Here is a 56556-nt window from a genome sequence, read left to right as displayed (position 1 = left end):
ATTGTCCGACAGAGACATCACGCAAAAATCATGACCCAGCGGCGCACCGGCTTGGGCGGCGGTGGCGAGGGAAGCCGAGACGCCCGGAAGGATTTGCAGGTCGACGCTATGCCAATGGGCATCCGTCGACTCGTGCAGCGCTTCGAGCACCGCGGCGGCCATGGCGAACACGCCTGGATCGCCGGACGACACCACCACCACGGAACGGCCCTGGGCCGCCAGTTCGAAGGCATGACGGGCACGCTGCATTTCTTCGCGGTTGTCGGTGCAGTGCTGCACCTGATCGGACCGGAAGGGACCGGCCATGCGCACGTAGGTTTCGTAACCCAGCACATCGGTGGCACGGTCGAGTTCGGCGCGCACGGCCGGCACCATCAACTCGGCAGCGCCGGGGCCAAGGCCGATCACGGCAAGACGCCCGCGCGGGCGGCCGATCTGTTCGGGGTCAAGGGGCTGCTCAGTCACGGCGATGGCATGGCTGCCCATGACCTGTAGCGATGCCGGTTGGCCGAGGGCATCGCTCAACCCTGTTTCGAGGTTGCCATTGATTGCGGCAAAACGCAGCGGCACACCCAAGGCCGATGCCGTTTCGTGCAGCTCAGGACGGGCCATGTCGCTGTCCGCCGCCAACAGGCACGCCAGCGACTGCGGCGCGAGGCCGGCCTGCTCCAGTATCGCGCCGATGTCCGCCGACGCCCCTGCACTCAACGCCACCAGCACATTGCGCGGATAAATACGCAGCTCATCCGCCGCCGGTGTACCCGCAGCACTGTCGATACGGATCGCCAACCGTGCCCGTTCATCCTCGGGTAACTGCGCCTGAGCCAGCCACGGCGCGGCGCCTTCGATGCGCACCGATTCACCTGCCAGCAGATCGGATACAAAGCGCTTGCCCTGCTCCAGATCGTCAAGACGGTAACCGCTCGGCGGATTGAGCAGGCAAGTGCCAAAACGCAATTCACCGCTGGTGGTGATCGCCGGGGTGACTTGCAGCGCTGTGGCGATATCACGGGCCATGACATTGACCCCGCCCAGCCCGCCAAGCAGCGGCACCACCGCGCTGCCGTCCTCGGCCACCGCCAGCACCGGCGGCTCGACGCCTTTTTCCAACAGCAGCGGCGCCAGCGTGCGGATGACGATGCCGGCCGCGCACAGGGCGATGATCGGCGTGTCCTGTTGGTAGAGCTCGCGCAGCGTTGTGCCGAACTCGGTGTATTGACGATCCACACCCTCGACCCGTCCGCTCAGGCCGTGAATCAGGGCGTCAGGGTAGCGCTGCTGGATCCGTCGGGCGGTGGCGAGACTGCCCGGGCCGAGGATGACAATGGCCGGCACTTTGGAAGTCATCAACCCTGCCACCGTTCGCCGGGCACGATGATCAGCGAGAAGTACGGCGAGGACATGGGCTCGACGTCGTCCAGCGGCACGATCTTCTGGTTGGCCATGGTTGCCCGCTCGACGTACAACGCCCGACCGTCCAGGCCCAGTTCCTGGAGCACCTGCCGGACCTTGGGGAAGTTACGCCCCAGTTTCATGATCACCGCCGCATCGGCGTCGGCCAGGCGGCGCTTGAGTTCCTCAAAGGGCAGTACGCCGGAGAGCACCGACAGGCTCTGATTGCGATAGACCAGCGGCGCACCCAGCACCGAGGCGCCACCGAGCATCGAGCACACGCCAGGAATCACGTCGGCGTCATAGCGCTCGGCCAGGCGATCGTGCAGGTACATGTAAGAGCCGTAGAAGAACGGATCGCCCTCGCAGATCACCGCCACATCACGACCGGCATCCAGATGCACGGCCAACTGCTCGGCAGCGGTGTCGTAGAAGTCGGCGATGACCTGTTCATAGGACAGCGGGGCCGGCAGCGCTTCGGTGGTCACCGGATAGACCAGCGGCAGCAACGTCTGCGCCTCCTGCAAATGCGCCTCGATGATGCCGAAAGCGTTGCCCTTCTTGCCCTTGGCGACGAAGTACGCCACCACCGGCGATTCGCGCAGCAGGCGCAGGGCCTTGACCGTAATCAGTTCCGGGTCACCGGGGCCTACGCCGAGGCCGATCAGACGTCCAGGCTGCTGCATCATTCAATCTCCGTAGCGAGGGCGTTGACGGCGGCGGCGGCCATGGCGCTGCCGCCGAGCCGGCCTTGCATGATCACGAACGGCACGCCACGGCTGTTGGCTGCCAGCATCGCCTTGGACTCGGCGGCCCCGACGAAGCCCACCGGGAAGCCCAGGATCAGTGCCGGTTTCGGCGCGCCGGCATCGAGCATTTCCAACAGGTAGAACAGGGCGGTCGGCGCGTTGCCGATCACCACGACACTGCCTTCCAGATGCGGACGCCAAAGCTCCAGGGCGGCCGCCGAACGGGTGTTGCCCAATTCAAGGGCCAACGCCGGCACGCTCTCGTCGCGCAAGGTACAGATCACCGGATTGTTCGCTGGCAGGCGAGCCCGGGTCACGCCTTCGCTGACCATCCGCGCATCGCACAGGATCGGCGCACCGGCGGCCAGCGCCTGGCGTCCCGCCGTGCCGGCGCCCTCGGAAAACTGCAGGCCATCGACGGCCTCGACCATGCCGCAGGCGTGAATCACCCGCACCGCGAGTTTTTCCAAGTCGGCCGGAATGCGCGCCAGGTTGGCTTCGGCGCGAATGATCGCGAAGGAGTTGCGATAGATCTCCTGACCGTCGCGGATGTAATCAAGCATCAAGGGGGCTCCGGGGGCGAGCGTCGAGCCAGTGGCCGAGCGCTTCAATAGTTAGATCGTGCGCCTGCAACGCGCCGAAACCCGGCAGCGTCGCATCGCGAAAATACAGGTCGTAACGACCGGGGGCGACCGCCAGCAAGGTGGCGGGCGCGACATGGGCCGCTGCGCAGGAACGCGGACAGCCCGAGAGATGGATCTTCAGGGCACGGCCCTGGCGTTGCAGCAGCTCGGCCAATTGACGAGCATCGGCCTTGGTGTCGGCCAGGGCTTTGCCACAGCCACTGGAGCCGGTACACGCGATGAGTTGCGCCAGGGGTTGCTCGAGCGAGCACAACAGCCCCAACTCCTCGAGCCGCGCCAGCACATCGGGCGCATCCTCGCGGCGCACGTTGGGCAGCAACAGGCTCTGCCAGGGGCTGAAACGCAGGCTGGCGTCGCCCTTGTCCCGCGCCAATTGCGCCGCTGCGCGCAGCATGACGGCGTCGAGCCGGCCCAGAGGCGCCGCCGCGCCAACGTAGACCCGGTCGTCGTGCTGGGAATGGATGCCGATGTGCAATCCGTCGATGGACTCGCCCCGCCGCCAATCCGGAGGGGGCTGCAACGCCACGCGGCGGGCCAACTGGACGAGGAACTCACCCCTCGGGATTTCGGCCAGCACGTGACGCATGCGCGTCTGGTCGGGACGGGCCAGGTCGAGAAACAACTCCAGCACCGCCACCACCAAATCATGTCCCTGGGCCAGGCGCACAGCGCCGTCCGGCTTATCCAGCGGGGTGCCGGCCAGCCCGAAGGCCAGCCACGGTTCGCCGTTGCGAACCAGCGCCGAGAGCCACAGGTCATGGTGATGTTCAAGCATCGCCAACCCTTCCCCGCCGTCCAATTGCACGGCGAACTTGGCCGACAGCTCATGGAAGCGTTCATGGGTTTGCAGGGTGAAAAGAATCCGCGCGGCCAACGGACGGGTATCGAGCAGCATCTGCCGGTCGATCCCGGCCGTGGGGCTGAGCATCAGGTTGCGCACGTCATCGCCGGCTAGTTTGCGGGGGCCAAGTCCGGCGTTCAGCAAGGGCTCGATCAACGCATCGTGCTGGGGCCCAATCCCACGGATTTGCAGGTTGGCGCGGTTGGTCGCCTCGATGACGCCACCGGCGAACCGCTCGGCCGCCAACGCCACGGCGTCGGCCTGATCCGCCTGGATGGAACCACCGTCGAGCTTGATCCGGCAGATCCCTCCGTCCAGCGCCTGGACGACACGCAGCAACCCCGGACAACCCGAGGGGCGTATGACGCTGGATGATGGACGTTCGTTCAAGGGCAAACCGGTCGATAAGGCACGCCGCAACGGCGAAGGCCCGCCATTATGCCTGCTTTGCCGGGGGGCATGAAAAGCTTGCTGGTCGGATTGCGGGCATCGCGCTGCGCCAGGGAGCCGATCACGGCCACAAAACGGGGGGAGCGAGCCTGTTCGCGATAGCGGTCCACCTGAAAGGGTGATGTTGAATGTGCCAACGCCTTCGCGAGCAAGCCCGCCAAAGGGGTTCGGTGTCAGGCACGCTGACGTAAGTTTCCGGCGCCTTCCATGTAGGGATTTTTACCTTAAAAACAGGCACATATCTTGGAACACATGCTCATTTGAACAAGCCGCAAAACCCCGCTTTATTCAAAGGGCAGCCACTCACTTCACTTCATGGGAATCTTTGATAAGGACATCAGGATATGCCACACGCATCGAATTACGCCTACACCCCGGAACAGGTCACGACCGCATTCACCGGAATCACCGACACGCTGTTCAATGGCATTACGGTCGAGTCCGTCCCCAAAATGCTGATCGTCGCCGGATCGCAGGGATCGGGTAAAACCTATCTGCTGGAAAAAAGCCTCCTGCCCTCCCAACGCTACGACAATCATGTGCGCCTGTACCTGCCCGAGTACCGGGAAAAACACCCTCACTACGCCGAAATGATCAAACACGGTGTGCTGCATACTTATGAGCATACAGAGGCCTTTGTTCGAGAGGTTTGCTCGAAAATCTTCGCAGAGGCGTTCAGGAAAAAATACAACATCATCATGGAATGCGCGTTCGACAGCATCGATTTCGCGGCCTTCCCGGCGATGGCCGCGGCAGCGGGCTATCAGCTGGAAACTCACATCATCGCCTGCAAAAAAGAGTTCGCTCATCTATCGAGTATCAAAAGAGCCCTCAGAAGCCTGGAAAAACAGGAGCTGGAAAGGTTCGTCACGCTATCGGCGCTCAATGCCAGCCTGGGCAACGCCCAGCCGACCCTGCTGGCTATCGAGACGACGGCCAAAGCAGTCAGCGGCTCGCAGATATACTTGTACGAGCGCGGGTTCGGCCCTTTGAAGGAACGGATCCTGCGCACCCAAAGCACCTATACCCTCGATCCGGACGGGACTTTGCTCATCGCGGGACCGAAGGTGGTGTATGCAAATGCCTTCGAGATCATCACCAACAACCGCCTCCACCTCATCGGCGACCGCGAAGAAATGGTAAAGGAGTGCCACCTGACACTGCTCAAGACCAAGCCCCATGCTGAACACGTACCCGACTCGGTCTACAACGATCTGTATGCCTATATCCTCAAATACGTCTACCGATGAATCGGCTGCCTGCTTGAGAAGGTGATGTTGAATGTGCCGGCGCCATCGCGAGCAAGCTCGCTCCCACAGGGGACCTGTGGCAAACACAGACCTTGTGCCTCCCCCAATCAAAACTGTGGGAGCGAGCCTGCTCGCGATGGCGGTCTGTCTGAATCGGTGCCGCACGCCGGCAGGCTCCCAACGGCCCACGCCATAACCGAAGGCGCACGGTATGATGGCGGCCCGGTTCGCGTGCGCAACAAGCCCGCCGATCAAACCTATCCATTCGAGGAACAGAGATGACCCCCTGGCTGACCGTAGTGGGCATCGGTGAAGACGGCTTCAAGGGCCTGGGCCGAGCGGCTCGCCACGCTTTGCTGCAGGCCTCGCGTATTCTGGGCAGTGAGCGCCAGTTGGCGCTATTGCCGCTGTGCATCCGCGGTGAACGGGAGCTGTGGCCCAGTCCATTTTCCCTCGAACCGCTGCTGGCACGGCGCGGAGACCCCGTGTGCGTGCTGGCCAGCGGCGATCCCATGTTCTATGGCGTAGGCGCCAGCCTCGCCAAACACCTGCCTGGCGAGCAGATGCGGGTCATTCCAGCGCCATCGTCCTGTTCGCTGGCGGCGGCCCGCATGGGTTGGCCCTTGCAGGAGGTGGTCACCCTGTCGCTGGTGGCACGGCCCCTGGCGGCACTCAGCGCTCACTTATCCACAGGCGTCCGGCTGTTGCTGCTGAGCAACGACCGCCACAGTCCTGCCGCCGTGGCGGCGCTACTTCGCGAGCGCGGCTTCGGCCCCAGCCCCATGACCGTGCTCGAACATCTGGGCGGCGCCGCCGAACGGCGGATCGAAAGCTCTGCGGCACAATGGTCCGATCCCACCGTCGCGGACCTGAACCTGATCGCCGTCGAATGCCGCGCCGAACCCTCGGCGTTACGCCTGTCGCGCCTGGCCGGTTTGCCGGACACTGCGTTTGAACATGACGGCCAGCTCACCAAACGTGACGTGCGCGCCATTACCCTCGCCCGTCTGGCCCCGATGCCCGGTGAATTGCTCTGGGATGTGGGGGCGGGCAGCGGCTCCATCGGTATCGAATGGATGCGCGCCCACCCCAGTTGCCGAGCCCTGGCCATCGAGGCCGACGAAGGCCGCCAAGGGTTGATCGAACGAAACCGCGACACCCTAGGCGTGCCCGGTCTGCAACTGATCCGCGGGCGGGCACCGCAGGCTCTGGAAGGACTGGAGCCGCCGGACGCGGTATTCATCGGCGGCGGCGTAACCCGCGAGGGCGTGCTCGACGCTTGCTGGGCTCGACTCAAGCCCGGCGGACGGCTGGTGGCCAACGCCGTGACGCTGCAGAGCGAGATGACGCTGATGAACTGGCGCGAACTTCATGGCGGCGAACTGACCCGTATCCACATCGCCCAGGCCCAGCCATTGGGCGAGTTCGACACCTGGCGCCAGGCATTGCCAATCACCTTGCTCGACCTGGTCAAACCCTTCGATGCGTGACGAAACCGCCGAACAACCCGCGCCCCTGCGCAGCGGCCTGACCACCGGCAGTTGCGCCACCGCCACCAGTCTGGCGGCCGCCCGGCTGCTGCTTTGCGGCATCCAGGCCGATGCCGTGGAGATCGTGCTGCCCAAAGGCAAGCACGTGCAGATGCGCCTGGAATTCTGCCGCCTGACCGAGCAAGGCGCCGAAGCCGGGACGATCAAGGACGCCGGCGATGACCCGGACGTGACCCACGGCGCGCTGCTATTTTCCCAAGTGCGGCTGACAGCCGAGCCTGGGGTGCGCTTCATTGCCGGGCGTGGCGTGGGCACCGTGACGCGGCCAGGATTGGTATTGGACGTCGGTGAGCCGGCGATCAATCCGGTACCACGTAAAATGATCGGCGACCACCTGGGACGGCTGGCCGAGCAAGCCGGGTATGCCGGCGGCTTCGAGGTCACGGTCAACGTTGAGGGCGGCGAAGCGCTGGCGCTGAAAACCATGAATCCCCGGCTGGGGATCCTCGGCGGCCTGTCGATCCTCGGCACCAGCGGCATCGTCCGACCATTCTCCTGCGCGGCCTACATTGCCTCGATCCACCAGGGCATCGACGTGGCGAAAACCAACGGTTACCTGCACATCGCCGCCTGCACCGGCAACGCCAGCGAAGACACCATGCGCCGGGTCTACAACCTGCCGGAAATCGCCCTGATCGAAATGGGCGATTTTGTCGGGGCGGTGCTCAAGCATGTGCGAAAGGTGCCCGTGGAGAAGCTCAGCCTCTGTGGCGGCTTTGGCAAAATCAGCAAATTGGCCGCCGGTCACATGGACCTGCACAGCCGTCATTCAAGTATCGACCTGCCACAACTGGCGCAATGGGCAGCCGCCATCGGTGCCGATGAGGCATTGCAGCAAGGCATTCGCCAGGCCAACACCAGCCAGCAAGCCCTGGCGATGGCCAGCGCCGCTGGCATCGCCCTCGGCGACGCAGTCTGCGAACACGCCTTGGCCTTCGCTCGCGGCATCGTACCAGCCCAGGTCCAGGTCGAAGTCTTCGCCATCGACCGCCAGGGCGGCGTCGTCGGTCACGCCGGAGCTTTCAAATGAAACGCATCCTGCTGCTGGGGGGTGTCACCGAAGCCCTGGCCATCGCCCGCACCCTGGGCCCAACACACCTCTACAGCCTGGCGGGGATCGGCCGCGTTCCCACCGACCTGACCTGTCAGGTGCGCGTCGGCGGCTACGGCGGCGCCGAAGGGCTGACGCAATTCATTCGTGACCAAAGCATCGACCTGTTGCTGGATGCGACCCACCCCTACGCCGCACAGATCAGCCACAACGCCGCCCACGCAGCCCGCGCTTGCGGCATTCCCTGCTGGGCCCTGCGCCGTCCGGCATGGCAACCCCAGGCCGGGGATGACTGGCGCGAAGTGGCCGACTGGGCCGAACTGATCCAGGCCCTGCTGCCGTTCCACCGCCCCCTCTTCACCCTTGGCCGCGAGCCGCTGCAACACCTGCACGAAATCCCGCCCGAGCAATTCTGGACCCTGCGGGCCCTGGAGGTTTACCCCGGTAATGAGCGCTGCGAAGTCATAGGTGCCCGTGGACCGTTTCATATTGACGGTGAGCGCGAACTGTTCGAACGGCGGCGGATCGATGTGCTGATCAGCAAGAACAGCGGCAGCACGGCCACCGAGCCGAAGCTGGAAGTAGCGCGGGAGCGGGGGCTGCCGGTGTTGGTGTTGAAGCGGCCGGTGTTGCCGGGGGTGGATCGGGAGTTTGGGACGGTGGGTGAGGTGCTGCAGGGGCTTCGGCATTTGGTCTGACAGTCCCCTGCACCCAGGGCCGCTTCGCGCCCCAACGGGGATAAATCCCCTCGCCACAAAGAGTGCGCACACCCCTAGATTTTCAAAGGAATGCTATGGCCCTGACACGAAGCTATAAACACATGATGAAGCCCCTACTCTGCTTTTGAACGCAGAGCCGGAGATGATCAAAATCCCTTGCCATAAAAGCACTCCCTTGAAGATCTGTTGCTACTGTTAACCCAAGCCCTGCGACCCTACACCGCACGTGCTCTTTTTACTTATCAACCCCGATCAGGCTAAATACCGCCACCTGATCGACCATCGAGCGGATTGCCCCATGTCCCGACAACGGCTTGCATTTGCCTGGATCGCCTGCTTCGCAGTGCTGTTCAACATGCTTGCCATGCCGCTTTCCGGCAGCGGTGGTGCGATGGCACAGGCCCAGTCGCCAGCCGAGCAATTGCTGTGGGGCAGTTTCTGCTCTTCCAGCGGAACGAAACTGGTGGCGATTTCCCTGGGCAAGTTCGAGCAGAGCACGCCGCAGAACGACGATCACTCGACGATGCAGCATTGCTGGTGCTGTGCGGGGTCGCCGCCCTTGGTGGCGCTCACCGGGCACGAGCCGCAGTTGTACCTGAATGCTCAGCCGGCCCATCGCGGCGCTGCCCACCCACTGCTCGACAGCCCCACACCGCGCCAGCAATGGCCGAGCCTCAATCCCCGCGCCTCACCTCTGGCCTGATTCTTCCCGCATGCCCCTGCGCCCTGAATCGTTCCGGAGAATGACCCATGCTGAACAGACTTATCCTGCTGGCCGCCCTGCTGCTTCCCGTCGGCTTCGCCCAAGCTCACCAGTACAAAGCGGGCGAGCTTGAAATCGCTCATCCATGGTCCCAGGAGTTGCCGCCCAATGCGCCGACCGTGGCCGCGTATTTCGTGATTCACAACAAGGGCACAACCGCCGACAAACTGCTCAGCGTCGATTCGCCGATTGCCGACAAAGCCGAGCTCCACGAACACGTGATGCAAAACGACCTGATGAAAATGCAAGCGGTGCCCGTCGTTGATATCGCCCCCGGTGCGACTGTCACCTTCGCTCCGATGGCTTATCACGTGATGCTGCTGGGGCTGGAGGATCGCAGCCTGCTCAGCGACGGCAAACGCTTCCCTCTGACCCTGCATTTCGAAAAAGCAGGGGATGTCACGGTCGATGTCGCGGTGCAGAAAAAAGCCCCCGACAGCAGCAAAACCCAAACGCACGCCCACTGATCACCTTTGCCCATGCGAACGCCCCGCGCCAGGTCGGTCATGCCCCGCCGTCAGCTGATGAGCCTGACACGCGGCAGCTGGATCAGCCTGTTCGCCATGCTGATGATCTTTATCGGTCCGCTGATTTCTCAGTCGATGCCGATGGATCAGCGCATGTCTTCGTCCATGACCATGAACATGGAAATGGACATGTCGGCGGGCGTTCACGCCGAGCATGAAGCAGCGAAAGCCGAACATTGCCCGCCCCAGAGCGAGCATCACGTACTGTGGGAAAAGTGTGGTTATTGCAGCCTGCTGTTCAATTGCCCTGCGCTGACGGGGGGGCATAGCTTCGCCGTCTTCGATACCCCGCCACCCCACACCTACACCAGCCCCTCACCACGCCTGGGCCATGCCCGAACGTCATTCTTCCCCGGTGCCCGCACCCGCGCACCGCCCCTCGTCGCGTAGACCCCGACACTTACCTCACCCGGTCGCAAAAGACAGCCCCAGGTTGCCCGACCGTGTCGTTTACGTCTGTTCGATGGAATCATCATGTCCAGGTTTTCTGCCGGCATCGCATTGGGCGCAGCCCAGGTTCGCTGCTCCCCGAACGAGCCACGGGTTCGTTTTCGCTACACCGCCACCGCACTGTGCGGCCTGCTGCTCACGCCCTGTGCGCTGGCCGACGAGCATGCTCACCACGAAGCTCAGATCGAAGAGCTGAGCCCGACGGTCATTACCGCCGTCGCTCCCAGCTCGCCCCTGACCGTGGTCACCAACCCCAAGGATCCGCGCCAACCGGTGCCGGCCAGCGACGGCGGCGATTATCTCAAGACCATTCCCGGCTTCGCCCTGGTGCGCAACGGCGGCACCAATGGCGACCCGGTACTGCGGGGCATGTTCGGCTCGCGGCTGAACATTCTCACCAATGGCAGCATGCTGCTGGGCGCTTGCCCGGGCCGGATGGACGCGCCGACGTCCTATATTTCGCCGGAAACCTACGACAAACTCACCGTTATCAAGGGCCCGCAAACCGTGCTCTGGGGCCCTGGTGCATCGGCCGGGACCGTGCTGTTCGAACGCGAGCCGGAGCAGTTCGGCGAACTGGGCACCCGGGTCAACGCCAGCGTACTGGCCGGTTCCAACGGGCGCTTCGACAAGGTCGTGGATGCGGCCGCCGGCGGGTCTTTGGGTTACGTGCGGGTGATCGGCAACACCGCTCATTCAGACGATTATCGTGACGGCAACAACGACACGGTGCCGTCGCGCTACGACAAGTGGAACGGCGACGTGACGCTGGGCTGGACGCCGGATGCCGATACCCTGCTGGAACTGACCGCTGGCAAGGGCGACGGTGAAGCACGCTACGCCGGACGTGGCATGGATGGCTCGCAGTTCAAGCGTGAAAGCCTGGGCTTGCGTTTCGAGCGTTCGAACATGGGCGATGTGTTGGATACGCTCGAAGCGCAGGTCTACTACAACTACGCCGACCATGTGATGGACAACTACACGCTGCGCACGCCGTCCGGCACCGGGATGATGGCCGGCCCCATGGCGTCCAACGTCGACCGCCGCACCCTCGGCGCACGCATCAAGGCCACCTGGCGCTGGGCCGATGTGCAATTGATCAGTGGCCTGGACGCCCAGACCAACGAGCATCGCCAACGCAGCAGCATGGGCATCGACACCTACAAGGAACGGCCGCGCACCAAGGACGCCGACTTTCATAACTACGGCGTGTTCAGTGAGTTGACCTGGTACGCCGCCGACCGCGACCGGCTGGTCAGCGGCGCCCGCCTCGACCGCGCCTCGGCCAAGGATTACCGCCAAAGCATCGGCTCCGGCATGTCCGTCCGGCCCAATCCCACTGCCGACCAAACCCGCGCCGACACGCTGCCCAGTGGTTTCGTACGCTACGAACACGATCTGGCCGACAGCCCTACTACCCTCTATGCGGGCCTGGGCCACGCGCAACGTTTCCCGGATTACTGGGAGCTGTTTTCGGCCAACGCCGGCCCCGCCGGTTCGCTGAATGCTTTCGACTCGATCAAACCGGAGAAAACCACCCAACTCGACTTCGGCCTGCAGTACAAAACCGAAACCCTCGAAGCCTGGGCGTCGGGTTATGTCGGGCAGGTGCGCGACTACATCCTGTTCGACTACACGCCCGGCATGATGGGCACCACCTCCCGGGCCGAGAACATTGATGCACGGATCATGGGCGGTGAGCTGGGCGCGGCCTACAAGCTGACCGAGCGCTGGAAAGCCGATGCGACATTGGCCTACGCCTGGGGCAAAAACAGCAGCGATGGCAGCGCTCTGGCACAGATGCCGCCGCTCGACGCCCGTCTGGGCCTGACCTACAGCGAAGATCGCTGGAGCGCCGGTGCCCTGTGGCGCGTGGTGGCCGCGCAAAACCGTGTCGACGAGAACAAGGGCAACGTGGTGGGCAAGGACTACGGCAAGAGTTCCGGGTTCGGGGTGTTCTCCCTCAACGGTGCCTACCGCATCAATAAACACTGGAAGGTCAGCAGCGGCGTCGACAACCTGTTCGGCAAAGCCTACGCCGAACATCTGAACCTGGCCGGCAACGCCGGGTTCGGCTACCCGGCGAGTGACCCGCAAGCCATCAACGAACCGGGGCGCACGCTCTGGACCAAGGTGGATATGAGTTTCTGAAAGCATCGCGGGCAAGCCTTGCTCCCACAGGTAGTTCATTGCTGAGGGGCACAACTTGTCCCACTGCACTGACAAGTACTGTGGGAGCAAGGCTTGCCCGCGATCGGTTGCGCAGCAACCGCAAAAAACATAACGATCACATTTGCCCTGCGGAGCGCTTCTAAAATGAGCCAACCGAAACCCAACTTCTACAACCTGGCCTGGCGCTGGCATTTTTATGCCGGGCTGTTCGTGGCGCCGTTCATGGTGATGCTGGCCCTGACCGGCATCATTTACCTGTTCAAGCCGCAACTCGACCCTCTGATGTACGGCAGCCTGCTGAACGTGCCGGCCGGCCATCACACGATGGCGGCGGACGACCTGCTCAAACAGGTCCGCCAGGCCTACCCCGAAGGCCAGGTCAAACAGTACCTGCCGCCGATCAATGCCGAGCGCAGTGCGCAATTCGTGGTGATCGACAAGGGCCGCGAGCTTAACGTGTTCATTGACCCGTACCATGGCGATGTCCTCGGTGAACAGGACGCCAAGGACAACCTGCAAGCCATCGCCCGGGCCATCCACGGTGAGTTGATGATCGGCACCGTGGGTGACCGACTGGTGGAAATGGCCGCCGGCTGGGGCGTGGTCCTGGTGGTGTCGGGCCTGTACCTGTGGTGGCCTCGCGGGCAGTCGTCGGCCGGAGTGTTGTGGCCACGCTGGAGCGCTCGCGGTCGTTTGTTCTGGCGCGACCTGCATGGGGTCGTCGGCTTCTGGGGCGCGGCGTTTCTGCTGGTGATGCTGCTCAGCGGCATGACCTGGACCGGCTTCTGGGGCAAGCAATATGCTGACCTCTGGAACCGCTTCCCGGCTGCCATGTGGAACGACATGCCCAAGTCCGACGTCGCCGCCGGCAGCCTCAACAATGCGCACCGCCAGACCGTACCCTGGGCCGTGGAAAATACCCCGATGCCGATGTCCGGCGACCATGCCGAACACATGGCCCACGGCGGCGCCCATGAAGGTCCCGCCGCGCCGACCATAAGCCTGCAAGCGGTGCAGGACATCGCCACCGAACGCAAAGTGGAACATGGCTACAGCATCACCCTGCCGACCACCGCCACCGGCGTATTCACCATCGCTGTATTCGCCGACGACCCGCGCAACGACGCGACCCTGCACGTGGACCAGTACACCGGCAAGGTCCTGGCGGATGTCCGTTGGGAACATTACGGCGTCGTCGCCCGCGCCACCGAAACCGGCGTGATGCTGCACGAAGGCAAAATGTTCGGCCCGCTGAACCAGATCATCGTGCTGCTGATTTGCCTGATGATCCTGCTCAGCGCCGTCAGCGGCGTGGTGATCTGGTGGAAGCGTCGGCCCCAGGGCAAGTTCGGCGTACCGGCGCTGCGTCACGACTTGCCGACCTGGAAGACCGGGGTGTTCATCATGCTGGCCCTGGCGGTGGTGTTTCCGCTGGTGGGCGCGTCGCTGCTGGTGATGTGGTTGCTGGATCGGCTCGTCACCCGTTTCAATCGCCAGCCTGAGGTGGTTTCATCTTCAAGTTGAAGACAGTGCGTTAACGAAAGACGGCGCGAAACCTCTACAATCGCGCCCGCCTTGCGAATTGTGAACACGGTGTTCCTGTGGGAGCGAGCCTGCTCGCGATAGCGGTCTGTCAGCCACCTCTGCGCAGGCTGATCCAGCGCTATCGCGAGCAGGCTCGCTCCCACAGGGGGCTGTGTCTCGATCCAACCATTTGAGTAGCTGCATGACCGCACTAACCCTCTCCCACCTCGCCTGGACACCCCTGGGCCATGGCCACTGCCATCATCAGTTCCAGCTGCGTGACGCCACGTTGCAGGTGGGTGCCGGGGAGTTTGTCGGGTTGATCGGGCCCAATGGCAGCGGCAAGACCAGTCTGTTGCGCTGCGCCTATCGGTTCAGTCAGCCGGAGGCGGGCGAGGTGAAACTTGACCATCACAACGTCTGGAAACAGTCCTCGCGCTGGTGCGCCCAACGCATCGCTGTGGTGTTGCAAGAGTTTCCCGACGCCTTCGGTCTGACGGTCCAGGAAGTGGTCGCCATGGGGCGCACGCCACACAAAGGCCTGTTCGATGGCGACAATCAGCGAGACCTGAGCCTGGTCAGCCAGTCACTGGAATCGGTGGGGCTGCAAGGTTTCGGCGACCATGCTTTCGCCACACTCTCGGGCGGGGAAAAGCAACGGGTGATCCTGGCTCGCGCCCTGGCGCAGCAGCCGCAGGTGCTGATCCTCGATGAGCCGACCAATCACCTCGACCCGCGTTATCAACTCCAACTGCTGCAACTGATCAAACGCCTGGGGATCGGCACCCTCGCCAGCATCCACGACCTGAATCTGGCCGCTGCGTTCTGTGATCGGCTCTACGTCATCGACCACGGACACATCGTCGCCAGCGGCACGCCCAAGGAAGTGCTGACGGTCACGCTATTGCGCGACGTCTTTGGTGTGCAGGCGCTGATTGACGAACACCCCTTGGCCGCCCACCCCCGAATCACCTGGATAACCCAACCATGATCTTGCGTTCCCTGCTGCTTCTGCCGCTGCTGCTCGGCAGTGCACATGCTTTGGCCGAGGCCACCCGCTACCCATTGACGATCCAAAGCTGCAATCGCGAAGTCACCTTCAACCAAGCGCCGAAACACGCCGTCAGCCATGACATCAACATGACCCAGATGATGCTCGCCCTGGGGCTCAAGTCGCGCATGGTGGGCTACAGCGGCATCAGCGGCTGGAAGTCCGTGACGCCCGACATGGAGAAAATCCTCGATGGCCTGCCGGAGCTGGCGGCCAAATACCCGTCGGTGGAAACCCTGCTCAATGCCAACGTGGATTTCTTCTTTGCCGGCTGGGACTACGGCATGCGGGTGGGCGGCGACCTGACGCCGCAAACCCTGCAACCGCTGGGCATCAATGTGTACGAGTTGACCGAATCCTGCGCGTTCGTGATGAAACGCCCGCCGGCCACCCTGGAAGACACCTATAACGACCTGCGCAACCTGGGAAGGATTTTCGATGTGCAGGATCGCGCCAATGAGTTGATCGCCTCGATGCAGGCCCAGGTGACGCAAGTGCGCAAGCAGTTGCCTGCTGATCAGCCCCGAGTGTTCCTGTACGACAGTGGCGAAGACCGCGCCATGACCTCCGGCCGTCTCGGCATGCCACAGGCCCTGATCGATGCGGCCGGCGGGCGCAACATTCTTGATGACGTGCAGACCAGTTGGACCCGGGTGAGCTGGGAGAACGTGGTCGAGCGCAACCCCGAAGTGATCGTGATTGTCGATTACGGCGAAGTCAGCGCCGAGCAGAAGCAGCAATTCCTGCTGAACAACCCGGCCCTGCAATCGGTGGATGCGATCAAGCACCGGCGCTTCATCGTGATCCCTTACGTTCAGGCCACGCCGGGTATCGATAACGTATTAGCGGTGCAAACCCTGGCAAAGGGTTTTCACCGTCCATGAGCAATCGTCGCTATGGCGCGTTGCTGGTGTGCCTCGGTGCACTGATGCTGGTGTCGTGCGTGGTGTCCCTGGGGTTCGGTCCGGCGCGGGTGCCGGTGGCTGTGGTCTGGGACATCCTGCTGAACAAGGCTTTCGGTGTGGGTGACGTGTATTGGTCGCCCGGCCAGGAACATATCGTTTGGCTGATCCGCGTCCCGCGCCTGCTGCTCGGTGCCTTGGTGGGCGCGGGGCTGGCGTTGATCGGTGCGGTCCTGCAAGCGGTGACGCGCAACCCCCTGGCCGACCCGCACCTGCTGGGCGTCACGTCCGGCGCGACCCTGGGTGCGGTCATTGTGGTGCTGCATGTCGGTGAGATCATTGGTCTGCTGACCCTGCCGCTGGCCGCATTTATCGGCGCATTGTTGAGCATGTTGCTGGTACTGGCCATCGCCAGCCGCCAAGGCCGTCTGGAAAGCGATCGCTTGTTGCTGTGCGGCGTGGCGGTGTCATTCGTGATGATGGCGGCGGCCAACCTCTTGCTGTTTCTGGGTGACCATCGCGCCAGTTCCGCAGTGATGTTCTGGATGCTCGGCGGCCTGGGCCTGGCGCGCTGGGAATTGCTGGCGGTGCCGGCGGCCAGTGTGTTGCTGGGGCTGGGATTGCTGCTGGGCATGGCCCGGCCGCTGAATGCACTGATGGCGGGCGAACAGACCGCCGTGACCCTGGGCCTGAACGCGGCGAAGGTGAGGTTGTGGATTTTCCTGATCGCCTCGCTGATGACCGGCGTGCTGGTGTCCATCAGCGGCTCGATCGGTTTTGTCGGGCTGATGGTGCCGCACATTGCCAGGCGCCTGGTGGGTGCCGAACACCGTCGGCTGCTGCCTGCGTGTGTTCTGCTGGGCAGCCTGTTCCTGGTGTGGGTGGATGTGGCGGCCCGGACCCTGATCGCACCGGAGGACTTGCCCATTGGCGTCGCCACTGCCGCTATCGGTGGCCTGTTCTTCATCGGCCTGATGCGCCGTCGCTGAATCCACCCCTGTTTCCCTGACTTGCAAATAACAGGGGAACTGCAAGCCTTCGCCCCAATGTGGCGCATCTGATCGCACCAGCGCCTAGGCCGCGGTCGCTAGTGGTGCATTCGCACTTTTACCCCAGCGCGCCAACCCCGCATTCTCAATGCCTTTGCTCAACCGGGCACACCCCTTGCAAAAGCCCCTTCAGCGTCCGCATCTGCCATCGAAAAAAACTCATAATTGCACGGAGATCGCACAATGAAGCGTCGTAGCTTGATCAAGGCTTTTACACTCTCGGCAAGCATTGCCGCGATGGGCATGGCCTGGACCGTCCAGGCCGCCGAAACCATCAAGGTCGGCATCTTGCATTCATTGTCCGGCACCATGGCGATCTCCGAGACGTCCCTCAAGGACATGGCGCTGATGACCATCGACGAGATCAACGCCAAAGGTGGGGTCAACGGCAAGCAGCTCGAAGCGGTGGTCGTGGACCCGGCCTCGAACTGGCCGCTGTTCGCCGAAAAAGGCCGTCAATTGCTGACCCAGGACAAGGTCGCGGTGGTGTTCGGCTGCTGGACGTCGGTGTCGCGCAAATCCGTGTTGCCGGTGTTCGAAGAGCTCAACGGCCTGCTGTTCTACCCGGTGCAATACGAAGGCGAAGAGATGTCGCCGAACGTCTTCTACACCGGCGCGGCGCCGAACCAGCAGGCCATTCCGGCGGTGGAATACCTGATGAGCGAAGAAGGCGGCAGTGCCAAGCGCTACTTCCTGCTGGGCACCGACTACGTCTACCCGCGCACCACCAACAAGATCCTGCGTTCGTTCCTGCATTCCAAAGGTGTGGCAGACAAGGACATCGAAGAGGTCTACACCCCGTTCGGCCACAGCGACTACCAGACCATCGTGGCCAACATCAAAAAGTTCTCGGCCGGCGGCAAGACCGCGGTCATCTCCACGGTCAACGGCGACTCCAACGTGCCGTTCTATAAAGAACTGGCGAACCAGGGCCTGAAAGCCACCGACGTACCAGTGGTGGCGTTCTCGGTGGGCGAAGAAGAGCTGCGCGGCATCGACACCAAGCCGCTGGTGGGTAACCTGGCGGCGTGGAACTACTTCGAGTCCGTGGATAACCCGGCGAACAAGAAATTCGTCGACGCCTGGAAGGCCTACGCCAAAGCCAAGAACCTGCCGGGCGCCGACAAAGCCGTGACCAACGACCCGATGGAAGCCACCTACGTCGGCATCCATATGTGGGCGCAAGCGGTTGAAAAAGCCAAGTCCACCGACGTCGACAAAGTCCGCGAAGCCCTGGCCGGCCAGACCTTCGACGCACCGTCGGGCTACACCCTGACCATGGACAAGACCAACCACCACCTGCACAAGCCGGTGATGATCGGCGAGATCCAGGCCGACGGTCAGTTCAACGTGGTCTGGCAGACCGAGGGCCCGATCCGCGCCCAGCCGTGGAGCCCGTTCATCGAAGGCAACGACAAGAAGCCTGACTATGCGGTGAAGAGCAACTGAGCCCGGGAAGAAGCCCCTAACCCTGCTGATCGTTCCCACGCTCTGCGTGGGAATGCCTCACCGGACGCTCTGCGTCCACCATGGGACGCGGAGCGTCCCGGGCTGCGTTCCCACGCGGAGCGTGGGAACGATCAAACACGCAAGGCCAAGCATATGCCCACCGCCCTCTACCGCCTCATCCTCGCCCTGGTGCTGCTGTTGCCACTGGAGGCCCACGCCGGTGATGCCGAAGATTTCCTCGCCGCCAAGCCGCCCCAGCAAGCCACGCTGCTGGAAACCTGGGCCGCGCAACCGGAACCTGAGCGTGTCGAACTGATCAACGCCTTGCAACAAGGCCAGTTGACCGTCGACGGCCAGCCCAAGACCCTGCGCCTGAACAACCGCTTGCGAGGGTTGATTGAAACCGCCCTGGCCAGCCATCAACTATTGGCCGCTGACGCCAGCGTGCGCCTGAGCGCCGCCCAACAACTGCAAAAAAGCGCCCGCCCGGCCCAACTGGCGTTTCTCGATCGGCAACTGGCCGGCGAGCAGGACGAAGACGTGCATGCAGCCCTGAGCCTGGCGTTGGCGAACCTGCAACTGGTGGACCCCAACCCGTCGGTTCGCCTGGCTGCCGTGCGGCTACTGGGGGAAACCGGCGATCCGTTGGCCCGCACCCGCCTCGAAGGCCTGCTCGAACCCGGCGTTGAAACCGACGCCACGGTACGCACCGCCGCCGAAACCAGCCTAGGCCAGGTCAAGCGCAAGCTGCTGATCGGTGAATTGCTGGGCCAGGCCTTCAGCGGCATGTCCCTGGGCTCGATCCTGCTCCTGGCCGCCCTGGGCCTGGCAATCACCTTCGGCCTGCTGGGGGTGATCAACATGGCCCACGGCGAGATGCTCATGTTGGGGGCCTATTCCACCTACGTGGTGCAGATGCTGTTCCAGCGCTTCGCCCCGAATGCCATCGAGTTCTACCCGTTGATCGCCCTGCCGGTGGCGTTTTTCATCACCGCCGCCATCGGCATGGCCCTGGAGCGCACGGTGATCCGTCACCTCTATGGGCGCCCCCTGGAGACTCTGCTCGCCACCTGGGGCATCAGCCTGATGCTGATCCAACTGGTGCGCCTGATGTTCGGCGCGCAGAACGTTGAAGTCGCCAACCCGGCCTGGCTGTCCGGCGGCATCCAGGTACTGCCGAATCTCGTACTGCCCTACAACCGCATCGTGATCATCGCCTTCGCCCTGTTCGTGGTGGCGCTGACCTGGCTGTTGCTGAACAAGACCCGCCTGGGCCTGAACGTGCGCGCGGTGACCCAGAACCGCAACATGGCCGCTTGCTGCGGCGTGCCCACCGGCCGCGTGGACATGCTCGCTTTCGGCCTCGGCTCGGGCATCGCCGGGCTTGGCGGCGTGGCCCTGAGCCAGATCGGCAACGTCGGCCCGGACCTGGGCCAGAGCTACATCATCGACTCGTTCCTGGTGGTGGTGCTCGGTGGCGTCGGTCAGTTGGCCGGCAGTGTGTTCGCCGCGTTCGGGCTGGGCATCGCCAACAAGATTCTTGAACCGCAGATCGGCGCCGTGCTCGGCAAGATCCTGATCCTCGCGCTGATCATTCTGTTCATCCAGAAGCGTCCGCAAGGCCTCTTCGCGCTCAAAGGACGGGTAATCGACTGATGAACCAGCCCCTGATGCTCACGGCCGCGCAAAAGGCCGGCCCGAAAGTCACCCTCGCCGTCGGCGTGGTGATCCTGGCAGTGCTGTTGAGCCTGCCGCTGCTGTCGCTGTTGGCAGTGGATAACCCGCTGCATGTCTCGGCTTACACCCTGACCCTGGTGGGCAAGATTCTCTGCTACGCCATCGTCGCCCTGGCGCTGGACCTGGTCTGGGGCTACGCCGGCCTGCTCTCCCTGGGTCACGGTCTGTTCTTCGCCCTGGGCGGCTATGCCATGGGCATGTACCTGATGCGCCAGGCCGCCGGTGACGGCTTGCCGGCGTTCATGACCTTTCTGTCGTGGAGCGAATTGCCCTGGTACTGGAGCGGCACCGACAGCTTTGTCTGGGCCATGTGCCTGGTGGTGCTGGCACCGGGGTTGCTGGCGCTGGTGTTCGGCTTCTTCGCCTTCCGCTCGCGGATCAAGGGCGTGTATTTCTCGATCATGACCCAGGCCCTGACGTTTGCCGGGATGCTGCTGTTTTTCCGCAACGAAACCGGGTTTGGCGGCAACAACGGCTTCACCAACTTTCGCTCGATCCTGGGCTTTGGTATCACCGAGCCGGGCACCCGAGCGGTGCTGTTCCTGGCCACGGTGCTGCTCTTGGTGGCGAGTCTGTTCATCGGCTGGCGCCTGGCCCGCAGCAAGTTCGGCCGAGTGCTGACCGCCCTGCGCGACGCGGAAAACCGCCTGATGTTCTGCGGCTACGATCCCCGTGGCTTCAAGCTGTTCGTCTGGGTATTGAGCGCGGTGTTGTGCGGCCTGGCCGGGGCGTTGTATGTGCCGCAGGTGGGCATTATCAACCCCAGCGAAATGTCGCCGACCAACTCCATCGAGGCCGCCGTGTGGGTGGCCCTCGGCGGGCGCGGCACGCTGATCGGGCCGCTGCTCGGGGCCGGTGTGGTCAACGGCATGAAGAGCTGGTTCACCGTGGCCTTTCCCGAGTACTGGCTGTTCTTCCTCGGCGCGCTGTTCATCGTTGTGACCCTGTATCTGCCCAAGGGTGTGATCGGGCTACTCAAGAAAAGGGGCGAATGATGCGAATCACACCCACAGCCGATTTCATGCTCGAACCCATACTGGATCCCAACAAAGACCAAGGCAGCAGTCGCGACGCCATCGGCCTCGGTCAGGCCGCCGGCAAGGGCCTGAACACCCGTCACGGCACCATCCTGACCCTGGAAGACATCAGCGTCAGTTTCGACGGTTTCAAGGCCCTGAACGCTCTGAACCTGTACATCGGCGTCGGCGAATTGCGCTGCATCATCGGCCCCAACGGCGCGGGCAAGACCACGCTGATGGACGTGATCACCGGCAAGACCCGGCCCAGCCACGGCAAGGCCTGGTTCGGTGAAACCCTGGACCTGACGAGCATGAGCGAAGTGCAGATCGCCCAGGCCGGCATCGGTCGCAAATTCCAGAAACCCACGGTGTTCGAAGCCTTGAGCGTGTTCGAGAACCTGGAGCTGGCGCTGAAAACCGACAAATCGGTGTGGGCCAGCCTGCGGGCCAAACTCACTGGCGAGCAACACGAGCGCATCAGCGAAGTGCTGGAGACCATCCGCCTCACGACGTCGGTCAATCGCGCCGCCGGGTTGCTGTCCCACGGGCAGAAACAGTTTCTGGAGATCGGCATGCTGCTGGTGCAGGACCCACAACTCTTGCTGCTCGACGAACCAGTGGCGGGCATGACCGACGCCGAAACCGAGTTCACTGCCGAGCTGTTCAAATCACTGGCGGGCAAGCACTCGCTGATGGTGGTGGAACACGACATGGGCTTCGTCGGCGCGATTGCCGACCACGTCACCGTGCTGCACCAGGGCAGCGTGCTGGCCGAAGGGTCGCTGGCGCAGGTGCAGGACAATGAGCGGGTGATCGAGGTGTATCTCGGGCGCTGAGGCGCAAAATTGCTTTTTATGTGGGAGCGAGCCTGCTCGCGATGGCGGTGTGTCAGTCAGCATCCATTCTGAATGTTCTGACGCTATCGCGAGCAGGCTCGCTCCCACAGGGGTTCGAGGAGAATCTGGAAAATGCTGCAAGTCGACAAGCTGCACCAATACTACGGCGGTAGCCACATCCTGCGCGGCCTGTCATTCGACGTGAAGGTCGGCGAGGTGACGTGCCTGCTGGGCCGCAACGGCGTGGGCAAGACCACCCTGCTCAAATGCCTGATGGGCCTGTTGCCGGCCAAGGAAGGGGCGGTGAGCTGGGAAGGCAAACCCATCACCACCTTCAAACCGCACCAACGGGTGCACGCCGGTATTGCCTACGTGCCTCAGGGCCGGGAGATTTTCGGACGGCTGACGGTGGAAGAAAACCTGCTGATGGGCCTGTCGCGTTTTCCCGCCGCCGAGGCCAAGGAGGTGCCGGCGTTCATTTACGAATTGTTCCCGGTGCTGCTGCAAATGAAACAACGCCGTGGCGGTGACCTGTCCGGTGGCCAGCAACAGCAACTTGCCATTGGCCGGGCCCTGGCCAGCCGTCCGCGCCTGCTGATTCTCGACGAGCCCACCGAAGGCATTCAACCGTCGGTGATCAAGGAGATCGGCGTGGTCATCAAGAAACTGGCGGCCCGGGGCGACATGGCGATTTTGCTGGTGGAGCAGTTCTACGACTTCGCCGCCGAGCTGGCCGATCAATACCTGGTGATGTCCCGGGGCGAGATCGTGCAGCAGGGGCGCGGAGAAAATATGGAAGCCGAGGGTGTGCGCGGGCTGGTTACGATCTAGTCTGTAGCGCTCTAACGATAATCGGAAATCATGAACCTACCTGTCTCCTTACTGGCGCCTTCGGCCCTGTTCACCCCCAGCTGGCATGCCGAGCTGGAACTGGGTTATGCCCGGTTCGGTGACTGCACGCGTCCGGTGCAGCGCCGCCACAAAGGTCCGCTGCGGGTGCAAAAACACCTGTACGCCGAGGGCCCCGAAGTGTGCCAACACATCATCGTCCACCCGCCCGGCGGAATTGCCGGCGGTGATCGGTTGGACATCGCGGCCCACGTCGGCCCCGCTGCCTGGGCGCAGTTGACCAGTCCCGGCGCGGCCAAGTGGTATCGCGCCGCCGGCCCGGCCTATCAGCAACTGAACCTGAGCGTGGCCGCGGGGGCGACCCTGGAATGGCTGCCCCAGGAAACCATCGTCTTCAGCGCCGCCCAGGCCGAACTCAGCACCAGCATCGACCTGCAAGGTGACGGGCGCTTGTTCTACTGGGACATGGTGGCCCTCGGCCGGCCGGCCAGCGGTGAACGATTTGACCTGGGACACTTCCAGTCGCGGCTGGACATTCGCCGCGACGGGCAGTTGCTCTGGCATGAACGCCAGCGCATTGTGGGCGGTGACGGGTTGCTCGACTCGCCCATCGGGCTGGGCGGCGATCCGGTGTTTGCCACGTTGTTGGTGACCGGGGAAATCGATAGTGCGTTGCTGGAACAGTGCCGATCCCTGGGCCATGACGTGCGCGGCGACCTGACCCAATTGCCCGGCCTGATCGTGGCCCGATGTCTGGCGAGCGAGGCGCTGCTGGCGCGGGGTTGGTTGATTGAATTGTGGCGTTTGCTCAGGCCTGCATTGCTTGGAAGAGAGGCCATGCCGCCCAGAATCTGGAGTACATGAATCTGCTTTCCTGTGGGAGCGAGCTTGCTCGCGATGGCGATGGCGATGGCGATGGAACATTCAACATTAATGTCGACTGACACACCGCTATCGCGAGCAAGCTCGCTCCCACAAAGGATCTCCCACAAGGAGATCTGTGTTTACAGCAAGAATTTTTTATCTGCCCTTATGGATTGCACATGGACCTGACCCCACGCGAAAAAGACAAGCTGCTGATCTTCACCGCCGGCCTCGTCGCCGAGCGGCGGTTGGCTCGCGGCTTGAAGCTCAACTACCCGGAGGCGATGGCCTATATTTCCGCCGCCCTGCTCGAAGGCGCCCGCGACGGCCAGACCGTGGCCGAACTGATGCATTACGGCACCACGCTGTTGACCCGCGAACAGGTAATGGAGGGCATCCCGGAAATGATCCCGGAGATCCAGGTCGAGGCGACGTTTCCCGACGGCACCAAACTGGTCACTGTCCACCAGCCGATCGCGTGAGGCCGCACCATGACCTATGACATTCGAGACGCCCGCCACGCCGACTTGCCAGCGATCCGTGACATCTACAACGACGCGGTGCTGAACACCACGGCGATCTGGAACGAACAGGCCGTGGACCTGGGCAATCGCCAGGCATGGTTCAGCGCCCGGCAATCGCAAGGCTATCCAGTGCTGGTGGTGGTCGATGACGAGGATAACGTCCTCGGCTATGCCTCGTTCGGCGACTGGCGACCCTTCGATGGTTTCCGGCACACCGTGGAGCATTCGGTGTACGTACGTGATGACCAACGCGGCAACGGCCTGGGCTCACTGTTGATGACGGCCCTGATCGAGCGCGCCAGGGCGTGCGGCAAACACGTCATGGTCGCGGCCATCGAAAGCGGCAACGCCGCCTCGATTCGCCTGCACGAGCGGGCCGGTTTCATCACCACCGGGCAGATGCCCCAGGTGGGCACCAAATTCGGCCGTTGGCTGGACCTGACTTTCATGCAGTTGATCCTCAACCCAGGGGCGCTACCGCCTGCCGTCGACAAGGAGTGATGCCTATGAACCCCGCCCAGTTGCGTCGAGTCCACGCCGAGAGCTTTGCACATTATCGCCAGGGCCTGATCGATCTGTTGCTCGACGCCGTCGGCTATGGCGCCAGCGTGGGGTTCATGGCCGATCTCGATGCGGTCCAAGCACGCGCCTATTTCGATGAGGTTCAGGCCAGTCTCAACCAGGGCCACTTGCTGCTGTGGGTGGTGGTCAAGGATGAACAGGTGCAGGCCAGCGTCCAACTTGCCCTGTGCCAGAAACCCAACGGCCTCAACCGTGCCGAAGTGCAAAAGCTGCTGGTGCGCGGCGAGGCTCGCCGCCGCGGCCTGGGCCAGCAATTGATGAGCGCCCTGGAACTCGGCGCCCGCCAGCACAAGCGCGGCCTGTTGTACCTCGACACGGAGGCTGGTTCCGAGGCCGAGGCATTCTACCGCGCCATGGGCTACACCCGCGTCGGTGAACTGCCCGACTACTGCCAGAGCCCGGACGGGACGTACACCCCGACCGCCATTTACTACAAGACTTTGGGGCAACCGCAATGATTCCAGGCCAATACCAGGTCCAGCCCGGCGACATCGAACTCAACGTCGGTCGCCGCACCCTCACCCTGAACGTCGCCAACAGCGGCGACCGGCCGATCCAGGTCGGCTCGCACTATCACTTTTTCGAAACCAACGACGCCCTGACCTTCGACCGCGCCGCCAGCCGTGGCATGCGCCTGAACATTCCGGCCGGCACCGCGGTGCGCTTCGAACCGGGCCAGAGCCGCGAGGTGGAACTGGTGGATTTGGCGGGGCATCGCCGGGTGTTCGGGTTTGCCGGGCGGGTGATGGGCGACCTGTAAGTCATAGGGTGCCAGCACCGGCCCCATCGCGAGCAGGCTCGCTCCCACAGGGGAATGCGATCAACTGTGGGAGCGAGCCTGCTCGCGATGAGTGAGCGAAGCGAACGGTTTCCACATTCAATTGAATTCCAAGGCAAGCACATGAAGATTTCGAGACAAGCCTACGCCGACATGTTCGGCCCCACCGTCGGCGACAAGGTCCGCCTGGCCGACACCGAACTGTGGATCGAGGTGGAAAAGGACTTCACCACCTATGGCGAAGAAGTGAAATTCGGCGGCGGCAAGGTGATTCGCGACGGCATGGGCCAGAGCCAGCTGCTGGCCGCCGAGGTCGTCGACACGCTGATCACCAACGCGCTGATCATCGACCATTGGGGCATCGTCAAGGCCGACGTCGGTCTCAAGGACGGGCGCATCAAAGCCATCGGCAAGGCCGGTAACCCGGACATCCAGCCCGATGTGACCATCGCCATTGGCGCCAGCACCGAAGTGATCGCCGGTGAAGGCATGATCCTCACCGCCGGCGGTATCGACACCCACATTCACTTCATCTGCCCGCAGCAGATCGAAGAAGCCTTGATGAGCGGTGTCACCACCATGATCGGCGGCGGCACCGGCCCGGCCACCGGGACCAATGCCACCACCTGCACCTCCGGGCCGTGGCACCTGGCGCGCATGCTCCAGGCCGCCGACGCTTTCCCAATGAACATCGGCTTCACCGGCAAGGGCAACGCCAGCCTGCCAGAGCCGTTGATCGAGCAAGTCAAGGCCGGTGCCATCGGCCTGAAGCTGCACGAAGACTGGGGCACCACCCCGGCAGCCATCGACAACTGCCTGAGCGTGGCCGACCAGTACGACGTGCAGGTGGCGATCCATACCGACACCCTCAACGAATCGGGTTTCGTGGAAACCACCCTGGCCGCGTTCAAGGGCCGCACCATCCACACCTACCACACCGAAGGCGCCGGTGGCGGCCATGCGCCAGACATCATCAAGGCCTGCGGCTTTGCCAATGTGTTGCCCAGCTCCACCAACCCGACCCGGCCGTTCACCCGCAACACCATCGACGAACACCTGGACATGCTGATGGTCTGCCATCACCTGGACCCGAGCATCGCCGAAGACGTGGCCTTCGCTGAAAGCCGCATCCGTCGTGAAACCATCGCCGCCGAAGACATCCTCCACGACCTGGGCGCGTTCTCGATGATCAGTTCCGACAGCCAGGCCATGGGCCGCGTCGGCGAAGTCATCACCCGCACCTGGCAGACCGCCGACAAGATGAAAAAGCAACGCGGCGCCCTGCCCGGCGATGGCGAAGGCAACGACAATTTCCGCATCAAGCGCTACATCGCCAAGTACACCATCAACCCGGCGATCACCCATGGCATCAGCCATGAAGTGGGCTCCATCGAAGTGGGCAAGTGGGCCGACCTGGTGCTGTGGCGCCCGGCGTTCTTCGGCGTCAAGCCGACCTTGATCCTCAAGGGCGGGGCGATTGCCGCCAGCCTGATGGGCGACGCCAACGCCTCGATCCCAACACCGCAACCGGTGCACTACCGACCGATGTTCGCAAGCTTCGGCGGCTCGCGGCACGCCACCAGCCTGACGTTCATCAGTCAGGCCGCCGCCGAGGCGGGGCTGCCCGAACAGCTTGGACTAAAGAAGAGAATTGCCGTGGTCAAAGGCTGCCGGAATGTGCAGAAAACCGACCTGATCCACAACGACTACCTGCCGAACATCGATGTCGATCCACAGACCTACCAGGTCAAGGCCGATGGGGTGTTGTTGTGGTGTGAACCGGCTGATGTGCTGCCGATGGCGCAGCGCTATTTTCTGTTTTGAATGGAGTGAGGACCTGAGAGCAAGACTTGTGGGAGCAAAGCTTGCTCGCGATACAGGTGCCTCAACTCTTGAGAACCGAGTTGAATTCATCGCGGGCAAGCCTTGCTCCCACAGGTTGGCGCTTGTTCATTGAGCGTTTTTTACTCCACCAACCGCCCCAACCGCTGCTTGAGCATGCGGTTTTCGCTGCGCAGTTGCTGCACTTCTTCCAGCAGGTCCAGCGCCAGGGCGACACCTTCCCATTCCAGTTCCAGCTCGCGGCGCAGCTTGGCCGCACGCCGGGCCAAGACCAGTTCGTAATCGGTGAAGCGCCAATCCGCCGGGGCCGCGCCATGGGGTTCGAGAATGCCATGCTCGACGATTTCGATCACATGGACATCCGCCAACGCAGCGGCCTCGCAAAATTCCATCAGGTTCAGTTCAATGATCGGGTTGTTCATGGTCTGCTTCTCCCAATGCTTTAACTGTCGAGTCTAGCGCCTCAAAACAGTCAGAAATTCTCCCGCGGATCGAACGCAGCCTTCTTCGCCAGCTCCGCCCACAACGCCTTGACTGCCTCGTCGCTGGCCTTGGGCATCACGGCCTTGAGCTGTACGAACAGGTAACCGCGCTCGCCGGCCTTGTTGCGCAGGCCGTGGCCCTTGGCGCGCATGCGCTGGCCGTTCTGGCTGCCGGCCGGAACCTTGAGGTTGATCTTGCCGGTGAGGGTCGGCACCGCCACTTCAGTGCCCAGCGCCAATTCCCACGGCGCCAGGGGCAAGGTGATGATCAGATCCTGGCCTTCGACGTCGAACTTGGGGTGCGGGGCAAAACGAATGGTCAGGTACAAATCGCCATTGGCACCGCCGCCAATACCCGGCGCACCCTGGCCCTTGAGGCGGATGCGTTCGCCGTCGGTCACGCCCAGGGGAATCTTCACGTTCAGGCTTTTGCTGGTATTGCTGACGTGCTGGCCGGCGGCGTTGTACTGCGGCACCTGGAAGCTGACCTTCTTCGATTCGCTCGACAGGGTCTCTTCCAGGAAAATCGGTAGTTCCATTTCCACGTCTTGCCCTCGACGGCCGGTGCTGCGGCCTGACTGTCCGCCACCGAAACCCGGCCCGCGATTACCAAAAATCGAGCTGAAGAAATCCGAAAAATCGCCGGTGTCCTGTCCACCGCCAAAGCCGCCCCGGCTTTGCCAGCCCGGCGGTCCCTGGAAAGGCTGGCCGTGCTGGCCATAGCGACGCAGGTCATCGTACTCGGCGCGTTTGTCGGCGCTCTTCAGCGCTTCATAGGCTTCGGAGACGTCCTTGAATTTGGTCTCGGCATCCTTTTCCTTACTCACATCCGGGTGGTATTTGCGGGCCAGTTTGCGATAAGCAGCCTTGATCGTGGCGTCATCAGCCGTCGGCTCCACACCCAGAATCTTGTAATAGTCTTTGAAGTCCATCGAAGGATCACCATCCGTTATCGATATCGCACCGCCACCCGCAGCATGCTCGTGATACAAGTCCTGGGGTTTGACCGATCTCAAGGTTTGTGACCGGGCGGCGCTTCAGAAGTTTATCGGCAGCCGGTGGCGGTTCTTGTACTCGCCTTGTGGCTGCCAGGCCCATGCCAGCAAGTTTGGGGGTGCGACGCTGTCTTTCAAGGCCAGAGTTTACGAATTAGCAGATAACCGGCCTTCGAATCCGTGCCGCACTGACATACACTGCGCGGCCGTTTTTTCAACTGGAATCCGAAAGACATGAAAAACGCATCTCCGGCCCGTGCCTGCGGCATCGACTTCGGCACGTCCAACTCCACTGTCGGCTGGCTGCGCCCCGGCATGGAAACGCTGATTGCGCTGGAGGACGACAAGATCACCCTGCCCTCGGTGGTCTTTTTCAATCTCGAGGAACGCCGCCCGGTGTATGGCCGCCTGGCCCTGCACGAGTACCTGGAAGGCTACGAAGGCCGGCTGATGCGCTCGCTCAAGAGCCTGCTGGGGTCCAAGCTGATCAAGCACGACACCAGCGTGCTGGGCACGGCCATGCCGTTCAAGGATCTTTTGGGACTGTTCATCGGCCAGTTGAAGAAGCGCGCTGAGGCCACCGCCGGTCGGGAATTCGAAGAAGTGGTACTGGGTCGCCCGGTATTTTTCGTCGACGACGATGAAATGGCCGATCAGGAAGCGGAGAACACCTTGGTGGACGTGGCCCGCGCCATCGGCTTCAAGGAAGTCTCGTTTCAGTATGAGCCCATCGCGGCGGCCTTCGACTATGAGTCGACCATCGAGAGGGAAGAGCTGGTACTGATCGTCGACATCGGTGGCGGTACTTCGGACTTCTCCCTGGTACGCCTGTCGCCCGAGCGGCGCACCCATGACAACCGTCACGCCGACATCCTCGCCACCGGTGGCGTGCACATCGGCGGCACCGACTTCGACAAGCAGCTCTCGCTGGCCGGCCTGATGCCGCTGTTCGGCTACGGCAGCCGCATGAAAAGCGGCGCCTACATGCCCACCAGCCACCACATGAACCTGGCGACCTGGCACACCATCAACGCGGTGTACTCGCAGAAATCCACCCTGGCTCTGGGCAGCATGCGCTACGACATCGAAGACACCGGCGGCATCGACCGGTTGTTCAAGTTGATCGAACAGCGCGCGGGGCACTGGCTGGCGATGGAAGTGGAAGAAACCAAGATCCAGCTGACCCACTCCGACCAGCGCCATTTGCTCCTGGACCGGATCGAGGCAGGCCTGAGCGTGGACCTGAGCCGGGAACTGTTCGAATCGGCCATCGACGGCCTGCTGGAGCGGGTGCGCGGCAGCGTCACGCAATTGCTCAACGATGCCAACGTACGCGTCGATCAGGTGGATACGGTGTTCTTTACCGGTGGCTCCAGCGGCATCCCGGCACTGCGCAACAGCGTCTCGGCGATGCTGCCCCAAGCGCGGCATGTGGAAGGCAATATCTTCGGCAGTATTGGTAGCGGGCTGGCGATCGAGGCGATGAAGCGCTACGGCACGCAGGTCTGATTCAAGTTCTGCGGCGCATCTATCGCGAGCAGGCTCGCTCCCACATTGAACCGCATTCCCTCTGAAGGAACTCGCTCAACGGTGGGAGCGAGCCTGCTCGCGATGGCGTCAGAACAGGCGACGCCGATCAGATCAAACCATCCCCACCTGCTTCAACTCACTCTTCAAGTAAGCATAATAAATCGGCCCCGCCACCACGCCCGGCAGGCCGAACGCCGCTTCGAACACCAGCATCGCCATGAGCAATTCCCAGGACTTGGCGCTGATCTGCCCACCGACGATGCGGGCATTGAGGAAGTATTCGAGCTTGTGGATCACGATCAGGTAACCCAGCGCCGCCATTGCCACCCAGATCGACAGCGACAAGGCGACGATGGTGATCAGGGTGTTGGACATCAGGTTGCCAATGACCGGCAGCAGCCCCAACAGGAACGTCATGACGATCAGGGTCTTGGTCAGCGGCAGGTGGATGCCGAACAGCGGCAGCACCACCGCCAGGAAAATCCCGGTGAAGAAGGTGTTGAGCAGGGAAATCTTGATCTGGGCGAACACAATGTTGCGGAACGCCTTGACCAACAGGCTCAGACGGTCGAACAGCGCCGCCGCCAGGGGCTTGCGCTTGGTCAGGTCGGGGATGCGCTGCAGGGCGACGATAGCCCCCAGGACCATGCCGATCAACAACGTCACGAACATGTGGGCCGCATCCTTGCCCACCAACTGCAGCTCGCTCAGGTGCTTGCTCATCCAGTCGCCAATGGCCACCCGAAACTCGGCCGCGCTGGCCGGCAGGTAGGCGTCGATGAACGGTGGCAACTGCCCCCGGGCGCGGTCGACCACCGTCATGAACATGTCCAGGGATGCGCCAGGGTTTTCCGCCTCATGGAGCAGGAAACTGAAGGCCCCGGCGAAAATCAACGACAGCACACTGACCACCAGCGTGCCCAGCAGCGCCACCGCCAACCAGCGGGCCCGCCGGCCCTCGATCAGCCGTTGCAACTGCGGGGTGAGCATGTTGACCAGCTCGAACACCAGCAAACCGGCCAAAAGGCTCGGCAACAGGCGCAGTGGCAGCACCAGCAACAACCCACCAAAAATGATCACCCAACTGATCACCAACAAGACATGACGCTGAGAAAACGTTGGCATACAGCCTCAGAACAAAACGGCGTGAAAGGATCGGCAGTCTGCCAGCGTTCCACCAACAGCACTAGGGATTGTATCGGCTGACCTCGATCACAGTGCAGGTGTTTTTTTGTAGCGCCTTTGCCGGCCCCATCGCGAGCAGGCTCGCTCCCACAATGGACCGGGCAGTGCAAATCAACTGTGGGAGCGAGCCTGCTCGCGATGAGGCCTTCACCGTCTGAAAAAATCCCGGCGGTTATTTTTTCTTCAGACACTCACTCATGAACGCTTTACGCGCATCGCCTTTCAGTGCCTGGGTCGTGGCCGTGGCGTTGCAGGTTTTCATGCGTTCCTGCGGGGTGCTGGCATCGACGGGGGTGGCCTTGAGGCAGTTGCTCATGAAGGCTTTGCGCTCGTCTCCCTTGAGGGCCTTGGCGGTGGCGTCGGCATTGCAGGTGGTCATCTTGTTCTGTTGGGCCGTGGCGGCGAAACCCTGGGAAGACAGCAGCAACCCGATCACCAACAAAGGAACACGCAGCATCTTCATGATGTTTTCTCCTGGCTGCCGCACGATGGGTACGGCGATGAGGTGCAGTGTAGACAACGCCTGTTACACCTTCATCTGCGCGAATTTCCGTGCCTGATTGACCGTCATCGCGAGCAGGCTCGCTCCCACAGTTGACCGCACTCCGCCAGAAGAAACCCAATCCGAATGTGGGAGCGAGCCTGCTCGCGATGACGGACAACCCGACCTGAAGCCCTACACGCCGGCAGCCTTCAACCGCTGCGCATGCTCGACGAACAAGCGAACCGGCTCGGCGCCCTTGCCCACCAGCCCCAGCGACTGGTTGATGATATCGAAGTGATCCAGCGGATAGTCATCGCCGATCACCGTGCCCAAATGCGAGCTGTAACGCCCGACCATGCCGTCGCACTGCCCGGCCTCACGCACGAAAGTGCGGGCGAACAGCCGGCAGCTCCGGTGGGTGCCATCAAACAGGTTACGCCCCCTGTTGGTCTTGCCTGGCTGCAAGGTTCCGGACCAGGAGTAATAACGCACGCCATTGACCACTTCCGGTCCGTTCCCGCCCCACGTTTCTGGCAGGCCCTGGGGATATTGCTGGTTGAACAGGGCCACGCCCGCGGTAGTGAGAGAGGCGTGGGACGCCTGGATATCCACCGGCAACCGGGGCCCGCGATAACCGGTTTCCAGCAGGCTCATCAGGGCGCCGATCAACCGCAGCAAAGCACTGAGCAGGCGACCCTTGGCGCTGTTGGCCGGGTAATGGGCCTGCAGGTAATCAGCCAGCTCGGACCCATGGTTGGTGCCGGCCACCGAAGTGACCGATGCCACCAGGTCCGGGCGCTTGGCCGCCGCGTAGCGTGCCGTGAGGGCGCCCTGGCTGTGGCCGATCAGGTTGACCTTCTGCGCACCGGTTTGCGTGAGGATCTCCTCGATCCGCGCGAGCAACTGCTCGCCGCGCACCTCGGATGAGTGCAGCGGTGACACCTGCACAGCAACCACCACTGCCCCACCCCGGCGCAACGCCGAGACGATCCCGTACCAATACGGATACAGCACCAGACGAATGAACCCGAGCATTCCGGGGACCAGCACCAGCGGGTAACGAGTGGCGCACTGTTGTGACATGGCGACATCCTTGATCAATAGGTGGTCAGCATCGGTATCGATGATGACCAGTCTATGACACCCGCGCCATCAGAACGTCTGCGCCAACCCCAGCAAGCGTTGCTCGGCCTCGGCACAGGATTGGGCGAAACTGCGCTCAGCCGACTCCTCACCTTCGGCGGCAACCACCGTCACATCGGTGATACCGATAAAACCCAGCACGGTGCGCAGCAGCGTGTCGGCGTGGTTCATCCCTTCAAGCTGACCACCCGGCCCGAAACCGAAGTCGCCACGACTGGTCACGATCAGCGCTTTCTTGCCCAGTACCAGCGGTTCGTACTGCGACACACCGTTATCCAGGCTGTGGTTGAACGTCAGCCCGATCCGCACGATCTGGTCGATCCAGGCTTTTACACCGCTGGGCACGCTGAAGTTGTGCATGGGCGCGGAGATGACCAACCGATCATGGGCCTGCAATTCCGTCACCAATGCATCACTGAGTGCCAGATCCGCCTGCATGGTCAACGGTCGGGCTTGCGGTTCGGGGTAGAACGCCGCCGCGATGAACGCTTCGTTGACCGGAGGAATCACGGTGCGCCCCACTTCGCGCCGGCTCAGCTGGGAGTGCGGATGGGCCGCCTGCCAGGCCGAGACAAAGCTTTCGGTCAGGCGTCGGGAGTGAGAACGCTCGCCACGAGGGCTGCCATGCACGACAAGAATTTTACTCATCTGAATCTCCTTGGGTTGCGACTACAATCAATAGAACTTTTCGGCTTCAAGCTTGATATCCAACGCTGTAGTCGGGCAAATGAGGGCTCGTCACGCAAGATGAGTTAATTTCACCCATGGCACTTCAGGAGATCAGTAATGTTTGCCACGCTGCCCCTCAACGCACTGCGGGCCTTTGAGTCTGCCGCACGGCTGCTCAGCTTCAAGGCTGCGGCGGCGGAGCTGTCGGTGACACCCACAGCGGTTTCCCATCAGATCCGCGCCCTGGAAACCTGGCTAGGTGTGCAGCTGTTCGAACGCCAGCCGCGCCAGGTGCGGCTCACCGACGGCGGCCAACGCTTGTTCCACAGCCTGCACGGGGCCCTGCTGGAAGTGGCGCAAAGCGTCGACACCCTGCGCCCGCAACGCACCAACACTCACCTGACACTGTCCACCACCGCAGCGTTTGCCACCCTGTGGCTGGTGCCGCGCCTGGGCCGGTTTTATGCGCGTCATCCGAATATCAACGTGCGCCTGGACACCCACTGCGAAGTGGTCGATCTGCATCAGGACGCCAGCGTCGATCTGGTGGTGCGCTACAGCCTGGACAGCTACCCGAACCTGTACGGCCTGTGCCTTTTCGATGAACACTTCGGCGTGTACGGCTCGCCGGAACAAGTGGCCCTGGCCGCGCAGAGGCAGCCCACGCTGATCAGCGTGCGCTGGCACAATTCCAAACTGTATGCCCATGGCTGGGAAGCCTGGTGCGCTCAGGCCGGCGAAACCTGGCTGGCCCGGCAACCTTGCATGCGCGAGTACGATGAGGAGCATTACGCCCTGCAAGCGGCGATAGCCGGGCAAGGCCTGGTACTGGCGAGCAACATCCTCGCTTCCGAAAGCCTCGCCAGTGGCCTGTTGGTGGCTTATCGGCCGCAGATTCAGGTCAACGGCGCTGGCTACAGTGCCCTGTGCGTTCCAGGCCGTGAACGCCATCCGCCGGTGCGGGCATTCTTCCAGTGGCTGGAGGAAGAGGCGCGGCAGTCCGCTCATGCACTGAAAAATTCGGTAAAACTTTTCGAGGATCGCGTCACTCAGATTTAGAGCGATCACGCCAACAGAGCGTGACGCCCTACCGGATCAGCCTCCAGGAGAATGCTATGAGTGACATGCACCTATCCGATGTAACCACCCTGCGCGAACGGGCACGGCAGAACGTGCAGAACGGCGCGGTGACCGAGGGCTACAGCGCCGATCGACCGGAAGTCATTCGCCTGCTCAATGAAGCGCTGGCCACGGAGCTGGTGTGCGTGCTGCGCTACAAGCGCCACTACTTCATGGCCACCGGCCTCAAGACCAGCGTGGCGGCCAGCGAGTTTCTCGAACACGCCAACCAGGAAGCCGAACACGCCGACAAGCTCGCTGAGCGCATTGTGCAGTTGGGCGGCGAGCCGGAGTTCAACCCCGACCTGTTAACCCGTAACTCCCACGCCCAGTACGTGGCGGGGAACACCCTCAAGGAAATGGTCTACGAAGACCTGGTCGCCGAACGGATCGCCATCGACAGCTACCGGGAAATCATCCAGTACATCGGCGAAAAGGACCCGACCACCCGGCGAATCTTCGAAGACATCCTGGCTCAGGAAGAAGAGCATGCCGATGACATGGCCGACATCCTGGCCGATTTGTAATACCGCTATCGCGAGCAGGCTCGCTCCCCCATTGAATCGTGTCCTGTCGCGGTCGATGTGGGAGCGAGCCTACTCGCGATGGGGCCAGTAACCTCACCGCAAAGCCTGGCTAGCGGGTTGGTTTGACCGTCACCGGTGCCTTGCCGGCCTTCATCTGCTCCAGCAACGGCGCACACTGGTTCGGCTCGCCACCGCTGGGCGCAACCAGGGCCAACAACCCGGCCGCCGGCGCGGCAATGACGCCCAGCGCCACCATCCCGGCCCCACGCAGCATCAACGGCACGGCCTTGACGCCCGCCGCGGGCTTGGCGAAGGTGCCGCGCACGTACAAGGGCGAGCGCAGGGAAATCAAGCGCCAGCCCTTGGACTCCGGAGTGATGGTCAGGTCCAGTTGTTCGGTGGCCATGTTCGCCGTGCCATCGACATAAATGATCGCGTTCGCCGTGTCGAACACGAACAGGCGAGTGGTCGCCAGGCCGGTCTTGATGTCGAAGTCCGCCGCCGCGCAGTTGATCTTCACTTCCTCGTCGCCAAAGATTTTCCCCACCACATAGTTACCGACGTTCAGCCCCGCCAGTTCCATCAGCTCCCGACTGATGGCGCCGTCGTTGATGAGCATTTTCAACGTGCCGTTGGAGGTGCCCAGCAACGCCGCCACCGAATTGCCACGGCCGGTGATATCGGCATCGCCGTTCAGCTCACCGAAGCTGGTTTTCATCGGCGCGAAACCGGGGAACAACTCCTTGAGCTTGAAACCCCGCGCCGTCAGCTTCGCCTGTCCCTCAAGGGGCCGGGTGCGGCCGTTGAGGCGGATCTGCGCGTCGAGCCGGCCACCGGCCACACCGAAGCGCAGGGGCTCAAGGCTTAGTTGGCCGTCGTTGAGCACCAGATGCGTGTAAAGGTCGGTGAACGGTAACTGCTCACTGTGGACGATTCGTTTGCCAGTGAACTCCACATCGGCATCCATCACGCCCCAGCGCTCGGTACGAAACTCTTCCACGGGCAGCACTTTGTCGGACGGCTGTTTGCTCGCGCCGCCTCGGGCCTTTTGTTCGGCGTTGGAATCGGCGCCGATCAGGGGGGCCAGGTCGCTGAACAACAGTTGATTGGACACCAGCGCGCCACTGAGTTTTGGCCGCGGCTGGCTGGCAACGTAGGCCAGGTCACCGTGAATATCGCTATCGCCGATCTTGCCGTTGAAGGCCTCATAACGAAACAGTGCCCCGCCGGGCTCGTGGAGTTTGGCGATCAGGCGGCCATCGGTGGAATAGGGCGGCGAATCCGGCAGGGTCACGCCGGTCAGCGGATAAAGATTGGCCAGGCTGTTCCCGGCCAGCTTCAAGCGCAGATCCAGCGCCCCCAGGTTCATCGGGTCGGTCAGCGTGCCGGCCAGTTCGACACGGGTATCACCGATCTTCGCCTGAGCCTGCAACGGAAAAGGTTGCGAGGCATCCTGCAGAGCCAACAGGCCACCGACCTTGCCGGAGCCTGCCAGGTTCTGCCCGTGGTACTGGCCGTTGACCTTGAAGGCAAACGCATAATCCTGGGGAGCCGCACCTGCGTCCCGGGCTTTTTTCGCAGCATTGTCGCCGACGATATCGCTGAACGGGATGGGTTTGCCCAACGGGTCGATCAACAGGTCCAGGCGGGTTTTCAGCGTCTGGTCATCAATAGTGACATGGCCTTTGTCAAAGCCGATGGTACCAATGTCCACGACCCAGCTGGACGGCTCGGCGTCGGGGTCTTTCGGATCGAACTCGAACGTCCAGTTGGCGCGACCATCGGCCAGGCGTTGCAGGTTGGCGTCGGGCTCGGTCAGGTCGATGCGGGGAATTGCCACTCGCCGGGCCAGCAAGGCCAGGGGCGAAATGCGTAATTCGACGCGCTTGAGCGTGACCATTTGCGCAGTTTTCGACCAGTCCGGGTTGCCCAGGCTCAAGTCTTCGGCCACCACATGGGGCCACGGCACCCAGGCCCGCCAGCCGCCTTCCAGCGGTTCGCGCTGCCAGACCACCGCCAGGTTGCCATTGATGGCGAACGGGCGATGCAACTCTTCGGAAACCTTGGCATTGAGCGGCGGCTTTATCCGGTTCCAATCGAAGAACGCGATGACCAGCACCAATACGGCCAGCAGGAAAACAAGGCTGGCGAAGGTCCAGGCGAAGATTTTTGAGGTGCGCGTCATGCACAAGGCTCCTGATGACAAATCTGCGTCCGGACGGCGACGCCTTGGAAACACGAGCCTGTAATCGGCTCGTTGTGAAGAGTAGGACTGGCGATACGGCCAACTGGTTTAACACTTTGGGCGACGGGCGGTACAAAAAACTGAAAAAATCCTGACCAAACCGCCAACTACCTGTTACCGCCCCCGCACTTTTGCGTGGCATCAATGGGTACAAAATACCCACTGCGGTGCAAAACCACGCCTCGCAAAGGCCCGTTCTAGAGCCTTTCCACAGAACAATCAATTCCGTTGATTATTACCATTGCCTTTATGAACTTTTATATCGACTTATCGAGAGTAGCATTGCCTCCGTACCCACTTTATCGCCCTCCCAAGGAGCAATGATCATGAAACGCCAATTACTGATGAGCCTCACCCTTTCAATGCTGGCCTCCACTGCTTTCGCACTGCCAGCCTCCGAACAAGCCACGCCGCAGGTTAAAGACAGCCGTTCGGTCTATAGCCAGACCGTTGCTGAAGATGGCTTCGACCAGACCCGTCAAGGTCAGGAAGTGGCTGAAGGCGGCTACGAACGTACCCCTCAAGGTCAAGAAGTAGCTGAAGGCGGCTACGAACGTACCCCTCAAGGTCAAGAAGTAGCCGAAGGCGGCTACGAACGTACCCCTCAGGGCCAGGAAGTGGCTGAAGGTGGCTACGAACGTACCCCTCAGGGTCAGGAAGTCGCTGAAGGTGGCCGTGACCGCCTGGAAGAAAAAGGCCTGGTTGAAGGTGGCTACGAGCGCACCCCACAGGGCGCCATTGCCGAAGGTGGTGGTGACCGTGTGATCGAACGCAACAGCGCAGTGAGCTGAGCCCATGGTGGCCTGGAAAAAAGCCCGATTCCTGCAATCGGGCTTTTGACTTTCCGAGAACCTCGTTTTCCCCGCTATATCCCCCTCTACCGTTCGACGTCGGCAAAGCCGATTTGCTAGAGTGCGTCGCTTCCGTGAATCAGAAGTCAGCCCTGCGATGCTGCCCCGCGCCGAACAGAAACAACAGACCCGCAATGCCTTGATGGATGCAGCCCGTCATTTGATGGAGTGCGGCCGAGGGTTCGGCAGCCTGAGCCTGCGCGAAGTCGCCAGGACCGCCGGCATCGTACCCACCGGGTTCTACCGGCATTTCGACGACATGGACCAACTGGGCCTGGCTCTGGTCAGCGAAGTCGGTCAGACCTTTCGCGAAACGATCCGGCTGGTACGCCACAACGAATTCGTCATGGGCGGCATCATTGATGCCTCCGTGCGTATTTTCCTCGACGTGGTCCAAGCCAACCGTTCGCAATTCCTGTTTTTGGCCCGTGAGCAATACGGCGGCTCGCTGCCCGTGCGCAAGGCCATCGCCTGTCTGCGTGAAGGCATCAGCTCGGACCTGGCCGCCGACCTGGCATTGATGCCCAAGTTGCAGCACCTGGACCTTGCCGCTTTGAGCGTAATGGCCGACCTGATCGTCAAAAGCGTGTTCGCCACCCTGCCTGACATTATCGACCCACCCGCTCACGCTCTCCCCGAACACCTCACGCCCCAGGCGAAGATTACCCAGCAACTGCGGTTCATCTTTATTGGCCTCAAACATTGGCAAGGGCTGGGCAGTACCGAGTAGCCACCGAGACGTTTCCTTTGTGGGAGCGAGCCTGCTCGCGATAGCGGTGGGTCAGTCAGCGTTGATTTTCTGATGCACTGATATCGCGAGCAGGCTCGCTCCCACAGTGTTTCGCGAAAGCTGCAAAATGGTGCGCGATATCGACAAGCGCACCATAACGGCACGCAATCCGCCCCATCCTGAAACGCCATCCCAGCTATTTCCTACACCTTCTTCGATTGGCAAGCCCCTTGCTCTAAACACAGCACCGTTCATTGCTGGAAGCACTCCGATGCTGGTGATTCACCGCAGAATCGACACTCAACCCCGCTGGGACGCCGAGCTGCACCTGACCTTCGACGCCCGCAGCAAAAGCCGCCTGCGCTGTTTCAGTGCCGAGGGTGAAGATGTGGGGTTGTTCCTTGAGCGAGGTCAGCCGCCGTTATACGACGGCGAATGCCTGCAAGCTGAAGACGGACGCATCGTGCGCGTCTGCGCCCGCCCCGAACAATTGCTGCATGTCACCTGCGCCAATGCATTTGAACTGACCCGCGCGGCCTATCACCTGGGCAATCGCCATGTCGCCCTGCAAGTGGGCGATGGCTGGCTGCGCCTGCTGGACGATTACGTGCTCAAGGCGATGCTCGAGCAACTGGGTGCCAGTGCCGAAAACATAGAGGCTCCGTTCCAACCGGAACACGGCGCGTATGGCGGCGGCCATCATCATTCCCGACACGGCGACGAAGATTTCAACTACGCGCCACGCCTGCATCAGTTCGGCGTACGCACATGAACCCGGCGTGGGCGCTGCTGCGTCTGGCCAGCCCGCAATTGCCGATCGGCGGCTACAGCTATTCCCAGGGATTGGAGATGGCAGTGGATAACGGCCAGGTCAAAACCTGCGACGACGCCCGTCGCTGGATCAGCGATCAGTTGCTGTTGAACCTGGCACGCTTCGAGGCGCCTTTGCTACTGGCCCACTGCACCGCCGCCGCCGCCGACGACTGGGACGCCTTGCTGCAACACTGCGAGGAACACCGCGCCAGCCGGGAAACCCGCGAGCTGCATCAGGAAAGTCGGCAGATGGGTTATTCGTTGCAGCAGTTGCTGGGCGGCCTGCCGGAACTCGATGCCGCGGCACGGCGCTTTCTTGAACAACGTACTGAACCGCACCTGGCCCTGGGCTGGGCCTTGGCCGCCCGCGCCTGGAACATCAGCCCCCAGGACGCCCTGGCCGCCTGGTTATGGAGCTGGCTGGAAAACCAGTTGGCCGTCCTGATGAAGACCCTGCCCCTGGGCCAGCAAGCCGCCCAGCGCCTGACCAGCGAACTGCTGCCACTGCTGCAACAGGCTCAACACAACGCCTCGAACATTGATCCCGACCATTACGGCAGCGCCACGTTTGGCCTGTCCCTGGCGTGCATGGCCCATGAGCGCCAGTACAGCCGCCTGTTCCGTTCCTAGGAGACCCTCATGAATACACAACCTCTGCGCGTCGGTATCGGCGGCCCGGTAGGCTCCGGCAAAACCGCCCTGACCCTGGCCCTGTGCCTGGCCCTGCGTGAACGCTACAACCTGGCGGTGGTCACCAACGACATCTACACCCGTGAAGATGCCGATTTTCTGGTGCGTAACGAAGCCTTGGCGCCGGAGCGGATCATCGGCGTGGAAACCGGCGGTTGCCCGCACACGGCGATCCGCGAAGACGCCTCGATCAACCTTGAGGCCGTGGATCAATTGAACCGACGGTTTCCGGGGCTGGATCTGATCCTGGTGGAATCGGGCGGCGATAACCTTTCGGCGACCTTCAGCCCAGAGCTTTCGGACCTGACCATTTATGTGATCGATGTCTCGGCCGGCGACAAGCTGCCGCGCAAAGGCGGGCCGGGCATCTGTAAATCCGACCTGCTGGTGATCAACAAAATCGACCTGGCGCCACTGGTGGGTGCGTCCCTGGAAATGATGGACAGCGACACCCGTCGGATGCGCAACGGCAAGCCGTTCGTGTTCAGCAACCAGAAAACCGGCCAGGGCCTGGAGCAGATCATCGCCTTCATCGAACGCCAGGGCCTGCTGACCGCCGCCTGATTTTCAACTTCAACTGTTCACACGCTCAACAAGGAAGCTTATCCATGACATTCAAACGCCTGCTTGGCGCCCTCGCCCTGTTGCTGACCCCGGCCTTGGTCTTTGCTCACCCTGGCCATGGCGATAACGGCCTGATGGCCGGCCTCGGTCACCCCATCGGCGGGCTGGATCATCTGCTGGCCATGCTGGCGGTTGGCTTGTGGGCCGCCCAACAACAAGGCGCGGCGCGCTGGGCGCTGCCGTGCACCTTCGTCGTCAGCATGCTGATTGGCGGTTTGCTGGGCTTTGAAGGCCTGGACCTGCCTGCGCTGGAAAGCGGGATTGCCGCCTCGGTGCTGGCCTTGGGCCTGGCGGTGGCACTGGCAGTGCGCCCGCCGCTGAGCCTGGCGATTGGCGCGACGGCGGTGTTCGCGCTGTTCCATGGCGTGGCCCATGGTCTGGAACTGCCGGACATGACAAGCCCTTGGGCTTATGCGGCCGGTTTTGTCGCGGCGACGGCGGCGTTGCATGGCGCAGGCTACGCCGTGGTTCGCGTCTTGCCACGAGCGGCCGCCCCTCTGGTGCGTCTGGCCGGAGCGGGTTCGGCGGCGGCTGGAGTGTGGTTGTTGGCGGGTTGATTTTCAGCACCCATCAAGGCTAATCGCGAGCAGGCTCGCTCCCACAGGGTATGGCGTACGCCAATAAATGTGGGAGCGAGCCTGCTCGCGATGACGGACTGGAAGGCCTCGTCTCTCTCGAACTTGCCACTCTGCTACCATGTCGCGCAATCACCCCTCCAGCCGTGACGACGTCCACCAATGCCCGATGCTTCCCGCCCCGCTCCTGCACCTGAACTGACTGCCCTGTTCGCCACGGTACGTCAGCACTTTCACGACGTGATCGTGCCGATGTGGCAAGGCCCGGGATGGAATGCCGAGCTGGCGCTGCCCTATGAATCCCTCGATACCCGGCACAAGCCGCTCGAGCCCCAGCGCTACCGGGCGATGGCCTGTGCGCGACAGCTATACGTGTTCGCCAGCCTGATCGGCGAAGCGCCACAGGCCGAAGAACGGGCTGGCGCACTGTTCCGCTCCCTGCAGCGGCACTTCCATGATGGCGAACATGGTGGCTGGTTCTACAGCATTGACCCCCAAGGCGTACCGCTGGACACCGGCAAAGACCTCTACACCCACGCTTTCATCCTGTTTGCCTGTGCCCACTACTGGAGCAAGGTCCGCGAGCCGCTGGTGGAGTCGGTACTCAACGCGGCCCTGGAAGTCATCGCCCGGCGCTTTGCGACCGGAGACGGCCTTTACGAGGCCAGCCTGGGACGCGATTGGTCGACCCGCGCATCCGGCCCGCTGCAAAACCCGTTGATGCACCTGGCCGAAGCCTTCCTCGCCACCCTCTCGGTTCGCGACGACATCAACGTGCGCCAGGCATTGCTGGCCCTGTGCGATGCCATGTTCAAGCACTTCATCGACCCGCAGCAGCGCGTCATGATGGAGAAACCGGTCAAGGCTGTGGATAACTGGTTTGAGCCAGGCCATCAGTTCGAGTGGTATTACTTGCTGGCCTCATCGCCCCTGTTGCGCGGCGGCAAGTTGCACACAGCCCTTGAGAGCAGCTTCAGCCGTACCGAACAGCAAGGCGTGAGCCCGCAGTCCGGGGCGGTGTGCGCCATGCTGAGTCTGGGATCACAGGTACCGCGGGACGCCACCCAGCGCATCTGGGCTCAGGCGGAATATTTGCGGGCACTGACATTACGCCCGGGCAATCAGGGCGCATTGCTGCATCAACTACAGGCGTTGCAGCAGCACTTCCTGCATGCCAAAGGCTGGAACGAATGCCTGGACGCCGACGGCACTGTCAGCCGCCAGGACATGCCATCGACCACGCCGTATCACCTGCTGACCTGCTATCGCGGGCTGGCTGATTATCTGGCCTGACCGGTAAATCGCTATCGCGGGCAAGCCTTGCTCCCACAGACATTTGGCCGACCTTGCCCCCATAGATGAGTCAACTCTTTGGGAGCAAGGCTTGCCCCATAGATGAGCCAACTCTGTGGGAGCAAGGCTTGCCCGCGATGAACGATAACGCGGTCTTACGCCTTGTTGCGCTCAATGGCAAACCCGGCCCAGGTCTGGCTCACAGGCATCAATTCCAGGCTGTTGATGTTGATGTGGGCCGGTGTGTTGAGCACCCAGAAAATGGTGTCGGCGATATCCTGCGGCTGGATCGGCTCGGCCCCGGCATAGGTCGCGTTGTAGCGTTCCTGATCACCCGCAAAGCGCACCAGGGAAAACTCGCTCTCGCACAGACCCGGCTCGATGTTGCTTACCCGCACGCCAGTGCCTTGCAGATCGCAACGCAGGTTCAGGGAGAACTGTTTGACGAACGCCTTGCTCGCCCCGTACACGTGGCTGCCTGGGTACGGATAGTTGCCGGCGATGGACCCCAGGTTGACGATCCCGGCACCACGGCCATGAGCGATCAGCCGCGGCAACAGCAGGCGGGTGCTGTAGATCAAACCTTTCACGTTGGTATCGACCATCGTGTCCCAGTCATCGAGGTCGCACTTGGGCGCAGGATCAACGCCCAGCGCCAGACCGGCGTTGTTGATCAAGCCCCGCAACTTGGCGAAGGACGGTGGCAGGTTGGCGATCGCCTCCTCCATGGCTGTGCGGTCACGCACATCAAGCACCAGACCATGGACTTCAGTCTGCTTCGACAACTCGGCGCACAGGGCAGTGAGGCGTTCTTCACGACGACCGGTCAGCACCAGTTTCCAGCCTGCTTCGGCAAAACGACGGGCACAGGCTTCACCGAAACCGGACGTTGCGCCGGTAATAAACAGGGTGTTGGACATCGTGTTCTCCTTGGGGCTCAAAACAGCCAATGAATGGAAATCGGCCCACAGCATGCCCGGCCTGGCACAGCATGGGCAAGACTTCTGGAAGCGAGGTTTCATTCGAGCATTGCTCATAAAACAACCAATCGGCGCCAGGCCTTATGAAACAAGGGCCACAGGCGGTTGCCCGCACCTTATCCACAGGCGGGTCCACAGCAATCGGGGGCAAGTGCAAACTCCCCAAGCCGCTGTGCATAAGGCTTTGCGAGGGATTTGGAAAATTTTTTCCCTTGACCCTGCAATGCAGGTTGTGCAGATCGACTTATCTGCTATAAGCCGACGGTAAAAAGAACGATGGCTTCAAGCCAGCAAATTCGGCCCTCAGCGCGGTCTTTCCAGAGTTTAATCACAGACTTATCCACAGGCTTGCGCACAGATTTCCAAGCCTTTGGCGACCCTCATAAAAGTGTTGACAACCCTCGTACCCGCTTGACCGAAATCCTCTGATCAAAAAACAACCACACGCCTGAAAGCCACGTATTCAGAGGCTTGCAGCCAGCTACTCCCACCTTACCCACAGCCGGTTCCACAGCAAACGGGGACAAGTCAAAACCGTGACAAAACAACTGTTTGCGGCGACTTTATGTCGCGGTTTCGCAGGGGCTCAGGATTGTTGTCCACAATTCTCGGGCACAGCGCCAAACCCTGTGGGAGCGAGCCTGCTCGCGATAGGGTCATGTCCGATATAAAGAGGTTGGATGGTCCGGCGCCATCGCGAGCAGGCTCGCTCCCACAAGGGGATGGGTGGTGGATTTGAAAGATAAAAAAACCGGCGATTCAATCGCCGGTTTTTTCATGGCTGGCCTTGTGTCAATGGCCGCCCAGATACGCGTTGCGCACCTCTTCGTTGACCAGCAGTTCCTTGCCGGTGCCGGTCAGGCGGATTTCACCGTTGACCATCACATAGGCCCGGTCCGACAGCCTGAGGGCGTGGTTGGCGTTCTGCTCCACCAGAAAGATCGTCATGCCGGTGGACGCCAGCTCCCGCAAGGTGGCGAAGATCTGTTTGACCACGATCGGCGCCAGTCCCAGGCTGGGTTCATCGAGCAGCAACAATTTGGGCCGGCTCATCAGCGCCCGGGCGATGGCGAGCATCTGCTGCTCGCCGCCGGACATGGTCATGGCCCGCTGGTTGCGCCGCTCCTTGAGCCGCGGGAACAGCTCGAACATGCGCTGCATGTCTTCGCTGGCGTGCTTGTCACCGATGGGAATGGTGCCCATCAACAGGTTTTCCTCAACGGTCATGTCAGGGAATACCCGCCGTCCTTCCGGCGATTGCGCGATGCCGTTGGAGGCGATGTAGTGGGACGACTTGTGCGTGATGTCCACGCCCTGGTAGATAATCTGCCCACTCGCCGCCCGCGGCTGGCCGAAAATCGACATCAGCAACGTGGACTTGCCGGCACCGTTGGAGCCAATCAGGCTGACGGTTTCACCTTCCCCAATGTGCATCGAGACTTTTTTCAGGGCCTGGATCGGCCCATAGAATACGTCCAGCTCCTTGAGTTCGAGGATAGGTCCACTCATACCAGCTCCTCTTCATCGGCACCCAGGTAGGCCGCGATCACCTTCGGATCGTTGCGAATCGCCTCGGGACCGCCCTCGGCGATCACGTTGCCGTGGTCCAGCACCACGATGTGGTCGGAAATGCTCATTACCATGCCCATGTCGTGTTCGATCAGCACCACGGTCAGATCGTGCTCGTCGCGCAGCAGCCGGATCATCGCGCTCAGCGCTTCGGTTTCCTGAGGGTTTAGGCCGGCGGCCGGTTCGTCGAGACAGATGATCTGCGGGCGGGTGCACATGGCCCGGGCAATTTCCAAGCGCCGTTGCTGGCCATAGGAAAGTTCGCCCGCCAGCCGGTTGGCGCAATCCACCAGGTCCACCACTTCCAGCCAGTAGAAGGCGTGGTCCAGGGCATCGCTTTCTGCCTGGCGGTAACCCTTGGTGTTGAGCACGCCCGCCACCAGACTGCGATTGACCCACATGTGCTGAGCCACCAACAGGTTCTCCAGCACGGACATTTCCTTGAACAGGCGAATGTTCTGGAAGGTCCGCGCCAGGCCTGCACGGTTCACCAGGTGGGTGCCGCCGAACATCTTGTAGAACACCCGGCTGGCGAAGGATTTGGGGGACACGAAGTCAGTGGGACGAAACGGTTCGCCCAACAGCTTGATGACATCGGTCCGCTCGCCGCGCACATTGAGCTCGATTTTGCCGCCTGTGGCCTTGTAGAAACCGGTCAGGCAGTTGAACACCGTGGTCTTGCCCGCACCGTTGGGGCCGATCAGGGCGAAGATCGAGTTGCGCTTGACTTGCAGGCTGACGTCGCTGAGGGCCTTGATCCCACCGAATTGCATCATCAGGTTTTCAACGGTAAGCACGACTTCGCTCATGGCGCTACTCCCTTACGCGGCGTCACCCCGGTACGACTGATGCGAATCAGGCCGCGCGGGCGCCAGATCATCATCAACACCATCAGCACGCCGAACAGCAGCACCCGGTATTCCGAGAAGCTGCGCAGCAACTCCGGCGCCACGGTGAGGACAAATGCAGCGATGACCACGCCCACTGTCGACCCCATGCCGCCCAGTACCACGATCGCCAGAATCAGCGCCGACTCGAAGAAGGTGAACGACGAGGGGTTGACGAAGCCCTGGTAACTGGCAAAGAACACGCCTGCCAGGCCCGCCGTGGAAGCACCAATGGTGAACGCCGAGAGCTTGACCAGCACATGGTTCAGGCCCATGGAGCGGCAGGCGATCTCGTCTTCGCGCAAGGCTTCCCAGGCGCGACCGACCGGCATGCGGGTCAGGCGATGCTTGACGTAGAGCACCAGCAGCACGGTGATGAACAGGACGATGTAGATGAACAGGAATTTGACGTTGGGGTTGTAGGCCATGCCGAAGAACTCGTGGAACGGCACCCCGCCCTCCTTCGCTCGCCGGCCGAACTCCAGGCCGAAGAAGGTCGGCGACGGCACCGGCATGCCATTCGGCCCGCCGGTAAACGACAGCCAGTTGTTGAGCACCAGCCGGATGATCTCGCCAAAACCCAGGGTCACGATGGCCAGGTAGTCACCGTGCATTCGCAACACCGGGAATCCCAATATGCACCCGGCCATCGCCGCCGCAATCGCCGCCAGCGGCAGCACCGTCCAGAACCCCAGGCCCAGGTATTGGTAACCCAGCGCCAGGCCATAAGCGCCGATGGCATAGAACGCCACGTAACCCAGGTCAAGCAGCCCGGCCAGGCCGACCACGATGTTCAGGCCCAGGCCCAGCAATACATAAATCAGCCCGAGGATGACCACCGTGAGCACGTATTTGTTGGCAAAAAACGGGAACACGATGGCAATCACGATCAACGCCGGGATGATCCAGCGCAGGCGCGACTTGTAGTCTGGCGGCAGCACATGCACGCCGGAGCTGGTGCTTTCGAACCCCTGGAGAATCTTCAGACCCTTGGGGGTTTGCAGAAACAGGCTCAAGGCAAAGCGCCCGACCATCACGATCGCCACCAGCCAGCCCACGCGGGCCGGTTGCAGGTTGAAGCTGTAGCCGTCGAGCACCACGCCGACAATCGGCCCGAACACGATCAGCGAGATCAGGCCGGCCAGGATCGCGTCGATGACGCTCTTTTTGATATCAATCGGTTTATTGGCAGCAGACATACTTATACCTTCGCCACGTGTGGGCGACCCAACAGGCCTTGGGGACGGAAAATCAGAATCAGCACCAGCAGCGAGAAACTGAACACGTCTTTGTAGTCAGAGTTGATCAGACCGGCGAACAGCGACTCGGAGATGCCGAGGATGATCCCGCCCAGCATCGCCCCAGGCAGGGAACCGATGCCGCCGAGTACGGCCGCGGTGAACGCCTTGATGCCGATGATGAAGCCGGCATAGAAGTCGAAGGTGCCGTAGTTCATGGTGATCAGCACACCGGCCAGGGCCGCCATGGCCGCACCGATGACGAACACATAGGAAATCACCCGGTCGGTGTTGATCCCGAGGATGGAGGCCATCTTGCGGTCTTGCTGGGTCGCGCGGCACATGCGGCCGAGCTTGGTGTACTTGATGATGTAGGTCAGCAAGGCCATCCCGGCGAATGCGGCGACCAGGATGAAGATCTTGGTGTAGGTCAGCTGGACGAAGCCGCTGCCGATGTCCACGCGCATGGCGCCTTCGAGCAACGTGGGCACGCCCTGTTGGCGAGCGCCCTGGCTGATCTGGGCATAGTTCTGCAGGATCAGCGAAATGCCGATGGCACTGATCAGCGGTGCCAGGCGAGTGGAGTTACGCAGGGGTTTGTAGGCGACGCGCTCGATCACCCAGCCGTAGACGCCGGTCACCACCACGGTGAACACCAGCGTGCCGAGAATCATGAGGGGGAAGGATTCGATACCGAACCAGGCCAGCAGAGCCAGACTGATCGCCGCGAGGTACGCAGAGATCATGTAAACCTCGCCATGGGCGAAGTTGATCATGCCGATGATGCCGTAGACCATTGTGTAGCCGATGGCGATCAGACCATAGACCGACCCGAGGGTCAGGCCATTGATCAGTTGCTGCAGGAAAATACCATCCATAACGCAATCTCACGCATTTGAGAGACTGCACGCACACCGCTGCGACGGACCGGGGTTCAGCCGCCGACGCTGCACGATGTGCGCGCAGCTCTCGGGAGAAAAGACAGGTACTGCATGAACACGGGTAAACCGCCCGGCACCAGGGGCGCCGGGCGATTCAGCCGTTCATGTCACTTCTGTTTTTCCAGCTGATGGTATTTGCCGTCCTTGTCCCACTGGTAAACCACGTAGTCGGAGACTTTCAGGTCGCCCTTGGAGTCCCACTCCTTCTTGCCCATCACGGTCTGGACCGGATTGGCCTTGAGCCATTCGGCCGCGGCTTCGCCGTCATTTTTCTTGGCGCCGTTGAAACCGGCCGCCAAGGCCTGGACCGAGGCGTAGGCGTACAGGGTGTAGCCTTCCGGCTCGGTGCCCTTGGCACGGAACGCGTCCACCACGGCCTTGCTGTCTGGCAGCAGGCGTGGGTCGGCGCCGAAGGTCATGTACACACCATCCACGTATTGCGGGCCGCCGGCGGTGGTGACCAGTTCGTCGGTGACGATGCCGTCGTCGGACATGAATTTCACGTCCTTGAGGCCTTGCTCACGCAACTGGCGGACCAGTGGGCCGGCTTCCGGGTGCAGACCGCCGAAGTAGACCACGTCGGCACCGGCCGAACGGATCTTGGTGACCACGGCGCTGAAGTCTTTCTCGCCACGGGTCAGACCTTCGTACAGCACCGGCTCCACGCCACGCTTGGCCAACTGCGCCTTGGTAGCATCCGCCAGGCCCTGGCCGTAGGTGTCCTTGTCGTGCAGGACGACGACTTTCTTGCCCTTGAGCACGTCAACGATGTAGTCGCCGGCGACGATGCCCTGCTGGTCGTCACGACCGCACATACGGAACATCGCGCTCAGGCCACGCTCGGTGACCTGCGGGTTGGTGGAACCAGGGGTGATGGAGATGATGCCGGCATCGCCGTAGACCTCGGACGCCGGGATGGTGGACGAGGAACAGAAGTGACCGACCACGCCAAGAACCTTGTCCTGATCGACAAAGCGGTTGGCCACGGCCACGGCCTGCTTCGGTTCGCAGGCGTCATCGCCCTGCACCAGAACGATTTTCTCGCCGTTCACGCCACCCTTGGCATTGATCTCGTCTGCCGCCGCTTGTGCGCCTTTCATGTACTGCTCGCCAAATGCCGCGTTGGCACCGGTCATCGGACCCGCTACGCCGATCTTGACGTCGGCCTGAGCAAACGCAGAAACACCCAGCGCAGCTGCCACTGCGAGGGCCAGAAAGCCTTTCTTGTAAAACGTCTGGGACATGAGGTGGTGCTCCAAGGTTTTTTTTAGTTGGCACTGCGACTTCACTGAAAAGCTCAGAGCAAGCGCCGTGCCATCGGTTTTTTATTCTTAAAAAAGTCGCTGCTTTATTGTTATTTCGACTGTTTCGAGCCCTTTTTTATTGGGCGTGCAACCGTCTAAACCGCACAAGGTACAACCATAGAACCAAATGGGTACAACCCTCCCTGAGCCATCATTGCAACCATCACACGAAACGACGTGCAACCCACCTGTAACAACCCGCGTCACCGAACTGCACACTGGCGGTGCACAACTGCTACAACCCGCACCATAACAGGCTAGACGTTGTGGTGGAAAACGAGCGCTGCGGCAACATTTTTCAACATTCAGATCACAATTCGCAGGCACTGGCCGGCGTGATACAGCGAAAAACCCGCTTCATACAAGCAGCTGCGCAAGCCTGTCCCGGCCAGTGGCCGCATGGCGGCGAAGGGAATCGGCAGCGCGCTGGCGTCGCCGTGACACAGATAGTCGGCAAAGGCTTTGCCCACTACTGTGCCAGTCGTCACGCCGCGGCCGTTGTAACCCGTCACGGCCACCAGACCGGGGGCCGGCTCGAACAGGCGCATCAGGTGATCGGGGGTGAAGGCGATACACCCGGTCCAGGTGCATTCCCATTCCACCGGCTTGAGGTAAGGGAAATAGTGCTGTTGCACCCGGTCGGCCCACGCCTTGAGGAACCAGGTGGGTTTGCGATTGCCATTACCCAGGCTGCCCAGCAACAGACGCCCGTCCTTGTCCCGACGAATGCTGCTCAGTACCTGGCGGGTGTCCCACGAGCCCTGGCCGCCTGGCAGGATGCGCTGCGCCGCTTCGTCGGTCAGCGGAGCGGAAGCAACCTGATAGTAGTAACCGGGAAAGAAATTGCGCCGCAGCTCCGTCCAGTCACCTTCGGTGTAGGCATTGGACGCGATCACCACTTGCTCGGCCAGTACCGAACCCTGGGCAGTTTGCACCGACCAGCGCTGCCCTTGGCGTTCCAGGCGCGTGACGGGGGAATGATCAAACAACTGGCCACCAAGGTCGCCGGCAGCCTTGGCCAGTCCACTGGTGTAGGCCATCGGATTGAGCGTGCCGGCACGCCGGTCGAGCAATGCCGCAGCGATTTTCGAGGTGCCCGTGGCCTGGGTACACGCCTGGCCGGTGAGCAACTCCACCGGGGCGCCACGGCGCTTCCATTGTTCTTCACGACTGCGCAGGTCCGCTTCGCCCCTGGCGTTGTGAGCCATGTGCAGCGTGCCTTCGCGCCGCAGCTGGCAATCAATGTTGTATTTATCGACGAGGCTGAACACCAGCGCCGGCGCCGCCCCGAGCATGCGATTGAGCTGGCTGCCCACCGCTTCGCCGAAGCCGGCTTCTATCTCATCCGGCGGGATCCACAAGCCGGCGTTGACCAATCCGACATTGCGCCCCGACCCACCATGCCCGGCCCGATGGGCCTCCAGCACAGCCACGCGCTTGCCTTGTTCGAGCAAATGCACCGCCGCCGACAAACCGGTAAAACCTGCGCCGATCACGCAGACATCCACCGTGATTTCGCCGGTGAGGGCGGTATTTTCAGGTCTTTGCGGCGTCAGTTTTTCCCACAGACATTCTTCGCGTAACGGCATTGCCAGACTCCGGAAATGAAACCCAACCACTGCACATAAACTCATGGTGGGAGCGAGCCTGCTCGCGATGCGGTTTACCTTGCAACATCCATGTTGGCTGATCCGACGCTATCGCGAGCAGGCTCGCTCCCACAGGGGACACTCGTTGACACGACCTCAGTCGAAGGTAATCCCCTGCGCCAACGGCAGCTCCAGCGAGTAGTTCACGGTGTTGGTCTGGCGACGCATGTAACCGCGCCATGCATCGGAGCCTGACTCACGTCCGCCGCCAGTCTCTTTCTCGCCGCCGAACGCGCCGCCGATTTCCGCGCCGCTCGGGCCGATGTTGACGTTGGCGATGCCGCAGTCGCTGCCCACTGCTGACATGAATTGCTCGGCTTCACGCACGTCCGTGGTGAAGATGCAGGACGACAGGCCTTGAGGCACCGCGTTATTGAGTTGCAGGGCCTGGGCAAAATCCTTGTAGCCGACCACATAAAGGATCGGCGCGAAGGTTTCGTGGCACACCACATCGCTCTGCTCCGGCATCTCGACGATGGCCGGCGATACGTAGTAGGCATTCGGGAACTGGTCTTCAAGCTGGCGTTTGCCACCAAATACTCGCCCGCCTTCGCTCAAGGCCTGCTCCAGTGCATCCTGCATGTTTTCGAAGCTCTGCTTGTCGATCAGCGGCCCGACCAGGTTGCCTTCCAGCGGATGGCCGATGCGCACTTTCGAATAAGCGGCCTTGAGCCGGCTGACGATCTCTTCTTTCACTGACTCATGGGCAATCAGGCGGCGCAGCGTCGTGCAACGTTGGCCGGCGGTGCCGACGGCGCTGAACAGGATGGCGCGCACGGCCATGTCCAGATCGGCGCTGGGGGCCAGGATCATCGCATTGTTGCCACCCAGCTCGAGGATGCTGCGGGCAAAGCGCGCGGCGACTTTCGGCGCCACTTCACGACCCATGCGGGTGCTGCCGGTGGCGCTGATCAACGCCACGCGCGGATCGTCCACCAGCGCTTCGCCGGCATCGCGACCGCCGATGATCACTTGACTGAGGTACGGTGGCGCATCGCTGAAGTTCTTCAGCACACGTTCGAACAACGCCTGGCAGGCCAGGGCGGTGAGCGGGGTCTTTTCCGAGGGTTTCCAGATCACCGCATTGCCGCAAACCAGGGCCAGCGTGGTGTTCCAGGCCCAGACCGCCACGGGGAAGTTGAAAGCGCTGATCACGCCGACCACGCCCAGCGGATGCCAGGATTCACGCATGTGGTGGCCCGGACGCTCGGAGGCGATGGTCAGGCCGTACAGCTGACGGGACAGACCGACTGCGAAGTCGCAGATGTCGATCATCTCTTGCACTTCACCCAAACCTTCCTGGGTGATCTTGCCGGCTTCCCAGGACACCAGCTCGCCGAGGTCGGCCTTGTACTCGCGCAGCAGATCACCAAATTGACGTACCAACTCGCCGCGGCGAGGGGCCGGCACCTGGCGCCACAGGTCGAACGCATGCTCGGCGCGGCTGACCTGCTGCTCAACCTCTGCGGCGCCCTCCCAGTTCACGGCGCCGATGCGACTGCCGTCGATGGGCGAATGCACCGGTTGTGTGCCGCTCTGGTACAAGGCCGGTTCGACACCCAGACGATCAAGCAATGCAGCAACCATGGTTAATTCCTCAAACAAAAGACAAAGAATTGGCAGCCGGACGATCACGGCTGATCAGACCTGTAGTTGTAGCTGGCCCGAGACTTGCCAACAAACGACCTTTAAGCGAGATATCATTCCGTTTATTCATGCTGGCCATGACCGGATAAGCAGCGCCACAAGAAATAAGGCCTCATCATGATCAATAAACGCTATTTGCCGTCGATCACGGCGCTACAGTGCTTCGAAGCGGTGACCCGACACCTGAGCTTCACTCGCGCCGCCGAAGAGCTGAACCTGACTCAGAGCGCCGTCAGCAAACAGGTCGCACAGTTGGAGGAACTGCTACAGCATTTGCTGTTTCGCCGCGTACGTCGACGCTTGCAGCTGACACCGGCCGGGGATTTGTACCTGGGGGAGGTACGAAAAATCCTTACGCAGGTGGAGATGTCGACCCACTACTTGCGCTCCTACGGCGGCGATACCGAAGTCCTACGGGTTTCCACACCGCCAACCTTCGGAGCTCGCTGGCTGGTCCCACGGCTCAAAGGCTGGCGCCTGCGGCACCCGAAAATTCATCTGGACCTGTGCAGCGAGCAGGAGGCCGACGACTTGCTTCAGGGGCGCAGCGACCTGGCGTTCTATTTCGGCCAGGGCTCACGGCCCGGCGCCGAATCCCTGAAACTGTTCGGCGAAGAACTGGTGCCGGTCTGCGCGCCTGGCAATCTGCCGGCCCAGCCCTTCAGCGACCCGACGCAACTGACCGATCTGGTGCTGCTGCAAAACGCCTCACGCCCCCAGGCCTGGCACGACTGGTTCGCCAGCCAGGGTTATCACACCGAACACAGCTACCACGGGCCGCGCTTCGAAACGTTCTACATGTGCATCCGGGCCGCCCAGGTTGGCTGCGGCGTCGCCCTGCTGCCGCGGTTTCTGGTGGAAGAAGAACTGGCTGACGGCAAGCTGGTGATCCCCTGGCACTATGCGATGCCCAGTACCGATGCCTATTACCTGGCCTATCCTGAACATTCGGCGGAAGTGCCCAAGGTCAGGCTTTTTGTGGAGTGGATGCTGGAGCAGAACGAGGTTTCGATGGCACCTTGAGCATGGCTATCGCGGGCAAGCCTTGCTCCCACAGGGGGTGTGCACAGCTGCCGGTCGCCCACTCTCTTGGGGAGCAAGGCTTGCCCGCGATGAGGCCCGTTGGCATATCCAGACACTCCAGCGGAGTACCCGCCGTTAAAAAATCGCTGGCAATACTCACCAGGGTTATGCGCCACTAGCCCCTTCACCACCAACCGCTGCACCCCGCTGCCCGCCGCAGCGGCCTGTCTGGAGATTCCCGCCATGAGCGAGAGTGTATTTGCCGATCGCATCGTGCAGAACCTGCTCGACACCGACTTCTACAAACTGACGATGATGCAGGCGGTGCTGCACAACTACCCCAACGTCGAAGTCGAATGGGAATTTCGCTGCCGCAACAGCGAAGACCTGCGCCCGTATCTGGCGGAGATCCGCTTTCAGATCGAACGCCTGGCCGAGCTGAGTCTGAGCGTCGACCAGTTGGGCTTCCTGGAGCGCATCAGCTTCCTCAAACCCGATTTCCTGCGTTTTCTGGGGCTGTTCCGTTTCAATCTGCGCTATGTGCACACCGGTATCGAGAACGGCGAGCTGTTTATCCGCCTGCGTGGGCCATGGTTGCATGTGATTCTGTTCGAAGTGCCGCTGCTGGCCATCGTCAGCGAGGTACGTAATCGCTATCGCTACCGCGAGATCGTTCTGGAGCAGGCGCGCGAACAGCTGTATCGCAAGTTCGACTGGCTGACCACCAACGCCAGCGCCGACGAGTTATCCGAACTGCAGGTCGCGGACTTCGGCACCCGCCGGCGGTTTTCCTATCGCGTCCAGGAAGAAGTCGTCAACGTGCTCAAGCACGATTTCCCTGGACGCTTCGTCGGCACCAGCAATGTGCACCTGTCCCGCGAGCTGGACATGAAACCCCTGGGCACCATGGCCCACGAATGGATCATGGCCCATCAGCAACTGGGCCCGCGGCTGATCGACAGTCAGATCGCCGCCCTCGATTGCTGGGTGCGTGAGTACCGGGGCCTGCTGGGAATCGCACTGACCGATTGCATCACCATGGACGCTTTCCTCAAGGACTTCGATCTGTTCTTCGCCAAGCTGTTCGACGGCTTGCGCCATGACTCCGGGGACCCGGTCATCTGGGCCGAAAAAGCCATTGCTCACTACCACAAGCTCGGTATCGACCCGATGAGCAAGACGCTGGTGTTCTCCGATAGCCTGACACTGCCCAAATGCCTGGAGATTTTTCGGGCATTGCGTGGTCGCATTAATGTCAGCTTCGGTATCGGCACCAACCTGACGTGTGACATCCCGGGTGTGGAGCCGATGAGCATCGTGCTTAAAATGATCAGCTGTGACGGGCAACCCGTGGCCAAGATTTCAGACGAGCCCGGCAAGACCCACTGCAAAGACCCGAATTTCGTCGCTTACATGCGACACGTTTTCCAAGTACCTGCCGCCCTTTGACACACCAAGCAAGGAGTGAATTCATGCAAGCCGTACAGCGTGAGATTGCTGAACAGCTCAAGGTTCAGCCACCGTTCGCCGATGACGCTGCCCTCAAGGCCGAAGTCGCTCGTCGGGTGGGCTTTATCCAGGATTGTCTGGTCAACTCCGGACTCAAGACCCTCGTACTGGGCATCAGCGGCGGGGTCGATTCGCTGACCGCCGGCCTGCTGGCCCAACGCGCAGCGCGTGAACTGCGGGAGAAAACCGGCAACGCCGCCTACAAGTTCATTGCCGTGCGCCTGCCGTACGAAACCCAGTTCGACGAACATGAAGCCCAGGCCTGCGTGGACTTCATCGAGCCGGACGAG

At 62.0% G+C, this 56556-nt stretch carries 55 protein-coding genes (2 of these 55 running past the window's edge); 36 read left to right on the top strand and 19 right to left on the bottom strand.

Annotation, left to right across the window (positions count from 1 at the left end; all coding sequences use genetic code 11):
• The 4 genes in view from cobJ to cobG are tightly spaced (each overlapping or abutting the next) and all read right to left on the bottom strand, a layout consistent with a single transcriptional unit that may run on beyond the window.
• Nucleotides 1–1347: the 5' portion of a precorrin-3B C(17)-methyltransferase gene (gene cobJ / locus AC3I65_RS02560; protein WP_281459581.1), read on the bottom strand. 345 nt of this gene lie to the left of the window's left edge; the window shows 1347 of its 1692 coding nt (coding positions 1–1347); its start codon is at nt 1345–1347; its stop codon lies off the left edge, out of view.
• Nucleotides 1347–2081 carry a precorrin-2 C(20)-methyltransferase gene (locus AC3I65_RS02555; RefSeq protein ID WP_281459582.1) on the bottom strand — a complete coding sequence of 245 codons (735 nt, stop codon included), beginning with the start codon at nt 2079–2081 and terminating at the stop codon, nt 1347–1349. Before AC3I65_RS02555 ends, cobJ begins: the two co-directional genes overlap by 1 nt.
• Entirely contained in the window at nt 2078–2704 is a 627-nt protein-coding gene (locus AC3I65_RS02550; RefSeq protein ID WP_047227378.1) for a precorrin-8X methylmutase, read from the bottom strand. Before AC3I65_RS02550 ends, AC3I65_RS02555 begins: the two co-directional genes overlap by 4 nt.
• The gene (gene cobG / locus AC3I65_RS02545; RefSeq protein WP_231990601.1) at nt 2697–4016 is read right to left on the bottom strand and encodes a precorrin-3B synthase; all 1320 of its coding nucleotides are present in this window, start codon (nt 4014–4016) and stop codon (nt 2697–2699) included. Before cobG ends, AC3I65_RS02550 begins: the two co-directional genes overlap by 8 nt.
• A gap of 404 nt (nt 4017–4420) precedes the next feature.
• On the opposite strand from cobG, the gene AC3I65_RS02540 reads away from it, so the two are divergent.
• From AC3I65_RS02540 to ureC, 23 genes are all read left to right on the top strand, one after another.
• Nucleotides 4421–5326 carry a zeta toxin family protein gene (locus AC3I65_RS02540; protein WP_305467251.1) on the top strand — a complete coding sequence of 302 codons (906 nt, stop codon included), beginning with the start codon at nt 4421–4423 and terminating at the stop codon, nt 5324–5326.
• A gap of 278 nt (nt 5327–5604) precedes the next feature.
• Nucleotides 5605–6816 (top strand): precorrin-6y C5,15-methyltransferase (decarboxylating) subunit CbiE, encoded by a 1212-nt coding sequence (gene cbiE, locus AC3I65_RS02535; protein ID WP_305467250.1) that lies wholly within the window; start codon nt 5605–5607, stop codon nt 6814–6816.
• On the top strand, nt 6809–7906 hold the full coding sequence (locus AC3I65_RS02530; RefSeq protein ID WP_305467248.1) for a cobalt-precorrin-5B (C(1))-methyltransferase: 1098 nt from the start codon (nt 6809–6811) through the stop codon (nt 7904–7906). Before cbiE ends, AC3I65_RS02530 begins: the two co-directional genes overlap by 8 nt.
• The gene (locus AC3I65_RS02525; protein ID WP_047227373.1) at nt 7903–8625 is read left to right on the top strand and encodes a cobalt-precorrin-6A reductase; all 723 of its coding nucleotides are present in this window, start codon (nt 7903–7905) and stop codon (nt 8623–8625) included. Before AC3I65_RS02530 ends, AC3I65_RS02525 begins: the two co-directional genes overlap by 4 nt.
• A gap of 319 nt (nt 8626–8944) precedes the next feature.
• Nucleotides 8945–9349 carry a DUF2946 domain-containing protein gene (locus tag AC3I65_RS02520; RefSeq protein ID WP_076382856.1) on the top strand — a complete coding sequence of 135 codons (405 nt, stop codon included), beginning with the start codon at nt 8945–8947 and terminating at the stop codon, nt 9347–9349.
• Between the two features lie 47 nt (nt 9350–9396).
• Nucleotides 9397–9876, top strand: coding sequence for a copper chaperone PCu(A)C (locus AC3I65_RS02515; RefSeq protein WP_047227371.1), 480 nt, complete (start codon nt 9397–9399; stop codon nt 9874–9876).
• 12 nt (nt 9877–9888) lie between these two features.
• Nucleotides 9889–10326, top strand: coding sequence for a DUF2946 domain-containing protein (locus AC3I65_RS02510; RefSeq protein ID WP_370695172.1), 438 nt, complete (start codon nt 9889–9891; stop codon nt 10324–10326).
• An 84-nt stretch (nt 10327–10410) separates the two neighbouring features.
• Nucleotides 10411–12537 carry a TonB-dependent copper receptor gene (locus AC3I65_RS02505; protein WP_487777406.1) on the top strand — a complete coding sequence of 709 codons (2127 nt, stop codon included), beginning with the start codon at nt 10411–10413 and terminating at the stop codon, nt 12535–12537.
• A gap of 165 nt (nt 12538–12702) precedes the next feature.
• Complete coding sequence (locus AC3I65_RS02500; RefSeq protein ID WP_305467246.1) at nt 12703–14082, top strand: PepSY-associated TM helix domain-containing protein; 1380 nt, start codon at nt 12703–12705, stop codon at nt 14080–14082.
• A 202-nt stretch (nt 14083–14284) separates the two neighbouring features.
• A complete protein-coding gene (locus tag AC3I65_RS02495; RefSeq protein WP_173407438.1) occupies nt 14285–15073 on the top strand; it encodes an ABC transporter ATP-binding protein in 789 nt (262 codons plus the stop codon).
• Nucleotides 15070–16017, top strand: coding sequence for an ABC transporter substrate-binding protein (locus tag AC3I65_RS02490; RefSeq protein ID WP_281459587.1), 948 nt, complete (start codon nt 15070–15072; stop codon nt 16015–16017). The genes AC3I65_RS02495 and AC3I65_RS02490 overlap by 4 nt, the downstream gene beginning before the upstream one ends.
• A complete protein-coding gene (locus tag AC3I65_RS02485; protein WP_092395852.1) occupies nt 16014–17024 on the top strand; it encodes a FecCD family ABC transporter permease in 1011 nt (336 codons plus the stop codon). The genes AC3I65_RS02490 and AC3I65_RS02485 overlap by 4 nt, the downstream gene beginning before the upstream one ends.
• Before the next feature lie 243 nt (nt 17025–17267).
• Entirely contained in the window at nt 17268–18533 is a 1266-nt protein-coding gene (urtA, locus tag AC3I65_RS02480) for an urea ABC transporter substrate-binding protein (protein WP_047227365.1), read from the top strand.
• Nucleotides 18534–18686: 153 nt separating this feature from the next.
• On the top strand, nt 18687–20189 hold the full coding sequence (gene urtB / locus AC3I65_RS02475; protein ID WP_488523435.1) for an urea ABC transporter permease subunit UrtB: 1503 nt from the start codon (nt 18687–18689) through the stop codon (nt 20187–20189).
• Complete coding sequence (gene urtC, locus AC3I65_RS02470; RefSeq protein ID WP_047227363.1) at nt 20189–21265, top strand: urea ABC transporter permease subunit UrtC; 1077 nt, start codon at nt 20189–20191, stop codon at nt 21263–21265. The genes urtB and urtC overlap by 1 nt, the downstream gene beginning before the upstream one ends.
• Nucleotides 21265–22125, top strand: coding sequence for an urea ABC transporter ATP-binding protein UrtD (gene urtD / locus AC3I65_RS02465; protein ID WP_047227437.1), 861 nt, complete (start codon nt 21265–21267; stop codon nt 22123–22125). Before urtC ends, urtD begins: the two co-directional genes overlap by 1 nt.
• Nucleotides 22126–22257: 132 nt before the next feature.
• The gene (gene urtE / locus AC3I65_RS02460; protein WP_047227362.1) at nt 22258–22956 is read left to right on the top strand and encodes an urea ABC transporter ATP-binding subunit UrtE; all 699 of its coding nucleotides are present in this window, start codon (nt 22258–22260) and stop codon (nt 22954–22956) included.
• Nucleotides 22957–22986: 30 nt separating this feature from the next.
• On the top strand, nt 22987–23838 hold the full coding sequence (locus tag AC3I65_RS02455) for an urease accessory protein UreD (protein ID WP_047227361.1): 852 nt from the start codon (nt 22987–22989) through the stop codon (nt 23836–23838).
• 179 nt (nt 23839–24017) lie between these two features.
• Nucleotides 24018–24320 (top strand): urease subunit gamma, encoded by a 303-nt coding sequence (gene ureA, locus AC3I65_RS02450; protein WP_047227360.1) that lies wholly within the window; start codon nt 24018–24020, stop codon nt 24318–24320.
• 9 nt (nt 24321–24329) lie between these two features.
• Complete coding sequence (locus AC3I65_RS02445; RefSeq protein ID WP_047227359.1) at nt 24330–24863, top strand: GNAT family N-acetyltransferase; 534 nt, start codon at nt 24330–24332, stop codon at nt 24861–24863.
• 5 nt (nt 24864–24868) lie between these two features.
• The gene (locus AC3I65_RS02440) at nt 24869–25402 is read left to right on the top strand and encodes a GNAT family N-acetyltransferase (RefSeq protein ID WP_003197345.1); all 534 of its coding nucleotides are present in this window, start codon (nt 24869–24871) and stop codon (nt 25400–25402) included.
• Complete coding sequence (locus tag AC3I65_RS02435; protein WP_014336352.1) at nt 25399–25704, top strand: urease subunit beta; 306 nt, start codon at nt 25399–25401, stop codon at nt 25702–25704. Before AC3I65_RS02440 ends, AC3I65_RS02435 begins: the two co-directional genes overlap by 4 nt.
• A gap of 141 nt (nt 25705–25845) precedes the next feature.
• On the top strand, nt 25846–27546 hold the full coding sequence (ureC, locus tag AC3I65_RS02430) for an urease subunit alpha (protein WP_047227358.1): 1701 nt from the start codon (nt 25846–25848) through the stop codon (nt 27544–27546).
• Between the two features lie 140 nt (nt 27547–27686).
• Here the strand turns inward: ureC and AC3I65_RS02425 are convergent, their stop codons facing one another.
• Nucleotides 27687–27986, bottom strand: coding sequence for a chaperone modulator CbpM (locus tag AC3I65_RS02425; RefSeq protein ID WP_047227357.1), 300 nt, complete (start codon nt 27984–27986; stop codon nt 27687–27689).
• A gap of 50 nt (nt 27987–28036) precedes the next feature.
• Complete coding sequence (locus AC3I65_RS02420) at nt 28037–28978, bottom strand: DnaJ C-terminal domain-containing protein (protein WP_047227356.1); 942 nt, start codon at nt 28976–28978, stop codon at nt 28037–28039.
• Nucleotides 28979–29275: 297 nt separating this feature from the next.
• Here AC3I65_RS02420 and AC3I65_RS02415 point away from each other — a divergent pair, with 297 nt between their 5' ends.
• The gene (locus AC3I65_RS02415; protein WP_047227355.1) at nt 29276–30550 is read left to right on the top strand and encodes an Hsp70 family protein; all 1275 of its coding nucleotides are present in this window, start codon (nt 29276–29278) and stop codon (nt 30548–30550) included.
• Nucleotides 30551–30682: 132 nt separating this feature from the next.
• Here the strand turns inward: AC3I65_RS02415 and AC3I65_RS02410 are convergent, their stop codons facing one another.
• From AC3I65_RS02410 to AC3I65_RS02395, 4 genes are all read right to left on the bottom strand, one after another.
• On the bottom strand, nt 30683–31696 hold the full coding sequence (locus AC3I65_RS02410; protein ID WP_047227354.1) for an AI-2E family transporter: 1014 nt from the start codon (nt 31694–31696) through the stop codon (nt 30683–30685).
• 232 nt (nt 31697–31928) lie between these two features.
• The gene (locus AC3I65_RS02405) at nt 31929–32219 is read right to left on the bottom strand and encodes a PsiF family protein (RefSeq protein ID WP_047227353.1); all 291 of its coding nucleotides are present in this window, start codon (nt 32217–32219) and stop codon (nt 31929–31931) included.
• Nucleotides 32220–32432: 213 nt separating this feature from the next.
• Entirely contained in the window at nt 32433–33323 is an 891-nt protein-coding gene (locus tag AC3I65_RS02400; protein WP_047227352.1) for an esterase/lipase family protein, read from the bottom strand.
• Between the two features lie 69 nt (nt 33324–33392).
• Nucleotides 33393–34031, bottom strand: a complete 639-nt coding sequence (locus tag AC3I65_RS02395) for an FMN-dependent NADH-azoreductase (RefSeq protein WP_047227351.1) — start codon at nt 34029–34031, stop codon at nt 33393–33395.
• 138 nt (nt 34032–34169) lie between these two features.
• On the opposite strand from AC3I65_RS02395, the gene AC3I65_RS02390 reads away from it, so the two are divergent.
• Together AC3I65_RS02390 and AC3I65_RS02385 are read left to right on the top strand one after the other, a co-directional pair.
• Complete coding sequence (locus tag AC3I65_RS02390) at nt 34170–35111, top strand: LysR substrate-binding domain-containing protein (protein ID WP_047227350.1); 942 nt, start codon at nt 34170–34172, stop codon at nt 35109–35111.
• A gap of 56 nt (nt 35112–35167) precedes the next feature.
• Nucleotides 35168–35698, top strand: coding sequence for a ferritin-like domain-containing protein (locus AC3I65_RS02385; RefSeq protein WP_488523434.1), 531 nt, complete (start codon nt 35168–35170; stop codon nt 35696–35698).
• 109 nt (nt 35699–35807) lie between these two features.
• On the opposite strand, the gene AC3I65_RS02380 is transcribed toward AC3I65_RS02385, so the two are convergent.
• Nucleotides 35808–37883 carry an AsmA family protein gene (locus AC3I65_RS02380; protein ID WP_076382880.1) on the bottom strand — a complete coding sequence of 692 codons (2076 nt, stop codon included), beginning with the start codon at nt 37881–37883 and terminating at the stop codon, nt 35808–35810.
• 386 nt (nt 37884–38269) lie between these two features.
• On the opposite strand from AC3I65_RS02380, the gene AC3I65_RS02375 reads away from it, so the two are divergent.
• The 7 genes from AC3I65_RS02375 (at nt 38270) to AC3I65_RS02345 (ending at nt 43519) form a co-directional block, all read left to right on the top strand.
• A complete protein-coding gene (locus AC3I65_RS02375) occupies nt 38270–38734 on the top strand; it encodes a hypothetical protein (protein ID WP_047227347.1) in 465 nt (154 codons plus the stop codon).
• 157 nt (nt 38735–38891) lie between these two features.
• Nucleotides 38892–39524, top strand: coding sequence for a TetR family transcriptional regulator (locus AC3I65_RS02370; RefSeq protein ID WP_047227346.1), 633 nt, complete (start codon nt 38892–38894; stop codon nt 39522–39524).
• Between the two features lie 271 nt (nt 39525–39795).
• On the top strand, nt 39796–40296 hold the full coding sequence (gene ureE, locus AC3I65_RS02365; RefSeq protein ID WP_047227345.1) for an urease accessory protein UreE: 501 nt from the start codon (nt 39796–39798) through the stop codon (nt 40294–40296).
• The gene (locus tag AC3I65_RS02360) at nt 40293–40967 is read left to right on the top strand and encodes an urease accessory protein UreF (RefSeq protein WP_076382884.1); all 675 of its coding nucleotides are present in this window, start codon (nt 40293–40295) and stop codon (nt 40965–40967) included. Before ureE ends, AC3I65_RS02360 begins: the two co-directional genes overlap by 4 nt.
• 9 nt (nt 40968–40976) lie before the next feature.
• Nucleotides 40977–41591, top strand: a complete 615-nt coding sequence (gene ureG / locus AC3I65_RS02355; RefSeq protein ID WP_047227343.1) for an urease accessory protein UreG — start codon at nt 40977–40979, stop codon at nt 41589–41591.
• A gap of 44 nt (nt 41592–41635) precedes the next feature.
• Nucleotides 41636–42208 (top strand): HupE/UreJ family protein, encoded by a 573-nt coding sequence (locus tag AC3I65_RS02350; RefSeq protein WP_488523433.1) that lies wholly within the window; start codon nt 41636–41638, stop codon nt 42206–42208.
• Nucleotides 42209–42388: 180 nt separating this feature from the next.
• Complete coding sequence (locus tag AC3I65_RS02345) at nt 42389–43519, top strand: AGE family epimerase/isomerase (RefSeq protein ID WP_448693281.1); 1131 nt, start codon at nt 42389–42391, stop codon at nt 43517–43519.
• 155 nt (nt 43520–43674) lie between these two features.
• Here AC3I65_RS02345 and AC3I65_RS02340 read toward each other — a convergent pair whose 3' ends face one another.
• From AC3I65_RS02340 to amaB, 8 genes are all read right to left on the bottom strand, one after another.
• Nucleotides 43675–44439 carry an SDR family oxidoreductase gene (locus tag AC3I65_RS02340; RefSeq protein WP_047227340.1) on the bottom strand — a complete coding sequence of 255 codons (765 nt, stop codon included), beginning with the start codon at nt 44437–44439 and terminating at the stop codon, nt 43675–43677.
• 852 nt (nt 44440–45291) lie between these two features.
• Nucleotides 45292–46008 carry an ABC transporter ATP-binding protein gene (locus AC3I65_RS02335; protein ID WP_076382886.1) on the bottom strand — a complete coding sequence of 239 codons (717 nt, stop codon included), beginning with the start codon at nt 46006–46008 and terminating at the stop codon, nt 45292–45294.
• Nucleotides 46005–46877: an ABC transporter ATP-binding protein gene (locus AC3I65_RS02330; RefSeq protein WP_047227338.1), complete on the bottom strand. Its 873-nt coding sequence runs from the start codon at nt 46875–46877 to the stop codon at nt 46005–46007. The genes AC3I65_RS02335 and AC3I65_RS02330 overlap by 4 nt, the downstream gene beginning before the upstream one ends.
• A complete protein-coding gene (gene livM / locus AC3I65_RS02325; protein ID WP_076382888.1) occupies nt 46874–48154 on the bottom strand; it encodes a high-affinity branched-chain amino acid ABC transporter permease LivM in 1281 nt (426 codons plus the stop codon). Before livM ends, AC3I65_RS02330 begins: the two co-directional genes overlap by 4 nt.
• 2 nt (nt 48155–48156) lie before the next feature.
• Nucleotides 48157–49071, bottom strand: a complete 915-nt coding sequence (locus AC3I65_RS02320) for an ABC transporter permease subunit (protein ID WP_047227336.1) — start codon at nt 49069–49071, stop codon at nt 48157–48159.
• 170 nt (nt 49072–49241) lie between these two features.
• Nucleotides 49242–50378, bottom strand: coding sequence for a branched-chain amino acid ABC transporter substrate-binding protein (locus AC3I65_RS02315; protein WP_047227335.1), 1137 nt, complete (start codon nt 50376–50378; stop codon nt 49242–49244).
• A 365-nt stretch (nt 50379–50743) separates the two neighbouring features.
• Nucleotides 50744–52027: an L-pipecolate oxidase gene (gene amaA, locus AC3I65_RS02310; protein ID WP_488523432.1), complete on the bottom strand. Its 1284-nt coding sequence runs from the start codon at nt 52025–52027 to the stop codon at nt 50744–50746.
• Nucleotides 52028–52183: 156 nt separating this feature from the next.
• Nucleotides 52184–53674: an L-piperidine-6-carboxylate dehydrogenase gene (gene amaB, locus AC3I65_RS02305; protein ID WP_047227333.1), complete on the bottom strand. Its 1491-nt coding sequence runs from the start codon at nt 53672–53674 to the stop codon at nt 52184–52186.
• 177 nt (nt 53675–53851) lie between these two features.
• Here amaB and AC3I65_RS02300 point away from each other — a divergent pair, with 177 nt between their 5' ends.
• From AC3I65_RS02300 to nadE, 3 genes are all read left to right on the top strand, one after another.
• Nucleotides 53852–54757 carry a LysR family transcriptional regulator gene (locus AC3I65_RS02300; RefSeq protein WP_107321470.1) on the top strand — a complete coding sequence of 302 codons (906 nt, stop codon included), beginning with the start codon at nt 53852–53854 and terminating at the stop codon, nt 54755–54757.
• Nucleotides 54758–55000: 243 nt separating this feature from the next.
• On the top strand, nt 55001–56206 hold the full coding sequence (gene pncB / locus AC3I65_RS02295; RefSeq protein ID WP_488523431.1) for a nicotinate phosphoribosyltransferase: 1206 nt from the start codon (nt 55001–55003) through the stop codon (nt 56204–56206).
• A gap of 23 nt (nt 56207–56229) precedes the next feature.
• Nucleotides 56230–56556: the 5' portion of an NAD(+) synthase gene (gene nadE, locus AC3I65_RS02290; RefSeq protein WP_047227330.1), read on the top strand. The gene runs 501 nt beyond the window's last position; only the first 327 of its 828 coding nucleotides appear in the window; it begins with the start codon at nt 56230–56232; its stop codon lies off the right edge, out of view.

Source organism: Pseudomonas sp. N-1-13 (assembly GCF_057787095.1).
This window is presented reverse-complemented; position numbering and strand designations above follow the sequence as displayed.

Bases quoted from the DNA above. Each gene is read 5' to 3' on its own strand.
- AC3I65_RS02555 (WP_281459582.1), bottom strand. From the start codon at position 2,081: ATGATGCAGCAGCCTGGACGTCTGATCGGCCTCGGCGTAGGCCCCGGT.
- AC3I65_RS02550 (WP_047227378.1), bottom strand. From the start codon at position 2,704: ATGCTTGATTACATCCGCGACGGTCAGGAGATCTATCGCAACTCCTTC.
- AC3I65_RS02540 (WP_305467251.1), top strand. From the start codon at position 4,421: ATGCCACACGCATCGAATTACGCCTACACCCCGGAACAGGTCACGACC.
- cbiE (WP_305467250.1), top strand. From the start codon at position 5,605: ATGACCCCCTGGCTGACCGTAGTGGGCATCGGTGAAGACGGCTTCAAG.
- AC3I65_RS02530 (WP_305467248.1), top strand. From the start codon at position 6,809: ATGCGTGACGAAACCGCCGAACAACCCGCGCCCCTGCGCAGCGGCCTG.
- AC3I65_RS02525 (WP_047227373.1), top strand. From the start codon at position 7,903: ATGAAACGCATCCTGCTGCTGGGGGGTGTCACCGAAGCCCTGGCCATC.
- AC3I65_RS02520 (WP_076382856.1), top strand. From the start codon at position 8,945: ATGTCCCGACAACGGCTTGCATTTGCCTGGATCGCCTGCTTCGCAGTG.
- AC3I65_RS02515 (WP_047227371.1), top strand. From the start codon at position 9,397: ATGCTGAACAGACTTATCCTGCTGGCCGCCCTGCTGCTTCCCGTCGGC.
- AC3I65_RS02510 (WP_370695172.1), top strand. From the start codon at position 9,889: ATGCGAACGCCCCGCGCCAGGTCGGTCATGCCCCGCCGTCAGCTGATG.
- AC3I65_RS02505 (WP_487777406.1), top strand. From the start codon at position 10,411: ATGTCCAGGTTTTCTGCCGGCATCGCATTGGGCGCAGCCCAGGTTCGC.
- AC3I65_RS02500 (WP_305467246.1), top strand. From the start codon at position 12,703: ATGAGCCAACCGAAACCCAACTTCTACAACCTGGCCTGGCGCTGGCAT.
- AC3I65_RS02495 (WP_173407438.1), top strand. From the start codon at position 14,285: ATGACCGCACTAACCCTCTCCCACCTCGCCTGGACACCCCTGGGCCAT.
- AC3I65_RS02490 (WP_281459587.1), top strand. From the start codon at position 15,070: ATGATCTTGCGTTCCCTGCTGCTTCTGCCGCTGCTGCTCGGCAGTGCA.
- AC3I65_RS02485 (WP_092395852.1), top strand. From the start codon at position 16,014: ATGAGCAATCGTCGCTATGGCGCGTTGCTGGTGTGCCTCGGTGCACTG.
- urtA (WP_047227365.1), top strand. From the start codon at position 17,268: ATGAAGCGTCGTAGCTTGATCAAGGCTTTTACACTCTCGGCAAGCATT.
- urtB (WP_488523435.1), top strand. From the start codon at position 18,687: ATGCCCACCGCCCTCTACCGCCTCATCCTCGCCCTGGTGCTGCTGTTG.
- urtC (WP_047227363.1), top strand. From the start codon at position 20,189: ATGAACCAGCCCCTGATGCTCACGGCCGCGCAAAAGGCCGGCCCGAAA.
- urtD (WP_047227437.1), top strand. From the start codon at position 21,265: ATGCGAATCACACCCACAGCCGATTTCATGCTCGAACCCATACTGGAT.
- urtE (WP_047227362.1), top strand. From the start codon at position 22,258: ATGCTGCAAGTCGACAAGCTGCACCAATACTACGGCGGTAGCCACATC.
- AC3I65_RS02455 (WP_047227361.1), top strand. From the start codon at position 22,987: ATGAACCTACCTGTCTCCTTACTGGCGCCTTCGGCCCTGTTCACCCCC.
- ureA (WP_047227360.1), top strand. From the start codon at position 24,018: ATGGACCTGACCCCACGCGAAAAAGACAAGCTGCTGATCTTCACCGCC.
- AC3I65_RS02445 (WP_047227359.1), top strand. From the start codon at position 24,330: ATGACCTATGACATTCGAGACGCCCGCCACGCCGACTTGCCAGCGATC.
- AC3I65_RS02440 (WP_003197345.1), top strand. From the start codon at position 24,869: ATGAACCCCGCCCAGTTGCGTCGAGTCCACGCCGAGAGCTTTGCACAT.
- AC3I65_RS02435 (WP_014336352.1), top strand. From the start codon at position 25,399: ATGATTCCAGGCCAATACCAGGTCCAGCCCGGCGACATCGAACTCAAC.
- ureC (WP_047227358.1), top strand. From the start codon at position 25,846: ATGAAGATTTCGAGACAAGCCTACGCCGACATGTTCGGCCCCACCGTC.
- AC3I65_RS02425 (WP_047227357.1), bottom strand. From the start codon at position 27,986: ATGAACAACCCGATCATTGAACTGAACCTGATGGAATTTTGCGAGGCC.
- AC3I65_RS02420 (WP_047227356.1), bottom strand. From the start codon at position 28,978: ATGGACTTCAAAGACTATTACAAGATTCTGGGTGTGGAGCCGACGGCT.
- AC3I65_RS02415 (WP_047227355.1), top strand. From the start codon at position 29,276: ATGAAAAACGCATCTCCGGCCCGTGCCTGCGGCATCGACTTCGGCACG.
- AC3I65_RS02410 (WP_047227354.1), bottom strand. From the start codon at position 31,696: ATGCCAACGTTTTCTCAGCGTCATGTCTTGTTGGTGATCAGTTGGGTG.
- AC3I65_RS02405 (WP_047227353.1), bottom strand. From the start codon at position 32,219: ATGAAGATGCTGCGTGTTCCTTTGTTGGTGATCGGGTTGCTGCTGTCT.
- AC3I65_RS02400 (WP_047227352.1), bottom strand. From the start codon at position 33,323: ATGTCACAACAGTGCGCCACTCGTTACCCGCTGGTGCTGGTCCCCGGA.
- AC3I65_RS02395 (WP_047227351.1), bottom strand. From the start codon at position 34,031: ATGAGTAAAATTCTTGTCGTGCATGGCAGCCCTCGTGGCGAGCGTTCT.
- AC3I65_RS02390 (WP_047227350.1), top strand. From the start codon at position 34,170: ATGTTTGCCACGCTGCCCCTCAACGCACTGCGGGCCTTTGAGTCTGCC.
- AC3I65_RS02385 (WP_488523434.1), top strand. From the start codon at position 35,168: ATGAGTGACATGCACCTATCCGATGTAACCACCCTGCGCGAACGGGCA.
- AC3I65_RS02380 (WP_076382880.1), bottom strand. From the start codon at position 37,883: ATGACGCGCACCTCAAAAATCTTCGCCTGGACCTTCGCCAGCCTTGTT.
- AC3I65_RS02375 (WP_047227347.1), top strand. From the start codon at position 38,270: ATGAAACGCCAATTACTGATGAGCCTCACCCTTTCAATGCTGGCCTCC.
- AC3I65_RS02370 (WP_047227346.1), top strand. From the start codon at position 38,892: ATGCTGCCCCGCGCCGAACAGAAACAACAGACCCGCAATGCCTTGATG.
- ureE (WP_047227345.1), top strand. From the start codon at position 39,796: ATGCTGGTGATTCACCGCAGAATCGACACTCAACCCCGCTGGGACGCC.
- AC3I65_RS02360 (WP_076382884.1), top strand. From the start codon at position 40,293: ATGAACCCGGCGTGGGCGCTGCTGCGTCTGGCCAGCCCGCAATTGCCG.
- ureG (WP_047227343.1), top strand. From the start codon at position 40,977: ATGAATACACAACCTCTGCGCGTCGGTATCGGCGGCCCGGTAGGCTCC.
- AC3I65_RS02350 (WP_488523433.1), top strand. From the start codon at position 41,636: ATGACATTCAAACGCCTGCTTGGCGCCCTCGCCCTGTTGCTGACCCCG.
- AC3I65_RS02345 (WP_448693281.1), top strand. From the start codon at position 42,389: ATGCCCGATGCTTCCCGCCCCGCTCCTGCACCTGAACTGACTGCCCTG.
- AC3I65_RS02340 (WP_047227340.1), bottom strand. From the start codon at position 44,439: ATGTCCAACACCCTGTTTATTACCGGCGCAACGTCCGGTTTCGGTGAA.
- AC3I65_RS02335 (WP_076382886.1), bottom strand. From the start codon at position 46,008: ATGAGTGGACCTATCCTCGAACTCAAGGAGCTGGACGTATTCTATGGG.
- AC3I65_RS02330 (WP_047227338.1), bottom strand. From the start codon at position 46,877: ATGAGCGAAGTCGTGCTTACCGTTGAAAACCTGATGATGCAATTCGGT.
- livM (WP_076382888.1), bottom strand. From the start codon at position 48,154: ATGTCTGCTGCCAATAAACCGATTGATATCAAAAAGAGCGTCATCGAC.
- AC3I65_RS02320 (WP_047227336.1), bottom strand. From the start codon at position 49,071: ATGGATGGTATTTTCCTGCAGCAACTGATCAATGGCCTGACCCTCGGG.
- AC3I65_RS02315 (WP_047227335.1), bottom strand. From the start codon at position 50,378: ATGTCCCAGACGTTTTACAAGAAAGGCTTTCTGGCCCTCGCAGTGGCA.
- amaA (WP_488523432.1), bottom strand. From the start codon at position 52,027: ATGCCGTTACGCGAAGAATGTCTGTGGGAAAAACTGACGCCGCAAAGA.
- amaB (WP_047227333.1), bottom strand. From the start codon at position 53,674: ATGGTTGCTGCATTGCTTGATCGTCTGGGTGTCGAACCGGCCTTGTAC.
- AC3I65_RS02300 (WP_107321470.1), top strand. From the start codon at position 53,852: ATGATCAATAAACGCTATTTGCCGTCGATCACGGCGCTACAGTGCTTC.
- pncB (WP_488523431.1), top strand. From the start codon at position 55,001: ATGAGCGAGAGTGTATTTGCCGATCGCATCGTGCAGAACCTGCTCGAC.